The sequence below is a fragment of the Bradyrhizobium sp. Cp5.3 genome, from assembly GCF_000426265.1.
Classification (GTDB): Bacteria; Pseudomonadota; Alphaproteobacteria; order Rhizobiales; family Xanthobacteraceae; genus Bradyrhizobium; species Bradyrhizobium neotropicale.
Genome location: NZ_AUFA01000013.1, coordinates 166713 through 212884, shown reverse-complemented (window position 1 = coordinate 212884; position 46172 = coordinate 166713). Strand labels below are relative to the sequence as shown.

37 protein-coding genes, 1 tRNA gene and 2 pseudogenes (1 of these 40 only partly in view) are annotated in these 46172 nt (G+C 61.1%); 20 read left to right on the top strand and 20 right to left on the bottom strand.

Annotated features, from left to right (window positions below; all coding sequences use genetic code 11):
• Positions 1 to 175 precede the first annotated feature (175 nt).
• Positions 176 to 979 (bottom strand): glycoside hydrolase family 108 protein, encoded by an 804-nt coding sequence (locus K289_RS47790; RefSeq protein ID WP_051310712.1) that lies wholly within the window; start codon positions 977 to 979, stop codon positions 176 to 178.
• Positions 980 to 1643: 664 nt separating this feature from the next.
• Positions 1644 to 3602, bottom strand: a complete 1959-nt coding sequence (locus K289_RS0121140; RefSeq protein ID WP_035685342.1) for a PatA/PatG family cyanobactin maturation protease — start codon at positions 3600 to 3602, stop codon at positions 1644 to 1646.
• 334 nt (positions 3603 to 3936) lie between these two features.
• On the opposite strand from K289_RS0121140, the gene K289_RS0121135 reads away from it, so the two are divergent.
• Positions 3937 to 4548 (top strand): hypothetical protein, encoded by a 612-nt coding sequence (locus K289_RS0121135; protein ID WP_156918089.1) that lies wholly within the window; start codon positions 3937 to 3939, stop codon positions 4546 to 4548.
• A 615-nt stretch (positions 4549 to 5163) separates the two neighbouring features.
• Here the strand turns inward: K289_RS0121135 and K289_RS52380 are convergent.
• A complete protein-coding gene (locus K289_RS52380) occupies positions 5164 to 5469 on the bottom strand; it encodes a transposase (RefSeq protein ID WP_245283966.1) in 306 nt (101 codons plus the stop codon).
• A 726-nt stretch (positions 5470 to 6195) separates the two neighbouring features.
• On the opposite strand from K289_RS52380, the gene K289_RS47785 reads away from it, so the two are divergent.
• The 3 genes from K289_RS47785 (at position 6196) to K289_RS0121115 (ending at position 10048) form a co-directional block, all read left to right on the top strand.
• Entirely contained in the window at positions 6196 to 6411 is a 216-nt protein-coding gene (locus tag K289_RS47785) for a hypothetical protein (protein ID WP_027553355.1), read from the top strand.
• 1057 nt (positions 6412 to 7468) lie between these two features.
• Positions 7469 to 8056, top strand: a complete 588-nt coding sequence (locus K289_RS0121120; RefSeq protein WP_035685339.1) for a RolB family protein — start codon at positions 7469 to 7471, stop codon at positions 8054 to 8056.
• A 474-nt stretch (positions 8057 to 8530) separates the two neighbouring features.
• The gene (locus K289_RS0121115) at positions 8531 to 10048 is read left to right on the top strand and encodes an ISL3 family transposase (protein WP_245283969.1); all 1518 of its coding nucleotides are present in this window, start codon (positions 8531 to 8533) and stop codon (positions 10046 to 10048) included.
• Positions 10049 to 10767: 719 nt separating this feature from the next.
• Here K289_RS0121115 and K289_RS0121110 read toward each other — a convergent pair.
• Positions 10768 to 11199 carry a hypothetical protein gene (locus K289_RS0121110; protein WP_027553352.1) on the bottom strand — a complete coding sequence of 144 codons (432 nt, stop codon included), beginning with the start codon at positions 11197 to 11199 and terminating at the stop codon, positions 10768 to 10770.
• 1811 nt (positions 11200 to 13010) lie between these two features.
• Positions 13011 to 13604, bottom strand: a complete 594-nt coding sequence (locus tag K289_RS0121105) for a hypothetical protein (protein ID WP_027553351.1) — start codon at positions 13602 to 13604, stop codon at positions 13011 to 13013.
• A gap of 542 nt (positions 13605 to 14146) precedes the next feature.
• On the opposite strand from K289_RS0121105, the gene K289_RS48780 reads away from it, so the two are divergent.
• From K289_RS48780 to K289_RS0121085, 3 genes are all read left to right on the top strand, one after another.
• Positions 14147 to 16357 (top strand): hypothetical protein, encoded by a 2211-nt coding sequence (locus K289_RS48780; protein WP_051310710.1) that lies wholly within the window; start codon positions 14147 to 14149, stop codon positions 16355 to 16357.
• Positions 16354 to 17649 (top strand): triacylglycerol lipase, encoded by a 1296-nt coding sequence (locus K289_RS0121095; RefSeq protein WP_027553349.1) that lies wholly within the window; start codon positions 16354 to 16356, stop codon positions 17647 to 17649. Before K289_RS48780 ends, K289_RS0121095 begins: the two co-directional genes overlap by 4 nt.
• A gap of 748 nt (positions 17650 to 18397) precedes the next feature.
• The gene (locus tag K289_RS0121085; RefSeq protein WP_027553348.1) at positions 18398 to 18682 is read left to right on the top strand and encodes a hypothetical protein; all 285 of its coding nucleotides are present in this window, start codon (positions 18398 to 18400) and stop codon (positions 18680 to 18682) included.
• 714 nt (positions 18683 to 19396) lie between these two features.
• On the opposite strand, the pseudogene K289_RS48770 reads toward K289_RS0121085, so the two are convergent.
• Positions 19397 to 19525: pseudogene (locus K289_RS48770) on the bottom strand (helix-turn-helix domain-containing protein); the annotation flags it as partial.
• 39 nt (positions 19526 to 19564) lie between these two features.
• On the opposite strand from K289_RS48770, the gene K289_RS53100 reads away from it, so the two are divergent.
• A complete protein-coding gene (locus K289_RS53100; protein WP_084788666.1) occupies positions 19565 to 19792 on the top strand; it encodes a P63C domain-containing protein in 228 nt (75 codons plus the stop codon).
• 135 nt (positions 19793 to 19927) lie between these two features.
• Positions 19928 to 21251 (top strand): annotated as a pseudogene (locus K289_RS44820) (IS5 family transposase).
• A gap of 277 nt (positions 21252 to 21528) precedes the next feature.
• Here the strand turns inward: K289_RS44820 and K289_RS0121070 are convergent.
• From K289_RS0121070 to K289_RS44795, 9 genes are all read right to left on the bottom strand, one after another.
• Positions 21529 to 23016 (bottom strand): lyase family protein, encoded by a 1488-nt coding sequence (locus K289_RS0121070; RefSeq protein ID WP_027553347.1) that lies wholly within the window; start codon positions 23014 to 23016, stop codon positions 21529 to 21531.
• Positions 23017 to 23167: 151 nt separating this feature from the next.
• Positions 23168 to 23629, bottom strand: a complete 462-nt coding sequence (locus tag K289_RS52375) for a methyl-accepting chemotaxis protein (RefSeq protein ID WP_084788665.1) — start codon at positions 23627 to 23629, stop codon at positions 23168 to 23170.
• A gap of 6 nt (positions 23630 to 23635) precedes the next feature.
• Complete coding sequence (locus tag K289_RS52990) at positions 23636 to 25174, bottom strand: methyl-accepting chemotaxis protein (protein ID WP_156918087.1); 1539 nt, start codon at positions 25172 to 25174, stop codon at positions 23636 to 23638.
• A 191-nt stretch (positions 25175 to 25365) separates the two neighbouring features.
• On the bottom strand, positions 25366 to 26712 hold the full coding sequence (locus K289_RS44810; RefSeq protein WP_051310704.1) for an amidase family protein: 1347 nt from the start codon (positions 26710 to 26712) through the stop codon (positions 25366 to 25368).
• A 32-nt stretch (positions 26713 to 26744) separates the two neighbouring features.
• A complete protein-coding gene (locus K289_RS0121050; RefSeq protein ID WP_027553346.1) occupies positions 26745 to 27428 on the bottom strand; it encodes a DUF2848 domain-containing protein in 684 nt (227 codons plus the stop codon).
• Positions 27412 to 27678, bottom strand: coding sequence for an ABC transporter ATP-binding protein (locus tag K289_RS44805; protein ID WP_035685331.1), 267 nt, complete (start codon positions 27676 to 27678; stop codon positions 27412 to 27414). The genes K289_RS0121050 and K289_RS44805 overlap by 17 nt, the downstream gene beginning before the upstream one ends.
• A 345-nt stretch (positions 27679 to 28023) precedes the next feature.
• Positions 28024 to 29046 (bottom strand): LysR family transcriptional regulator, encoded by a 1023-nt coding sequence (locus K289_RS0121040; protein WP_027553345.1) that lies wholly within the window; start codon positions 29044 to 29046, stop codon positions 28024 to 28026.
• 34 nt (positions 29047 to 29080) lie between these two features.
• On the bottom strand, positions 29081 to 30481 hold the full coding sequence (locus K289_RS44800) for an MFS transporter (protein ID WP_063614158.1): 1401 nt from the start codon (positions 30479 to 30481) through the stop codon (positions 29081 to 29083).
• Positions 30482 to 30527: 46 nt separating this feature from the next.
• The gene (locus K289_RS44795) at positions 30528 to 31931 is read right to left on the bottom strand and encodes an aspartate ammonia-lyase (protein WP_035685329.1); all 1404 of its coding nucleotides are present in this window, start codon (positions 31929 to 31931) and stop codon (positions 30528 to 30530) included.
• Positions 31932 to 32171: 240 nt separating this feature from the next.
• Here K289_RS44795 and K289_RS0121025 point away from each other — a divergent pair, with 240 nt between their 5' ends.
• The 3 genes from K289_RS0121025 to K289_RS48760 all read left to right on the top strand — a co-directional run bounded on the left by K289_RS0121025 (position 32172) and on the right by K289_RS48760 (position 34499).
• Positions 32172 to 32384, top strand: coding sequence for a hypothetical protein (locus K289_RS0121025; RefSeq protein ID WP_156918086.1), 213 nt, complete (start codon positions 32172 to 32174; stop codon positions 32382 to 32384).
• 281 nt (positions 32385 to 32665) lie between these two features.
• Positions 32666 to 32929: a hypothetical protein gene (locus K289_RS50595; protein ID WP_156918085.1), complete on the top strand. Its 264-nt coding sequence runs from the start codon at positions 32666 to 32668 to the stop codon at positions 32927 to 32929.
• A complete protein-coding gene (locus tag K289_RS48760) occupies positions 32868 to 34499 on the top strand; it encodes a recombinase family protein (protein ID WP_084788669.1) in 1632 nt (543 codons plus the stop codon). The genes K289_RS50595 and K289_RS48760 overlap by 62 nt, the downstream gene beginning before the upstream one ends.
• Here K289_RS48760 and K289_RS0121000 read toward each other — a convergent pair.
• The 4 genes from K289_RS0121000 to mnmA all read right to left on the bottom strand — a co-directional run bounded on the left by K289_RS0121000 (position 34456) and on the right by mnmA (position 37052).
• Positions 34456 to 34532: transfer RNA gene (locus tag K289_RS0121000), tRNA-Met, on the bottom strand. The genes K289_RS48760 and K289_RS0121000 overlap by 44 nt on opposite strands.
• 269 nt (positions 34533 to 34801) lie before the next feature.
• Positions 34802 to 35167, bottom strand: a complete 366-nt coding sequence (locus K289_RS0120995; RefSeq protein WP_027553339.1) for a hypothetical protein — start codon at positions 35165 to 35167, stop codon at positions 34802 to 34804.
• A gap of 46 nt (positions 35168 to 35213) precedes the next feature.
• The gene (locus K289_RS0120990; protein ID WP_027553338.1) at positions 35214 to 35852 is read right to left on the bottom strand and encodes a class I SAM-dependent methyltransferase; all 639 of its coding nucleotides are present in this window, start codon (positions 35850 to 35852) and stop codon (positions 35214 to 35216) included.
• An 18-nt stretch (positions 35853 to 35870) separates the two neighbouring features.
• Complete coding sequence (mnmA, locus tag K289_RS0120985; RefSeq protein WP_027553337.1) at positions 35871 to 37052, bottom strand: tRNA 2-thiouridine(34) synthase MnmA; 1182 nt, start codon at positions 37050 to 37052, stop codon at positions 35871 to 35873.
• Positions 37053 to 37400: 348 nt separating this feature from the next.
• On the opposite strand from mnmA, the gene K289_RS0120980 reads away from it, so the two are divergent.
• From K289_RS0120980 to K289_RS0120945, 8 genes are all read left to right on the top strand, one after another.
• Positions 37401 to 38990 carry a flagellar hook-length control protein FliK gene (locus K289_RS0120980; protein ID WP_027553336.1) on the top strand — a complete coding sequence of 530 codons (1590 nt, stop codon included), beginning with the start codon at positions 37401 to 37403 and terminating at the stop codon, positions 38988 to 38990.
• A 12-nt stretch (positions 38991 to 39002) separates the two neighbouring features.
• A complete protein-coding gene (locus K289_RS0120975) occupies positions 39003 to 39710 on the top strand; it encodes a flagellar hook assembly protein FlgD (protein ID WP_027553335.1) in 708 nt (235 codons plus the stop codon).
• A gap of 341 nt (positions 39711 to 40051) precedes the next feature.
• Positions 40052 to 40327 (top strand): DUF1153 domain-containing protein, encoded by a 276-nt coding sequence (locus K289_RS0120970; RefSeq protein ID WP_002714638.1) that lies wholly within the window; start codon positions 40052 to 40054, stop codon positions 40325 to 40327.
• 182 nt (positions 40328 to 40509) lie between these two features.
• Positions 40510 to 42126 carry a flagellar basal-body MS-ring/collar protein FliF gene (gene fliF / locus K289_RS0120965; RefSeq protein ID WP_027553334.1) on the top strand — a complete coding sequence of 539 codons (1617 nt, stop codon included), beginning with the start codon at positions 40510 to 40512 and terminating at the stop codon, positions 42124 to 42126.
• Between the two features lie 18 nt (positions 42127 to 42144).
• Positions 42145 to 43239 (top strand): flagellar motor switch protein FliG, encoded by a 1095-nt coding sequence (fliG, locus tag K289_RS0120960; RefSeq protein ID WP_027553333.1) that lies wholly within the window; start codon positions 42145 to 42147, stop codon positions 43237 to 43239.
• On the top strand, positions 43239 to 43859 hold the full coding sequence (locus tag K289_RS0120955; protein WP_027553332.1) for a FliH/SctL family protein: 621 nt from the start codon (positions 43239 to 43241) through the stop codon (positions 43857 to 43859). Before fliG ends, K289_RS0120955 begins: the two co-directional genes overlap by 1 nt.
• A 3-nt stretch (positions 43860 to 43862) precedes the next feature.
• Entirely contained in the window at positions 43863 to 44210 is a 348-nt protein-coding gene (gene fliN / locus K289_RS0120950) for a flagellar motor switch protein FliN (RefSeq protein WP_027553331.1), read from the top strand.
• A 108-nt stretch (positions 44211 to 44318) separates the two neighbouring features.
• On the top strand, positions 44319 to 45704 hold the full coding sequence (locus K289_RS0120945) for a sigma-54-dependent Fis family transcriptional regulator (protein WP_027553330.1): 1386 nt from the start codon (positions 44319 to 44321) through the stop codon (positions 45702 to 45704).
• 351 nt (positions 45705 to 46055) lie between these two features.
• Here the strand turns inward: K289_RS0120945 and K289_RS0120940 are convergent, their stop codons facing one another.
• Positions 46056 to 46172 carry the end of an outer membrane protein gene (locus K289_RS0120940; RefSeq protein ID WP_156918084.1) on the bottom strand. The gene runs 1341 nt beyond the window's last position, so 117 of the gene's 1458 nt are visible here — the last part of the coding sequence; its start codon lies off the right edge, out of view; its stop codon occupies positions 46056 to 46058.

Genomic DNA, 46172 nt, shown 5'->3' with positions numbered 1-46172 from the left:
GATCAACCCCGTTGCCCACGTCACGAGGGCCGCGTAACATTCATTCCGGCAACGTCGGCCCGACCTAGTTCAACAGCGATCGGGACATCCCCTGGTGCAGGGTTGTCGCCCATTAGCGGATCGCGATCGTCTAGATGGATTAGCAAGTACGTGGTCGGCAGTTGGTCGAAACCCTTCAGCAAGCAGCCACATCAGTGTAGGCCACGACCCGCTCCTTATTGTGTCGGCTATCAATCCAGAGCACGATCGCGGCGATCACGAGAAGAACGCCGACTCCGATCACGATCCAATTGAGGCCGCGGTTCAGGATCGTATCGCCGACACAGACGCCAACTCCGACACCACCTGCACACTTTGCACTCGTGTCCTGCGCAACCGCCTTATCCTGTGCAGCGGTGCTGTCTTTCATCATTTCCGCTCGACCGTCCTCCGTTAGCTTGCCGGTTCCGCACGTCAGCCACATGGCAACAGCCTTGGCTTCGACCTCGGCAATACGCCGTGACCAGCCCTTGCCGAAAACCTTCCACGAGGAAAGCGATTGCACAAAGGTTCGACGCTTTGCACAGATCTTCTGGATTGTCGCTTTGCTGTTTGCGGCCAGGGCCTTGGAAATCGTCTCGTTTCCGGCAACGCCATCCTCCTTAGCGCCAACCGCCGCTTGCAACCAGAGAACGCCTTGCCGAGGCCCGGACATTACGCCAGCGTCAAACGTCGCGAGATCGACACCGTAAGGGAGACTTTCAGCCCAAACTGGCTTCCAGTAGTCTCTTTCGTAAAGCTCCTTTGCATCACCAAGCGTCAGGTTCTTGATGTCGAGATACGGATATGCATGAGCCGCAATTCCGTAATTTGTTCCTTTCAGAACCCCGACGCCGACGTTTCCGCCAGTCCAATTGCCGCGATCATTTCGATTGTTCGAATATCCGCCTTCATGTGCAAGGGTCACGGCGAGACACGCCGCAAAGTTTGCAATAGCCATACCTCTGTTCTCACCTGAGATGTTGCTTTGGAAACTCCTACGAGCAATGTCGCGTGAATCGTGCCTTGCGATGCGCGGGCGGTCGGCGTCTCATCCGACCGCCCTAAGCTCATTGAAGCCCAAAGTAGGGACGACCTGGTCGCACTTCAGATCAATGTGATCAGCATGCTGTCTTGCAGATCGACCTCGCCGGTTCAGGCAACGCTTTACAGAGGATCTCGCAAAGGCCTGAAGTCGTAACCTCCTGGCGAATGCAAGCCGCGCTGGCAACCCGCTGAACGGGCTTCGACTGGGTCGGAAGTCTCATGAGATTCTCCTGAATTGGCCGCGGCGGGTGTCACGGCGTTAACTTCTGGTTGCCCGCAACGAGCAACCGCTTGACCCGCTCCCACCTTAGCGGGCCAGTCGGTATACGAACAATCGGTGGTCGGACACGTCCCTTGGTGTGCGACACGGGACGAGCCGGTAGCGCAGTGCCTCGGCGTATGCCGGAAACGACCTTGTTGGCGCACCCTGCCCTCGAGGTGCCAGCGCACATCTGGATGCAACCGTCGTGAGCGTCACGCAATCGGAAGGCACTACGGCGGGAGGCCAGTGGACTGAGCCGCTGAACCTGCACAACAGTTCTCATTGGATCTCTACGATCGACAAGCATAAGCGTTTTTCAGACGACGGATGAGCGACGCGTCCAGGCGCGAACGGGTCCGATCGTTACCGGGATCTCCTCGCTCACATCAACCGTGAAGCGGAACACACGGTTGGCCAAGAGAAGGTTGTCCGGGTTGAAGAACAACAATTCCACATCGTAGCAATCCGAGTCAGGACGACAGACGGCACTCCTCCGAATGTTGATTTTGTCGAGATCGAAACCATCCGTTGTCGTGCTACGTATGACTTCGGCCGCTTGAACGGCATTGACGGCCGAGTAGTTGAGCGCGCGCTCTTCCGGAGTGACACCCAGGTTACGGAGATCGTAATAAACGCGGCTGAAGAAGTCCGACAAGCCCGAGGCTTGGCTGTCATAGGCAGCACGTTCCTCGGAGTTCTCTCCGCGCATTCCGAGCACGGTCCTCACCAGATGATCACTGGACCAATGAAAAATACCGCGGACGGACGGTGCGATGACAGGAACCACTTGCCCTGACAACAGGCGAACACTCCCACCAATCACGCCTGGAATCGACACCAGTTCCACTGCGTGCTTCAACTGCCCGTTGAACGCTTCAAGCAGCCTCTCGTATCCCGTCATCGCGTAAGGGCCGACCGGCTGGATGGCATAAATCGGCGTCGCGTCGAGGTTCAGCGTCCAGATCACTGACGAAGCTTCAAACGGATTCATCGAGAGATAGTTCAACAACTGCTCCGCGACCAGGGGATTGTTGGCGCTCGGTGGCATCGCCTGGATGAATGAGTCGCGCCGAGCCTCTGAGCCGAAGTCACAACCGATTGTGCCCAGGGCGTAGGCGAGCCGAGCCGTCCGCTTGCCGCCGCATTGACAACTTCTGCTTGAGTGGCAGCTGCACTTTGCGTCACCGCCGCAAGATGCGGAGATGCCGTTACCATCAAGCTGCGGGTCTGCGGCCGCAATTGTGATGTCCGAGGGACGGACTGCGGTATCAACGACGAGCCGAGTGGCTGGCGCTGAGTCCAATGGCAACCCTCGGGGACTGTTGTGTTCATCAACAACGGAGACCGCGCCTGATGGGATCACGTTGCGGTTCGTCATGATCTGGTCTCCTCGAATGAATGAGATGGCCTCTGTGACGTTGAGATGTCCGGCCAAACAGCGGCGGCTGTCCTGACGTGGCTGAGAGACACATCGCCGAGCGGTTCGTAGAAGAACATCGCGCACCAGATGCGGATCCGGCGGCAGCTTGGCCTTGCGTTGCAGGCTTACCAGTAATCCTGCGACTCCCGAGACGATCGGCGTTGCAAAGCTGGTTCCGGTTTTGCGCCACGTACCTCCGCCAGGCTTGGCACCGAGCACGTTTTCGCCGACCGCGACTAATCCCTGCGCCTGGTACACACTTCCCCAATTGCTCGACGCGAGGGGCGCGCCACGCGAATCAATGGCGCCTACTGCAAGCACTGTTCGGGCCGCGGCTGGGAAATGAAGGCATTCGCAACCTTCGTTGCCGGCCGCGGCAACGATCAGAATGTTGCGCTGCGCGCAGGTGCGAATCGCGTCCGCCAGGAGAGGTTCGGGCTCGCTGGAGGATGTTAGTTGGCCACCGCTGATATTGATAATGTGAGCGCCGCGGTCGACCGCTATCAGGATCGCCCGGGCCAAGTCTAGTTGCAGGCAACTCGCAACGCCTCCGTCCGGCGCGTCGCCGAAGACCGGGATTACGAGTCCAGCGCAGTACGGCGCGATCCCGCGAACCTCACTGCCTGGCTGTCCGAAAATGACGCTTGCCACGTGCGTTCCGTGTTCGGTGGCAACGCCATGCCCATTCACGCTCACCCAAGTCTCGATGATTTCGAGGTCGGCGCCACGAAAACAGGAGTGCCTGTAGTCGATCGGACCGTCTAGGACCGCAATACGGGCGGAGCTGTTGCCTAACGTTTGCGCGACCCGTTGGACCGAAGTTGCGAAATGGTCGGCGGGAAATGCGAGGTCCATGCGTCTTTCTGAGTTCGCGATAAAGTGTCGCGACACAGGTGACGATAACATTCCCAAAGAAACTGGCGCGTGAAGAGCGCGTTAAAAGGTCTTTCCGCCCGAATTTAGAGCAAGAAGCGTAATCGCGGCGGCATTGGCTTGGCGCGGCCGAACGGTGCCCGAACCTGCCGTCCAACATGCTGGCTAGAGGATTTGGCAAGAGTGCCGCTGGGCGCCGGTGGTGCGCCGTGCGATGCGCGCAAACTCGAATGGGTCCGGAGGATAACTGCACCACGCTTCCGTCTTGTTGTGCGGCTTGATAGAGTTCAACCGTCTTGCGGTTGAGGAGTTTTCGGTGAAATTGAATACCGACTTGGAGGATGGTAGGCCACGACTGCGACTGCGCGTCTTCGGCGCGGTGGAGGCGTGGAGCTGGACGGGCGAGAGCATTCTGCCCCGGGGCCGCAAGGCGCAGGCGATCCTGGCTTATCTCGCCATGTGCGGGGAGCCCACCGTCCCGCGTCGTCGACTTGCTAGGTTGCTCTGGAGCACGCGCTGGGAAGAACAGGCGCGCGCCAGTCTACGGCAAAGCCTTATGGAGCTGAGACGAAGCATAATCGCGATCAGCCCGGAATTGCTTTGCATCGAAAACGACCGCGTATCGTTGCAGATCGCCAAGGTCTGGATCGACGGGATCGGCGGACCTACCCAAGTTCATCGGTCAATATGCCCGCTCCAGCAGGATCCCAACACTTTTCTGGAATCGCTGCGTGGCCTCGACGCTGCATTCGACCGGTGGATCGACGCGCGGCTCGCGGCGTCCGAGCTATCGAATGATCTACTATATTCCTCGCGCATTGTGGGGAAGTCCGCACCGGCTACTCAGTTTGGCGATGGGGCGTCTGACGATGACTTCACCACCGGACAGTCCGAACACCCCAGAACAGACAGGAGGAGCTTTGGTTAAAGCCGTTCACCGGTGTCGCTGGTGATGATCAGAACGTAACTTTTTAGTCGGCACAACCCACACCGGAGATCGTAACCGCACTTGGTCGCTTCCACGGGTTTCTCGTTCGCTTGGGCACTCACGAAGAGAACACGCGCGCTCGACTACCGCTTCGATGAGTCTTGGCATCGACCGCATCAGCTGCGCTTGTCAAGCGGCCCTTTAATTGCGGGTATTGTCAAGTTGCAATTCCTCGACTCTCCGAGGCGTGACCGTGGCCGTCACTCCGTTGGAGCTGGTTGGGCTTGCGGAGACAGAGTGATCGCGGATAACCGAGGGATCACCAACCAGGACTTGGCAGCAAAGATCGGCCGTTGGTAACGGCTCCTCGGATGGTGTCGTGCGATCATGGTCCCTTCCGACGTCGCGCAGCGCGTCATGATGATGTCAGGGGCGGACGCCTCAAAGTGTCCGGCGAAGTGCAGACATGCCGCCACCGGCCTATTGGCTGAGCTCGTCACAACCACCGCCCGGCGGAGCATCGCCGGCCGCTCGAGAACCGGGCCAGAAACTTGAAAAAGGATCACAGTCGAACGATGTACCGTCGACCCAGATGCAGTATAGAACGACGGTGATCTAGCGCGCGATGGCGACCTTCGCCTTCGTCATGCCTGTCCGCTTGATGAGCTTATTCCTCGGGCCTTGAGGGAACACCATTTCTTCGTTCGATAAAGCCCAACAGTCGCCGCCTCGAACACGTACGTTCGGAGGAGCCTGTCGCCGCAATCTCTTGCTATTGACATCCGTTTCGCCAGATTGGCTACGTCGAGGTGCAAGGCCCAGATAGGCGCCAACAGTCGATGCGGATCGGAAGCGCGACGGATCATCGATCGTGTGCCGGAATGTCAACGCCGTCACCACACCAACATCAGGAACCGTCATCGGGCGACGTCTCCACTCATTCGACTTCGCCAACTGGCGGACATCATCGTCGAACTTGTCTCGTTACTTGCAGATATTTTCATGAATGACATGAGCGGCTCGATTGAGGAGCTGATGACCTTCGCCCAACGGCTCGCGACCAGGTTACGGAACTGCAGACCTGTTGCGCGTGGGGAACAGCAACCCGTATTCTTTCATCAGGCTGCGGACCTGGTTCCAAGTATTGCGGTGGATGGCTACGAGTCGAGATCTCGCGACCAGCAGAAGATCATCTGGCTACCCCGCCCTTGACTTTGACTTCTCGATAACAGGCAATCCGGACCCGTTCGGTTAGGCCTCTCGCGTCGTTCTGATCGCTCTCGTTGATGCGCACTGATAAAGCCGCCGCGCATGCCGAGCATCGATGCAGACCACTGGGGGATCGACCCCACGAAGTTCATGCCGTAAGGGACGCATGCTCGACGAGCTTTTCGCCGTGACCGGCTAGCATCGCAAGCTCACGGTTCCAGCGCCTGCCAGCCATGTCGCGATTTCGCGGGAAGACCTATGGCCCCCTATCGGCGATGCGCTGGACGCACTGTGGGAGGCCTCGGATCGGATCTGCGGCAAGAGGCTCAGCGTGATGATTCCGATCTTGCTGCCTTCGCTGGAGAAGCATGGCCAGCTCAAGCTCGATCAGGCCGATCGAGCGCTAGTCTCGGCGTCAGCGGAGCCACGATTGGTCGCTTGCTGGTGGAGACCAAAATTGCCGCGGTCGGCGTTAGGCGGCGGCGGGTCAGCCCTTGTTCGGCGGCGCGGCGCGAGGTGCCGATCAGGACATTCCACGACTGGCGCGACCCGCCGGCAGGATTCTGCGAGGTCGACATGGTGATTCAAGGCGGCACCTCTGTAGCTGGCTCGTTCATTCAGACGTTGACGATGGCCGACGTCGCGACTGGTTAGACCGGATGCATGGCGCTGGTGACGCGCGAGAGCGGCGTCGTCAAGGGAGCCGTGGAGCGCGCGCAGAACCTGTTTCCCTGACTCATTGGTGGCGCCGACTTCGAACGACAGCGTTTTTTGAACGATGTCGTCGTACCCTGGTGCCGAGGCTCGTCAGGGCAGCCCGCGCTTCCGCCGACAGCTCCGACCACGCGGCGCGCCTACGGCGCGGTGCGAACCGTTCGGTCGAACCTCCATGCTGCAACTTCCAGCTAGAGCTCTGCTTGCGACCCATCCAGCATGCAGCGAAAAGCGACATCATTAGCTTTGCCGACGGCGTCATGAGCGAAAACTCAGCGACCAAACCAAGAATGATGCCGATAAAGAACCTCGAAGAAGGGTCTGTGGGCGTACTCAAACGTTGTTATGCGACGAAGAACAGCCCCACGGGGCAATCGGCCGTCGATTTTGCTGCAGAACCACGTCGGAGCACCAGCCGCCAACGTGATCAGAGGCGCAAAACTCTAGTTCTGGGTGGTCCAAAGTTCGGTCTCGCTGCACTTCAGGCCGGACTCTAATTCTTTCTGAACGAAATAGTCGGTGGCAGATCGGTATGTGTCAAATCCTCAGGCGCCCCTCAAACTACACAAGGCGCCGCTCGCCGGAGGGATACGTTGAAGTCGCCTCTCATCATCATAGCGAAGAGCCACGGAGAGCGACACCTTTAGGTCCATTTAACTTTTCCGACAGCCTAAGGCTGTTCATATTGGGCTCTGTCATTTTCCATCATTGTCGATTAAGCAGAGCGCGACTCTCTCTGTGCCGAAAGGCAACGTTCCGCGCCGATTCGAATACTTTTGAGCCACAATTTGCGTGTCTCACGCAATTTCTGATGTTACGGCTACAGCGAACCACGTTCGATTTATAAGGCTCTCTTGTGTTCGCCAACGTTCAGAGCAAGCGTGGTTCTCTCTATCATTGTGTCCTTCGTTTCGCCCCAGCTCCCATTATGAATCTTCCGTATGTGCGCCCAACCCTTTTCACTCCGATCCACCTCAATCCCTGCTACCGATCCAGTTTGGAAGACCGCATTGATGGTCGTGTGAACGAATATAACGTCCACTTCCGCAGGTACGTATGGACTGCCCAACGCCTTTGGGTTCGGGCCGTCGGGGAGGCTGTTGGGTTTAACCCTGAGCACCTCGATAACACTCCCGATTACGTTTTTGCGGACCACGGGCTTGATCGTGCGCTTTTGAAGGAGTTCTTTGACTATCCTTGCATGAACGACCCTACAGAGGGCGTCTTAGAGCGCGTCGGATCGAGCTTCCGGTACATCTATATGCCGGAAAGCAGGGCAAGAGAATGTTGCGAACAGCAAAACCTCGATCACGTTCCAAATTGGATGCGCTTTACGGTTGATGACCGCTCCAGGACATTGCTGGTCGACATCCCCCCTTATTCCGCAACCCATACTGTTGCAGACATAGTGGCAAGATATCACGCGGTTGGATGCGAACAAGTCGACGAGACCGATATTACATGTTGCCTTGTTGTGCCCGATACGGACTTTATCCATTATGACCCCGACAATGATTTATATATGCGCTCCTGGTTCGGTCCATTTGATGTGGTGGCTATCGCCCCTGTGCTGCTCGATCCATAACCACGAGGAGGAGCGGCCCTGTAGGACTTGCGTATTATGGGTTGTACTTTCTACGTTATTACGTTTTTCATTTCATGTCCTGTTGTCATAGGCGTCTTCGCCAGTCCGTATGTACCGTGAAACTTTATGTTGCAATAAAGCCAAGTCTTTTCTCGTTTCGTTTTGTGTTTCTTGTTTTCCACCTTTCGTTGTCATCTTGTTTTCTTGCCCTTCAGACATTCACCGGCCCCGCAAGAGTCTTTTTTCTATCCGACGCATGTATCGCTTGAAATGCAGGATAGAGCGAATAGACCTGCTACTTTTTTGGTTCTTCGGCGTATTTGTGCAAATTGGCGGATTCACAGAAGGCGCGAATAAGGCCATAAGGTCGGAATTGCAGTCGATGCCCGTGATTCGCCCTTGTTCCATGCCTTCCGTTCGCTAGTCTCCCCCGAGCTTTCGATTGTCCGGATTCTTCCCCAGGCCGATAAGGTGATGCTTGTGGCTCGGACGAAGTCAGAGGTCTCGTTCTGTCCCTGTTGCGGCTGCCAGACGGGCCGCGTCCACAGCCGTTATGTGCGACGCTTAGCTGATCTGGCGTGGCAAGATCGGATTGTCGAGATCCGGCTTCACGCGCGACGCTTTCGATGCGCGAATTCGCAATGCCCGCGTCGGATATTCACTGAGCGGTTGCCGGAAACGGTGCGACCGAAAGCGAGACGAACGTCCCGTCTCCGCGACAGGCAACTAGCGATCGGCTTCGCGGTCGGCGGGGAGCCGGGTGCACGTCTGTCACGCAAGCTTGGTATGCCGGCCAGCGGCGACACGTTGCTACGGATGATCCGCGCAGCCGAGTTCAAGTCGCCAGAGCCGCCGCGTGTGATCGGCATCGATGACTGGGCCTGGCGCAAGGGGCAACGCTATGGGACCATCATCTGCGATCTGGAGCGCAATCGCGTCATCGATCTTTTGCCGAATCGAAATGCCAGCGCGGTCGCGTCTTGGCTGGGACGCCATCCAGGCATCCAAGTGATCGCGCGCGATCGTGCCGGCATTTATTCTGAGGGGGCCCGTCGTGGTGCTCCCGATGCAACGCAGGTCGCCGACCGTTTTCATCTTCTCCAAAACCTGGGTGAAGCGCTGAATTTGGCCGTTGGTCGTCATCGCAAGGCGGTCGGTACCGCTGGAATGGCCACGATTGCCGATATGATCGAAGATCAAACCAAGCTCGAACCACCGATAGAGCCTTCTACAAAACTTGATCAGCTGCGCCGCACGCGGCGCAGCCATCGCCGTTCACCCCATGCCGAAATCCTCGACTTGAGCGCCGACGGCCTGTCGCCGCGCGAGATCGCGCCGCGGATCGGCATGAGCGTGAGGGCGGTCGAGCGCTGGCTTGCTGCGGGCGGTGAGCCTGAGCACCGGCGGCCACCCGCGCACTCCGTCCTCGTTGATCCTTTCCGAGATTATCTGGAAAAGCGCTGGGAGGAAGGTGAACGCCGCGGGTCGCAGTTGTGGACCGAAATCAAGCTCCGCGGTTTTAAAGGCAGCAAAGCGACCATCTACCGATGGACTGCTGCCCGCAAGCAAGGCTCATCGACGGCTGCGCCAAATGTGCGATGGCGACCGCCCTCGCGCCGCAACTGTGCACGGCTCCTGAGCAAAGAGCCTAGATCGCTCGATGAGCAGACCGAGCGGTTCCTTCACCATCTCCATGAGCTTGCGCCGGAGCTTTCGAACGCCGGTGAGCTTGCTCGACGTCTCGTGGCATTGATACGAGGGCACGATGATGCGAGTCTCGAGCAATGGGTCGAGGATGCTTCGAGTAGCGAACTGGCTTCGCTTGCAAAAGGCATCGGCCGCGACATCGCGGCCGTTCGGGCAGCCATCACCCACCCCTGGAGCACCAGCCCCGTCGAGGGACAGATCAACCGCCTCAAGACGATCAAGCGCCAGATGTATGGCCGTTCAGGATATGCACTGCTCAGAAACAGGCTACTGGCAACTGCCTGACAACTCACAATCGCCCACGATGAAACGCGAAGAGGGGACCTGCACCAAATATGCGGAAGAACCCAATGTGGGCGTGCTTTCGACCCTATACGTCAACTATTGAGATCGGCTGTGTTTGCGCACCTCGCCGAAGCCAACAGGCGGGCAAACAGCTAATCAACAGCATCCAGCGCAAATGAAAAGGGCCGCCGAGATTAGCCGTCAGCTCTTCTTTGCATCGTATTCGCCGGCATATATGCTATCAAATGCCTGAAAGAGCCGCGTATTCATTCTTTCGATCCAATCCATCATACCCTTGATGTTGTCGCTCCTGTTCTGCGTGCTTTCGCAGGGGAGGCCGCAAACGAGGTGCAGCCAAGCTCTGCGCTGTCCCTGGACGTGCGCACAGACCGCCCCGCGCGGGTTGCACGAGGAGCGTGATCACGACTCTAGTTTCGGAGCCTTCTCCGGGTTTTCCCTGCCAAGGCGCGTGCTAGGTGCCGCTATGCCTCATGACGGCGGGAGCCTTTCTCGAGTGCCCTAGGCAAGGAGCTTATTATGTCTTGCGCGAGGGATTGTTACCCGAAGGGCCGAGACGCACGGCTCGGCGAGCGCAGCGAGTAAAGCCCGATCCGCCATCGGCGGACGCACCCGATGAACGTGAAAAGCCGCGTATGAGGGTTTATAGCTCGTCCTGAAGTCCGGCCTCTAATTTCCTCGCGCTGATACGTCATGTGAGGTCAGGCCGCCTCGTCTTCATATGCCTTGTCTGTCGCATCGAACCTTGGCAGGTCCATCCCAGCAGCTCTGCACAACCCGACGAGCATTCTCATTTGATCCCTGACCAGCGCAGTCGGGTGCTCTGCATCGATCTCTTTGAGGAACAGCTCTTCCTCATAGTCGAAGTCGGACGCGTCCGGAAGTGCACCTTTGATCAGCTCTTGGACTCTGTAGCCCGCCCATCCTTCAAAGGGGATGCGCATGTAAGCGATCCGGGCAACAGCATCGCGCTCTGCGCGCGTAGAGCCGGCCGCAGCATCTCGCTGCAACAACTTCTCAAGCCATTGGCGCTGAGCTTCATAGCCGCGCCAACTGTACGGCGCCGCCAACAATGTCTTGATCGTCAAGCGAAGCGCCTCAGCGCCGCGCTGTTCCTTCGGAAGATGCTTCATCGCCACCTCTTGCTGGGGGACGCGACGCAACGGGCAGTGCACAACCTGTGGAGAGGCGGTGGATATAGTTGATTCAACCTAAGGGGTGTGGCGCCAATCGGCAGCAAAGTGAGACAGTTGTGGATCGCAAGGGCGTTGTCGGGACGGATAGGCGTCATCGCGTGCGGCTGCTTCCGTCGCGCGTTATGCGCGTGGTAGAGACCGCCGCGTCAATTTCCAACTCGCGCACTCGGCGACCTGGCCGCGGTGATCACTGGGGCGCAGACGGTTCCGAGCGGACGGGCCCGCCGCCACCTGCTGGGGCGAGGCGTCCGGGAGAGCGCGCCGGCCCGCGGGCGCCGGCGCCCAGGGCGGCAGATTTCTATTTGGAGGCGCGTACGCGCTTGGGGCTCTCAGAGCTGATCAGGTGGCAGCAAGACGACATCCCAGGCACCTCGGTAGTGACGATACCGGCCGCTCTCTATGGCTAAGAACGGAGTGCCGCATTCGCTGCACGTCGGCTTTTCCTCTGGAGGATAGTCCGGATGAATCGCCAAGTACTCCGCCCGGCACTCAGGCTTTGGGCATTGAAATTGTGTGGTGGCTCTTTGGTGGCGGTCATGGCGGGAACGTATAGGTGAGTCGGATGTCGGGACCACCTGTCGTGTTCGTTCGAGGAAGCGAGGCCCGGCAACGGAGGCGTGTCCTAACCGGGCCTCGCGACCGCCGATCCCCTCGGAGAGGGAGCGGCGAGCGGGAAGGATATTGGGCATGCTACGCGCTTATTGACGCGTGAATACTGCGAACCGATCCGTCAGCGGGCAGCTTTCCTGCACGTCGGCGCCAGCCGTTGCCCCAGCACTACTTTCCCCGCAGATTGTTGCCGGTGTGAGTCAGGTGATCGAGAATCTTGTTCTCTCGAGTCCTTGCCTGTTGGTGAGGTCCGTTGTGATGGGCATAGGACGACCAGCCCCATCATGCAGATGGAGTTGGTCGCCCGCCGCGATCTTGCCTGCTGGAGCCGGCCGCCGCTTAGGGCACCCGAAAAGTATCGAAACTCAGCTGGGACGTAACCGGTCCGGTGAGGGCCGCGGGATAGTCGCATGCCGCAGGCAAAGCGCAAAATCGAACGGAGGCGGGCTCTTGGTGGGTAATCGCGGGACGGCGAGCATTTTTGACTTGGTCGGCCCAATCAGGTTCGAATCGTGGAGGCGCAACCGCCGATACCGACATTCGGTTCAAGTGGCGATTTGACGCAGACGCCCCTCTGCGTCCCGAACGCAGTGAGCAGTTTCCAAGTTGTTGATTTTTCTTGCAGTGCGGTGACTTCCGTCCCGTTTTGTTCGCGGTCGTTTCATCCAATTCGTTGCGATTTCATTGCGGCATTTCTCAACAAGAACACGAGAACGGCGCTCGCCGCGACATTGAGATCTCCGAAGAGATGGGCATGTTCGCCAGGTCTCGGGCACCGGACCAGTGGTCAGTGCCGACATGTCTCGTTCGGATGGCCTGCATCGGATCGTCCGTGGCGATGTTGAATAGGCTCGGCAACATCTTCCTAAACCACGTCGCGACCAGCCAACGATCGCGGGCGACCGTTGGCTGCCTAGCGGCTAGACGCGAGTGAGCGCGCAGCCAATCGCCAGCATCTTTCAGACCGGCGACATTTTCCATGCCGAGTCCGGGCGTCTGGTCCGGTTGAAACCGGACCAGTGGGGACCGAGAGGATGCGACGTTCGATCCCGCGTGTCCGATCGTCATTTATTCGGCAGGGCAAAACGCTTTCCACGACCGAGTTGGAGGTCCCACCTCGCGAAGTCACCGGCGCTCGACTAACGACCTTCTGCCGCTGGACTCGGGCCCGGACAAGAAACCGGAATATACGAGGCCAAGCAGAGCAGCAGCACCTGAACCATCGAAAGAGTAACGGTCACGATTTTGGTGGCTCTCAGAATGGCCAAGCCGTCCATGGTGCCCCCCTGAATGGTGGACGGCCATCGCAACATCGTAAAAATAACTGCGTCTTCCGCGAAATCACAAACGATATAGACGACCGGCAAGAGCCACCAAATCCAGGTGGGAAACCCCGAAAGCGGTATGGGCCACCGGACCGAACCGACCAGCGTCGTGCTTGCGACCGCCAGGAAACCACCCAAAAAAAGCAGGTACAGCACGTCCAGAGGGATAACGCGCGTCGCGTATCCTTTCGCGAAATCACCATTCTTGCTGATCCAGTCGGTCAACGATGTCGCGTCGAGCGGCTTTCCCGCTTCCGTCTCGAGCGGGATGGTATATCGTGGCGGCCGATCGTGCGTGGGACGCTCGAGAAAGCGGCCCGACACCGCATTGCCGAAAGGAATTGCCACGCCCGAAATGATGAACGGCAGTGCGATAGCCAACGTTCCAAGCAGAATAATCAGCCTCATTGGTCTACTCCCGTGAATTGAGATCGCTGATCCAAGTGCCCCGGATCTCGCCGAACTCATCCGTTTCCCGTCCGCAAACCGTCGAGTGCAACTACGGGCCGGCTGATTTGGCCTTAGCCCGTTTTTGCTCGATGTCGTCCGCGACGCATTTGGGCGGGTCGGCCGGTTCGGATTCGAAGGATCATAATACTGAGCAAATTCGAGGTGGTTATTCATGTTGATCGGCCCCGGCAACGAAGGAAGGCTAGTGCCGTGCCGCGGGCCGCGCGGCGACCAGACCCTGGCCTATTGACCATTGTTCTACATCGTGTGATTGTCGAAGGAGCGAGCGCAACTGGAGAATTCCCACATCTAGGGCAATAGCCATGGCCAAGCGATCACGCGTCGGTACGCGAAGAGCCCAGGCACCCGCCCCCCGCGTGGACGCCTCACGAGCGGCCCATCCTACTACCGGTGATCCGGCTACGGTTGTTCTTCGTACCCCGAAACGGCCTATCCAGCTCCAAACCACCGCGCCTGCCGTCAATCTCGCGCAAGCAGCGATGCAGTGGACCTACGTGGTGCGGAGCCGTCAGCGTTGGTCTTCCACAGAGACCACTGCAAATCAGCAGGCACGCGCCGCGGCGGACTTGTTGCAAGAGCTAGGTGTCGACGCCGATGCGCTCGCCGATCTGGCTCGGGCGGGCATGGTTGAGGTTTCGACCAAGTGGTTGGGAAGCGAAGAGACAGATTGGGCTGCTCGCATCTTTCCGTGGGAATACGTGATTGCGGGGGCGACCCGCAGCCTGCGAGGCGACCTGCCGCTCACCGTGATGCGTCACCTCGATCGCGGCGAAAAGGCTACTCCCAAAAACGCACTCAAGCGTGTGCTCTTCGTGGCAAGCGAACCAGGGCCGCTACGGGGTTACTACAGTTTCGACGCTGAGCGCGAGCTTGTGAAGACTCACCTACAGGTAAACCCGGCCAATTGGCGCGAGGTCAAAAGCCCAACGGCTGCCGAGTTGACCGCTGCGGTATCGGAGTTCAAGCCCGATCTCGTTCATCTAGCGGGCTTCGACACGCACGAGGCGCGCGCCGTGATCCGTCAATCCAGCAAACGCGGTGCAGCCACGGAGGATGACCCGTCAAGTCAGGATGGAGCCGATGAGCGTCAAGACGGTTATGTACTCGCGGGACCAAAAGGTTTCCACCACGTACGTTCCGAGGAACTCGGCCAGATTCTAACGTCCAAAGGTCATCGTCCACGGCTCGTTGCATTGAACATCAGAAATTCTGCTGCTCGTATCGCACCGCTCACAGTAGCGGCAGGCACTTGGGCTGCGATCGGCTTCCAAGACATCTTTGACGACGACCTAGCAGAACTCTTCTTTTCAGTCCTGTATTCGAGGTTAAGTCGATCAGGCTGGGATTTGACGAACGCCTTCCGCTCGGCTTGGGAACGCGTCCGTAGCCAACCCGGGACCCGTCAGGGGAGCGGCATTGTCCTTTGGAGCGCGACGCCGCTTTTCGCGGCTGATGGCGTGCTGACGGCACGTCGGTCGGGCGAGCATTACACTCAACTCGCGGAGCAACTGAGCAAGCGAGAGGAAACCTCCATCGAAGCCGGTGAGGTCAAGGCTCGCGACGTCGGCAAATGGATCACGGTGGATGTCGAGGTGGTTCAGGACCTCAATTACTCGCTGTTGCACAACCAGCGTTCTCTATTCAAACGCTTCGTGCTGACGTGCCCAAATCCCCATTCGCGAACGATCCGCAACGTGCGGGTCAAGGTATCGCTTTATGCGGGGACAGAGGCGGCCGCCTTCGACCGCGCACTGGACTTACGTCCGCCCTCCATCGACCTCCAAGATATCCACGTGCCGTTGACCTCAGCGATTACGCGCTCAGTGCACGAAAGCGTTCGCACGAGCCTTTTTGTCGAAGTGATATGGGGGGAGCACGTCCTTTATCGCAATACGATTCCCGTTCGCCTCATTCCTGTGGACCAATGGCGTGACAGCGACGACGATCGCAAATGGCTTCCTTCATTTGTGTTCCCGCGAGACCCAGCAGTTGTGCGGCTTGTCGACACCGCGCAGCGCTACGTGCGTGTCTTGCGCGATGATCCCGCCGCTGGCTTCGACGGATATCAGAGCTTCGATGGTAGTCGTCCCGACGATACGGCAGGCATCGACCTGCAAGTGCAAGCCCTCTGGTCGACGATCGTGCATGAGTTGCGCCTGGGCTATATCAATCCACCCCCCGGCTACAGCAATGAGCTCGACTCGCAGCGGCTTCGAACGCCATCGATGGTCGTGACCAGCAACTCCGGCACGTGCATCGATCTAGCATTGTTCTTCGCGGCGTGCCTTGAGTTAATTGATATCTATCCGGTCATCTTTCTGCTGGAAGGGCACGCATTCCCCGGATATTGGCGCAGGTCAGAGGACCACGACCAATTCCGGAAGGCCCGCCCCCCGCGGATTAATGAGATCGTCCAGGCCGATTCCCGAACATCGACAATTTTCGGCGCGCAGCGAGAGGCGTGGCTGCTCGGCAAGCCAACTTATCGCGAAATCGTGCAGTTCGTGAACGCCGGGAAACTCGTGCCGATCGAGACGGTGCGGCTCACCGAGAACTGCGGGTTTGCGGAGGCGATCGAAGCCGGACGCGACAATCTTCGCGACGAGCGGGAGTTTGCCGCGATGGTCGACATTGTGCTGGCGCGTGAGGAACAGGTTACGCCGCTGCCGATCCTCGGAGAAACAACATGATGCAGCGCGAACTCGACGCCGCGGTCGCCAAGCGTCTCGGTAGCATCGTCGCCGAATATCGCATGGCCGATCAACCGGACGTGGTACGGGCCGGCCCGATGAAACGCCGTCGCGGCTTCGTGGCGCAAGATTACAGCGGCCTCGCGACACTCACGCTCGTGCGTGACGATGGGCTCTTGCGATGGATCTATCAGCCTCCCGCGCGCAATCCGATGTCGCGGCGGGCGCGACGTGGCGCCATTCGCACGATTGGCGCCGAGCCCGTCTATGAATTCAGCTTCAAGGAGACGCCGCCCAATCAGGTGATCTTGGCCCTCACGAAATTGGACGAGAAGTTGACGCCCGGCCAGGGTTTGAAGCGCTTGAAGTCCGGCAGGCTAGAACCGGCCGATAAAGTCAAGATTGACGGTCGGGTGTTGCTGCTCGTACACGGCACATTTAGCAAGTGCGACATGTTCATCGACGAACTGAACTCGATCGCCTCCGGGAAAGATCTGCTGAATGCGGGGCAGAAACGGTACGAGGCCATCCTCGCCTTCGATCACCCGACGCTCTCGGTGAGCCCGTGGGCTAATGCGATCGACCTTGAGGAAGCGCTCGAGAATGTCACCGGCCCGATCGACGTGATTTGTCACAGCCGTGGCGGATTGGTCGTGGCTTGGTGGCTTCGGAATCCTAAGCGTCAGGTTGATAACGTTGTATTCGTCGGAGCTCCATTGGTGGGCACCAGCCTCGCCTCGCCGGCAAGTCTTCGCGGGGCCCTGCAAGTGTTCGCCAACATCCTCCAAGGATTGGAGCATGCGAGCGCGCTGGCATCCACCGTCAACCCCTTTGCAGTCGCGGTGACAGGACTATCGAAGATCCTTGGTGGCATCTTGCGGCTCGGCGCGAACACGCCGCTCGCCGATGCTGCCGTGGTGATGGTGCCTGGGCTTGCCGGTCAGTCGCGTGTCGGAAACAATGCCGAGCTGTTGCGCCTGACCCGTCGGCCGTGGGCATCAACCCCGTCCTTCCACGCCGTGACTTCAAATTTCCAACCTTGGGACAATGACGCAGCATGGTGGGAGATATGGAAACATCTCAATAACCCTGGGGGCAAACTGCTCGACTGGGGCGCAGACATGCTCTTCCAAGACAAGAACGACCTCGTCGTTGACACCCAATCCATGACCGTTGTGTGCGGCACCCAGATCACGCAAGTTCACAACTGCGACTCTCGCAAGGTCCACCACTGCAACTATTTTCGTCAAGACGAGACAGTGGCTACCCTTAAAAAGGCACTGAAGTTATAGGGGACACTCGCGATAGGGCGAGCTTACGACGCAGGCAATGCCCGCGTATGAGCCCAGAGCGATGGCCGTCATAGATGAAGGCCACGAACTGCTTGTCCGACAGTTGATGCATAACATGCGGGCGCGTTTCCTCAGCACTGGCTAATCGCTCTTCGCGCCATGGCTGTTGCCAAGGATGAGTAAACCAGCGCGCTGCTTTCGACAGTACGTCCGGTGGGGCGCGATCGGTGTCTCTTCCGGGGGCGGAAGGTGTGCAAGCATTCGTCTCAACCTCCGGCTCCACGCTTAGAAAGGCGCGGTTGTCGTCAATGCATGCTCTAGCTCGGTAGCGATAGCCCTGTAGCGCGTGAGCAACCTCGTGTACAATCGCGCTTAAGTTGACTCTTTGCGTCCTTCTGAAGTCGCTCGCATTCGGTGATTTGCACGCGAAGCATCTCTAGGTGGGCTCGCATTTCCTTCATGATGTAGAAACCTCAGACAAGGATTCCTGGCGCGCCTTGAGGCGCCTTCGCAGAACTTCCGCGCGCCATTCAAACAGGGCAACGATAAGCGCCGTAGCAACGGTCCCGATCGCGGCCATAATGAGAACCATTTTGCTCATGGCTGCATTCTAGCGCAAGAATTCCACAATCAGCTTAGTCCAATCGGGCAATGAACAGGTTGTGACGGCCCGAGAACATATTAGGAGACCGCAGAAACTCACTGAGGGTTAAATACGGACAGTACCGATCCGCGGGTACTGGCCGAAATGAGCCACTCTAAAAATCAAAACAGGCCACTCCCAAAGATCGGCTTTCGGTTGGTCTTGGTCGAATGGGAAGACAGCGCCCGACCGATCCCAGGATGGCAGTGGGTTGAAGACTACGAATTGCCGGAGACGGTCCGGTGCATTTCCGTTGGCTATTTGATTGCTGAAACCAGCGATGCCATCGCGCTCGCGCCCAACCTTGGCGATGTCGTGCAACCCAAGGCGCAGGCGTGCGGGATCATTAGAATCCCGCAACGCGCAATCATTAAGATGTGGAGTCTGTAGTTACTTGATCTTGCCGCCGCGCGGCTCGATGTGACGCATCACGGATGCCCCAAGTTCTTGGGTTTGCTTGGTCGTCACCTTGCTAGGCGTCCGTGTGGCGGTGCTAGCAATCGTTTTGATCTTGGATGACGTGATCGGGTGAACCGTAACAGGCTTAGACGGTGGCTTTTTAGCCATAGGTGCTCTCCATTCGATAGCAGCCGCCTTGACCCGAGAGTCTGTATGACGCAGTTTGCGTCCGTCGAGAGACTCAGCCCCGCTGGCGACCAAATAATGCGGGGCAGCCCGGATCGGGGAGTAGAGGCCCCGTCCGGGCTGCGAATCGTCGCGCGAATGGTGACGCGGCAACTACCAAGAGTCGAATCGAATTCAGGTTTTTCCCCTTGGATTACTACGAACTTCCGTCGCCGATCCGGAGGCGTCTCAGTCGGGAGCGCCGGCGCTATGTTGAGCGCGGCGGCCACTAGCTGCGCAACCGTCCAAGGCTTGTCCGCCACACCCAGTGCCTTCGTTGGCGTCGTGCGCAGGCCCTCATGGGTGCGGCAGAGATTGTAGTGAGCGACGTACAGCGCGACGGCTGCAACGTGGTTGTCGAGCTTCTTGCTAAAGCCGTTCGTCAACCGGGGGAACCGGCGCGATGCCATGCGCAGCGACAGGTTCTGGCGCTCAACGTAGCTCGTTGAAACGTACTGCTCGGGATCGCCCGATACTACGTCACGGCTCCCGCCGCAGATTCTTCCACTTCGTCACACAGGAAGGACTGATCCGAAGCGCTTCTGCAATCGAACGAACGGTCTCGCCCGCGTCAGCCCGCGCAAGAGCGCGTTCGCGAATGTCTTCCGAAAACGGTCGCGTCGTCCATGCTGGCCTCCGCTTTCCAGCATGGAGCTTGAATCAGAAATCCTCCCCGTAGGGAATCCCGATTCCGGGAAGAAACAACATGCTCTAGCTCCAGGAGTTTTGGAGGAGCTTAAGAAGGCCAACCCGCGACAAGAAAGCGGGCGTCGGAAGCACAAGCATTTCCAGTGGCTCACAGAGAACCGTGGCTATCCCAAATTGCGTGAGCATCTTGGGTCGTCCGTGAAGAATGCAGATTGGCCTGAGAGATAGGCAGAAGTTGTCTCGATAAAGTATTCGATTTTGCAGGAAAGCCAGGTGTTGGGCTGCGCTTTCTTGCGTTTTTGGATTTTGCTTTCGAGCGATTCGTGATTCCCTGACGGCGGGTCGTCGGCATTGGGGAAAGCGATGAGCAAACCGCGGGATGATCGCCAGAAAGACCTGTTGCTTCCTGCGCTCGATCAAATCATCGACATGGGTCACCCGCTGGTGCGGCTGGCAACGCTGATCGACTGGAAGTTTCTGGACGACCGCTTTGGTTCGGTGTGCCAAACAGGGCCGGGGCAGCCTGGACTGCCGACGCGGCTTGTCGCCGGCCTGTTCATTCTGAAGCACCTGCACAATCTCTCGGATGAGGTGCTGTGCGCCCGTTGGATCGAGAACCCTTATTACCAATACTTCTGCGGCGAGTTGAGCTTCTGCCACCGGCTGCCGTTCGATCGATCGTCGGCGCCAGCGGCTCGGTGAGGAGCAGCTCGTCGCGCTGATCCAGGAAAGTCTGTCAGTGGCGCACAAGACTGGCGCCATCGGTCCCAAGGACCTGGAGCGAGTGGCGGTCGATACCACGGTGCAGCCAAAGGCCGTTGCGCATCCGACCGACGCACGGCTGATGCATCGGGCCATCACCAAGCTCGTCGGGCTCGCCAAGCGCAACCGTGTGCCGCTGCGCCAGAGCTATCTGCGCCTGGCGAAGCGCGCCGCCATCATGGTCGGCCGCTATACCCACGCTCACCAGTTCAAGCGCGCCCGGCGCCAACTCAAGTTCCTGCGGACGCGGCTTGGCCGGATCATCCGCGACATCCGCCGCAAGATTGATGGCGATGTGGTGCTGGAAGCTCGCTTCGGCCCGCTGCTCGATCTGGCGCAGAGGGTGCGCACCCAGGATCAGCATCAGCGCGGCCCCAAGGTCTATGCGTTACATGCGCCGGAGGTCGAGTGCATCGGCAAGGGGAAAGCCCGTGCGCCTTACGAGTTCGGCTGCAAGGTCAGTATCGCCACCCCCGTAACGTCACCGAAGGGCGGACAGTTCGTGCTCCACGCCAAGGCCCTGCATGGCAATCCCTTCGACGGGCACACGCTCGGCCCGGTGGTCGCCGACATGGAGAAGCTCACCGGCGTGGAGGCTCGCCGCATCCATGTCGACAAAGGGTACCGCGGCCACAACCACCCGCATCGGTTCAGGGTCTGGATCTCGGGGCAGGTCCGCCGCGTCACCGCTTCCATCCGGCGCGAGATGAAGCGTCGTGCGGCTGTCGAGCCCGTCATCGGCCACGTCAAGGCCGAGCACCGCATGGACCGCAACTATCTCAAAGGCCGCGTTGGCGACCGCATCAATGCCGTCCTCGCCGCGGCCGGCCACAACTTCGGCTTGCTCCTGCGATGGCTCGCAGAACTCTTGCGTGCCATCATCCGGGCGCTCGCTGAAACTGTCCCGGCTCAAAACATCGCTTAAATCAGCGGTCGTCCGCGTTCTTCACGGAGGACCCCGTATCCGCCAATAAAATCATAGTCTTCCGGGTCAATAGTGCCGCTCATAACGGTCTGGTTGCAGGTTCGAGTCCTGCCGGCCCCACCAAGCTTCGCCCTTCGGGCTTCGCATGGCGCAGCCACGCGGGAGACCGAAGGGTAAAGCGTGTCCGGCGTAGCTGGAGCGCAGCGCAAGCGAAGACGGACTGGCGCAAAGTAACCTAAGGCGGACTGATGCCATGGACTACGCGCGGCTGGAACTGTCAGTCCTTGAGGCGATTGAATGCCGCATCCAGCTCTGTGGATGCCTTTGCAAGGGCGGATCGTCGACCATCGAGCCAATCCTTGTCCGCCACGAGTCGTGCTTCTTGGGCAGCGAGCATACGGGCGACTTCTGCTGATTGCGTGCCGCCGAGGCCGCGGCTGGAGCGAACCATGTTCTCGGGCGTCAAGATTTCCCGGAGACGAGCCTCGGAAAACGGAAAGGCAGCCTCTTCACCAAGTAGGCCCTTGGTCGATTGCGCAAAGATTCTCTTTGCGTCTTCGTAAGGCAATTCGGACGCCCGAAGGCCGTGACTACGTCCGAAATTCACGAGCTCGGACGCGAAATGGTGGCCGACGCGGAACGGGACGTTGGCCTCTCGCTGCAACACGTCGGCCAGCTCGGTCGTGGTGGCATAGTCGCCATTCACCTCCTCGAGCGCGCGGGAGGCATCGAAGCGCAGGGTTCGAACCAGCTTCGCCATGGAAGCCTGTAGCTGCGTGGCCTCTCGCAGAGCATTGTTCGCAGCATCGCCGCGATATTCGATAACGCCCGGCCCAATATTGTGCGCCAGCATGACCGCACTTTGAGCCAGACCCAAAGTCCGAGTGGCTTGCTCGCGGGCGAGCAATATCGGGAATGGATTCCGCTTTTGCGGCATGATGCTGCTCGGGGTCGTCTCACTGGCCGCCAGCAGGAACCACGGCCGGATCTGCCGATACTGGTCCAGGAGGTCTGCCATCAGCGCACCGCTGGTTATTGCGGAGGCGGTTGCCAGTCCCGCGACCTCGACGTCGAGGTCGAATGGCGAGACATGATTCGCATCGAACGAGTTCTCGATGGGACCGTCAAAGCCAAGGAGAGTGGCGAGCTGCTTGCGATCGATGGGGAAACTCGATGTGCCGACCGCGGCGGCTCCGAGCGGCGAGAGATTGAGACGTGCATAGCTTTCTTTGACACGCTGGGCCTGCCGTTCGAGCGCTCCCAAATAGCCCGAGACGTAGTGGCCGAGCGTAATCGGCTGCGCCTGTACACCCATTGTGAAGGCCGGCATGATGGCATCTGGCGCGGTCCGGGCAAGGTTCAGCAGCGCTGCGCGGTAGTCGTTCAGGCTCGCCGCACTCTCAAGATATGTTTCGCGCAGCACCAGCCGCTGCCACGTGGAATACATGTCTTGACGACTGCGGCCCGAGTGCAGCCGCGTGACGTCGGCCCCTCCGGCCGCTATCAGCATGGGTTCGACGCGCAGGTAGTCATCAGGGCGGGATGCGCCTGGCTGCTCGCCGTCGCGGATCACTTTCGCGACGGCTGCGGCAATCTTGCGACCCAGATCCCATTCGACAATCCTGGTGTCAACGACCATGACCGCCGAAGCCTTGTTCATCTCGCCGATCCAGTGGAAGCCATCATGAACTGGTTGGGCATAGGCCGCCGAGACCTTGAACAGGATTACGGCCGCAATGGCTCGCCCGAAATGACGCCAATTCATGAATTCTTCTCCAAAGTTTCGGCTGTCATGACGGTCCGTGCAGATGGCTTGACCGTCTTGTCGTTATTCCATGGACGCTTCCAGGATTCCAGTCAGAGACTTCGCTGCACCACGTCCTTGTCAACAGCGGCATGTCGAGGTTGGCCGGATGTCAGCTTGCGCGAACGTTCCCCAGGAAACGTCGGACTTCACCGCCGAGGAGACTGGCTTGTGTGGCCAATTGACGAGCCGCGTGCAGCACGTCGTTGGCGACGGCATCGCCCCCTATGGCAGCCTCATTCACGACAGCGATATTGGAGGAAACGCTATTCGTACCCGCAGCCGCCTGCTGAATGTTGCGACTGATTTCCTGGGTGGCTGCACCTTTTTCCTCCACGGACGATGCAATCATGGCCGAATAGCTGTTGATGGCGGCGATGATCTCCGAAACTTTCCTGAGTTCTTGGGCCGCCTCATCGGTCACGGACTGAATGTCGTGCACGTGCGCAGCAATCTCCTCCGTGGCCTTGGCGGTCTGTCCGGCAAGCGCCTTGACCTCGGTTGCCACGACGGCGAACCCCTTTCCAAGCTCTCCGGCACGCGCCGACTCGATCGTCGCATTCAAAGCGAGCAGATCGGTCTAGTGCGCAATCGAACTGATCAAGTCGACGACAGCACCGATACGTCCCACCGCCGATAAAAGGCCGGATACTTTTTCGTTCGCGCTGTTTGCCACCGATACTGCCTCTTCGGCGGTACTGGAGGACAAATGCACTTGCCGACTGATCTCGCCGATGGCGCTGGACAGCTCTTCGGTCGCCGCGGCCACCGATTGAACATTGACCGCCGTTTCCTTGGTCACGTCAGTGACGCCGCCCGTTAGACTTTCCGTCTTGCTCGCTACGGCAGCCATTTCTTGGGCACGCGCTTCGATCTGTCCGGCCTCCACCGAAACGGAATTGATCACGCTTCCGACTGTAGCCTCGAAGGCGTCCGCGAGCTGAGCCATGGCCAATGCCTTCTCGTGCTCGACGCGAGCTTTCAATTTGTCCTGTTCCGCCGCGAGCCGGCCGTTCTCGACCATGCTCCGCTTGAATATGACCAAAGCGTCAGCCATCTCGCCGATCTCGTCGGAGCGCCCCTCAGCCGGCACTTCGACGTTGAGATTGCCCTTTGCCAAGTCCCGCATCGAGTTGGTTATCGCCGCGATCGGTTTCGCGACCATGCGAGAAATAAGGAGCCCCAAGCAGAGAACCAGCATCAGCACGGTAATCGCGACGACAAGAATGAGCATCCGTCGAAACGCGAAGATCGGTTCAAAAACCTTGGTTCGATCAAGCGAAATGCCCACGAACCACCTCGCAGACGGAACGCTGCTTATCGGGAAGAAGCCGACGAGACCGGCTTGGCCCGCCCCCGAAGTCTCTCGGATCGTTCCGTCGGCTGTGCGGAGATCGAATCCGCTAGCCAGCGGCTTGAGCACTTTTTCCTGCTCGGGATGCACCAGCACCGTGCCCTCGGAGTCGACCAGAAAGGCATATCCCTTTCCCTCGAGAGGCAACCCCTTCAGAAAATCACGGATCGCGGTGAGTTCAACATTGCCACCGGCCACGCCCGCGAGGCCGTCACGGCCATGGATCGCGCGGGCGATGGTGATGCTCAGGCCGCCGTCTGCTGCCGCGCTCACGAATGGCTTGGTGACGATGGTTTGCTTTTCTGCGGCAGCCGCCTGGTACCAGCCACGCGTTCGTGGATCATAGCCCGCAGCCATCTGCAGGTTTGGTTCTCTGATGTGGATCCCATCGGGTCGACCGAAGTGAACGGGATAGAACGTGTCCGTGAGCGTCTTCGACCGGAGAAGCAGACGGAGATCTGCCTCCGATCCCGCCACTCCGGTGAGCTCGATCTCATCCGCCAGAGCCTCAAGCAAAAAGAGGCGCGCTTCCAACCAGGCCGTGATCCTGTCCGCCGCGCCTTGACCTATCAGCCTGCTCTCGGATCGCGCATCTTGATCCAGCATCTTCTCGGCCACCGACGCGCTGAGAAACGCAAGCGCACCGAGCCCCGCGACCGTGAGCAGCGACGCTGCGATCATGATTTTGTAGACGAACCGGCTTCGCCTTTTCCTCCCTCGCCGTCCCGCGTCCACGATCAAGGTCTGTTCGATCGGAAGTTCCATCTTCCCGTGCCCCTCGGTTTGATTGATCCGGCTTTCGAATATCGGCGTAGATCGAAACAGCACCCCAGATTTGGAAGGTAGACGCAAGCGCGTCTTACCTTCCGATCATCAACACCAACGTGCCCATGAACATGGTGACCCCGATGGCAGGGAGCACGATCCAAAGCGCCTCGTTTCTCATTTCGAAGCGCTCACGGCGATGCGATTTCGACAGCAATTGGCGAGCCCGACGGTCGCGGCCGCAGCACTGCTTCGATGCATGCAGCAATCTCCAGCAAGCGCCTGTCCGAATTTCTGCGACCGACAAGCATCAGCCCCTTGGGAAGACCATCAGCCGGCAGCGGCAGCGAAACAGAAGGGCAGTCCAGCATGTTGGCGACGCGAGGATTGCGCAGCACGAGCCCGTTGAACGCATGAAATGTCGCGTCCTCCTCGACCGACGACAGAAGCGGCGCACCGATCGGCGTCGTCGGCAGGACGAAAACCTCGTTGTTGCCAAAGGACTGTTCAAAGGACCGGATCGCGGCGTTCCGGAGACGAATCATGCGCACATAGTCGGTGCCGAGGATAGCGGCGCCGGCTTCGATGCGAACGCGGGTTTTCGGATCGACCCCATCCAGGCTCGACAGCCCGAGACCACGCAGCGTCGCGCCGACCTCGATGGAGGGAAACGTGCCGATCCGGTCGATCCCCGCGACACGATCGAGAGCAGCTTCGATCGAACCGTCCTCGATCTGCAAGCCAGCCGACCGAAGCCGCTCCATGGCAGTCTCGAACGCACTGAGCACCTCGGGCTCGCAGCGATCGAACAAGCGCCCGCGGGCAACGATGAGGCGGAACGTGCCGGGAGAGGCACTTCGCAGCCGCGACGGCGCGGCCTCCCCCGAAAGCACCTGATCGGCCATGAAGCAGTCGGCAACGTTCAAGGCAATCGGACCGATCGTATCGAGGCTCGATGACAGCGAGAACGCGCCGGCGGTCGGCACGAATCCGCTGGTTGGCTTGAAGCCGACTGCGCCGGACAGGGCGGCCGGGATTCGAAGGGAGCCGCCGGTGTCGCTGCCTATGGCGATGTCCGACATGCCATCGATCACCGACACCACGGCGCCCGATGATGAGCCACCTGGGGCACGCTGGCGGTCTCGTGGATTGCCCGGCGTGCCATCATGCGGATTCGTGCCGAGCGCAGAAAAGGCGAACTCGGTCATCTGTGTCTTGCCGATGACGATGGCGCCCGCGGCCCGCAACCGTTTCACGACTTCAGCATCTTCAACGGCCGGCGGCAGGCGGCGCAGGACCGCAGATCCGGAACTCGTCACGGTACCGGCAACGGCGAACAGCGCTTTCACGGAAACGATACGGCCATCGAGCGGGCCGCGAGGGCTACCTGCAGCGGCGCGTCGATCTGCGGCCTCGGCCTCCCACCGGGCGCTGTCCGCGAATACCGCCGTGAAGACGTTCTCCGCTTCCGGCGACCGGATCCGTGCCAGCGCGGTCTCAAGGCGTGCAACGGCAGATTGGTTGGGTCGACCGTTCATTGCTGTCAGGGACACCGTCTTTTGAGGCGGGATCAGGAAACGACTGGCAGCACGTCGACGTCGTAGCTATGCGTCAGCTTGCGGCCGAGCACGGGATCACTCAGCTCGATTTCAAAGCGCGTCCCCGGCCGAATGCCGCCGATCGCACCGGGCGTGCCGCAAAACATCAACGAGCCGGCCGGCAGCGTGCTTGAGCCGGTGTGGCGGCGGATCAGATCCCGCGGGGTCCTCAGCGAGGACACCGGGCTCTCCTGGTAGAGAACCCGCGTGCCATCGATCGTCGCCCACGAGCGAAGAACCAGTTCATCCCAATGATCTTCGACACTGCCATAACACCAGAGCTGCGAGCCGACCGGCTTGCCGCAGAGCTGCTTCGAAAGAGCGATGCCCGACGCTTCCGCCTTGCGGTCAGTATGGTCTGACCCGATGCCCACCCAGAGCCCGTCAGCCGTGGCGACGATGACCGGCTCGACCTCACCAGAACTGTCCGGGCCGAGCACGGTCAAGCGGTTTTCCTGGGTCAGTGTTTGGGCCGCGACGCGGTAGTAGAGCGGCGTCGTCGAGGGACGCGGAATGCCGAGCGCGGCGAGTTCCTCGATATGGTGCTCGATGGCGGCGGCATCCCTGCCCGCCCAGCCTGCGATGATGAGAGAGTGGATCTCGACGCCGACGCGGTCTGTCCGGTCATTTGCGAGGCGGTCAAATTGCAGCAACATGGAATTCCCTCTCCTTGGTCGATGTGGCCAGGACTTCACCGCGCTCGATCTGAAGCGTCCTGTCGGCGATCCGGTCGAGCAGCGTCGGCGATGACTCGGTAATCAGCATGGCGAGCTCTGGCCGGTACTTGCGCAACTCGCCGAGCGTGCGCGCATAGTCTAGCGCGAGGGCCGGCGCCAGGCCCTGGAAGGGTTCGTCGAGCAGCAGGACCTTGCGCGCCACCGTCAGCGCACGGCCCAGCGCGACCATAAGTGTAACCCATGTGTCCGGTACGTTCTGTCACCTATGTCTCGGGCCGCTCACACTTTGCGAAGTCTTCGTTTTACTGATGGTTGGGTACCGCACCAGAAGTGCCCCGTTTTGCCGCTCGCTGCTCAACGGCCCTGGAATTGCCTCTCCACACTCGATCTGACTATGGTCAGCCCTATCGCGCTTTTGCGCCGCTGACATCGCCCATCCACCGTCGATTTGTTTCGCAAGTCTCCGACGTGCGCGAAAGCTTGTCCTGTCGGGCGAGAGTGGTTTAGTCCGCATCACCTTCGGAAGGCTCCGCCCGAAGTAACAGACGCAGATCATTTTGGTGTTGGACTTTTGCTAGGAAGGCAGCACCGATGGAGGCACGTCTGCTTGCACGTCGCGGGACACAACCTCCGGCCAGGGGGCGAGCTTTTTGAGGCTCGGGAGGATCGAGGTTTCCACGCAATCGCGGCAAAGCTCGATGATCTGTTGCGTGATCTGCACCAATTCACCCGGACGATAGATAATGCATAGACGGCGGAAACACAGCGGTGGCGGCAAAGGAAGCACTTCAATATCGAGCGCCTTCAAGTGCGACTGAAGCAAACAGAGCGGTGTTGTAATGGTCCAACCGATGCCGCCCGAGACCATGCGCAGGACGGCTTCACTGGCGTCGAACTCGAGATTCTTCTGTGGAGCCAGCCTGCGTTGGCTCAGATAGTATTCAACCATCCTGCCTAGCTGTGACCGTTTGGTGAAACGTACGAATGGCAACTCGGAGCACATGGCTTCGATCGAGATCTCACGGAAACGATCAGCCGCATGGCGAGGAACGGCTGCGACCAGGGCCTCGCGGAACAAGATCTGGCGGGCCAATTCCGGATGCTCTGCCATGGCATCGCTCGCGACGATGATGTCCAAAGAGCGGTCGAGCAATTGGCTCGCGAGTACCGGCGAAATTCCGGACCAAATGAGAAGCTGGTCGACCCGTTCGCTAAGACCTTTGACGATCTCCGGTCCCGCCGTTGTTGCGAAGGAGTCAACGAGCCCCAACCGCACGATCGGAATATTGCCTTTCGACCCTAGCCGCACCTCCTCGACCGTTCGCTGAACGCTCTCCAGGATTTCGGACACGCCTTGTCGCAGCAATTCACCCGAATGGGTAATCCGGATGGGGCGGCTCGAGCGATCCACAAGTTCGGTCTTGAGCCAGCTTTCGAGCCGCGCAACCGATTGCGATACGGCCGATTGCGTGACGCCGATCCGCTCGGCGGCCACAATCATGCTTCGTGCCTCGGCAAGAACATGAAAGACCTGAAGGTCTCTCAGGTTCACTCCGAAATACGAGCCCCCCTCGAAATGCCGTGTTTTGGCTTGCATCGGTCCTACTCCGAATCCGCAAAACGGGCCGACTTCAGGTCGACCGCGTTGCGTGTTCGTTGATGTCGACCGTGGCCGGTTCACCGTACCTTGAGCGCAAGGCGCGTGCCATGGGCTCGTCGTCGCCGATGGAGCCAAGGGACAGCTTTCCGGTCTCAGGGGCATATAGCTGACAAATCACGCCTCCGACGAGGGTGACGACTACGCAGGCTCCGAGGGCAACCTGTACTCCGTAAGCCTGGACGATGATGGGCAGCAGGAACGTGCTCATCGCCGATCCAATGCGGCTTGCAGCCACGGCCAGCCCGACGCCCGACGCCCTGAGATGGGTCGGAAACAGTTCGGGCGGATAGATGAACTCAAGGTTGGCCGCGGCCGATAGGACGAGGGCAAAGAGGCCGAAGACTAGAACGATTCCTACCGACCCAAGTGCATTGAGTGTCAACAATGCCAGCAGCGCAGCGGCCAGGTAGAATGTACCGACGAGAAACAACCGGCGCGGCATCTTGTCGATGACCATCATGCCCAACACGGCGCCGAGCATCAGGAAGACGTTGTATACGAGACCACCCGTATATTTGTCGGTGACATGCAGCGACTCCAATATCTTCGGCAGGAAGGTTCCCAACGCGAAGTATGGAATCACCTGGCAGGCATAGAATATGGCGCCGACCGTAGTGTTCGTTCGCCATTTCTTCGAGAACAGTTCGGCCCATTCGCCGCCCGACACCTGGACGAGCGGCTCGGGCAATGCAATCCCTTGCCCTAGTTTCGCGGACACAATCCGCTTTGCTTCCTCAATACGCCCTCGCTTCATCAGCCACAGAGGCGATTCCGGAATGCCCAGCCGGAACAGGAAAATGCAGATGGCGGGACCGGCGCTCAGAAGCAGCATGTAGCGCCATGCGTCGGGTCCCAAGTCCCGAAGAAGGAAGCCTGCTACATAAGAAAATGAAAAACCGGCAGCCCAGGCGATCGCCATGACGCTCAGGAGACGGCCTCGAAACCGAATGGGTGAGAGTTCGGTGACCAGCGATTTGCTCACCACATAGTCCGCCCCCAGCACCATGCCCAGCATGAAGCGCAACATCAGGAGCTGCCATGGCTCGGACGCGAAGTACTGCGCGCCAGAGATCGCCGCTGCGACGAGCATGTCATAACCGAAGATCCATCGCCGACCATAACGGTCGGCGATCACGCCGGTGAGCAAGTTGCCGAAGAATAATCCGGCCAAGGCGCCGGCGCCGAGCAGGCCCATCCAGGTCGCCGACAAGTGCAGCCTTGTCGCCGCGATCGCAACAGCGATACCGATGATGCCGAGTTCAAAACCATCGGCAAACTGTCCGCCACAGGCGCTAAATCCGGCGCGAAGATGGAACCGTCGCAACGGAACATCTTCAAACCTGATGCCCAAACCCACTTGGACCTCACTCATCGCTTCCTCCAGAATTTTTTGATTTGTCTCTTTCAAAGAATTTGCATCACCCCGACGCGCCTGGCGGTTCAACGGCAGCGCGGCGCATGGCCGAACGTACGTCTTCCCGACGCAGCAGCCCGCGTTCGACGGCGACGTCGAGAAAGGGTCGATGCTCATCGAGGGCGGCGCGCACGATGCTGGCGACGGGCGCGTACCCGAGCTCGGGCACCAGTGCGGTCGCCAGTGCGCTCGACGCCAGCAGATTTTGCCAGGATCGCTCCTCGTTTGCAGTCAGCGAGCGCACGCAGCGTTCGAGGAAGATCGTCGCCGAACGCTGGAGTAGTGTGATGGAATCAGTCAGGCGATCGGCAATCAGCAGTTCGTAATGATTGATCTCCAGCAATCCTTGCTGACAGGCCATTGCGATGGCAGCATCGTTCCCGCAGATGGCAAATGCTGCCTGGCAAACAGCCATGGGGATAACGGGATTGACCTTGCCAGGCATGATCGAGGACCCTGCCTGAACGGCCGGCAACGCGATTTCTCCGATACCGCCGCCTGGACCCGACGAGAGCACAACGAGGTCATTGGCGATCTTCCAGAGAGAATTTGCGGAATTTCGCAGCTCGGCTGACAGTCGGGCGCACGTGTCGAGGTTCTGCATTCCGTCGAACGCATCGGCGGTCGGTTTCACCTCGTGGCCGACCAGAACCGACAGGTGGCGGAAGACCGCCTGTTTGTAGCCCGGCCTCGAATTCAGTCCCGTGCCAACCGCAGTGCCGCCGAGCGGGACGGTCAGCAATTGGCGGCGCAGATCCTCCAAGTGTTTGGCGTGGCGTTGTATGACAGCCTGATATCCCCCGAAGGTCTGGCCGAGCAGCATTGGCACAGCATCTTGCAAACAGGTCCGACCAAGCCTCAGTGTTTCGGCGTGCTCCTTCTTCTTTTCGGAGAAGCCGTCGGCCAATCCCATCAAGGCAAGGGAGGCACCCTCGAGCACACGGAAGACAGTAAGCTTAATGGCCGTCGGAACCACGTCATTGGTCGATTGACCGAGATTGACGTGCTCGTTTGGATGGACGAACGCGTAGTCACCGGCCGGCTTGCCGGCCAGCCTCGCAGCCACATTTGCGACCACCTCGTTGACGTTCATGTTGCATGAGGTGCCACCCGACCCTTCGAGCACGTCGACGACAAGGTGAGCATCGTGCTTTCCGGCATGGATTTCCCGGCAAGCCTTGATGATGGCTTCCGCCCGGTCCGCCGAGAGCGCGCCGATTTCCCGATTGGCACGCGCCGCTGCTTCCTTGACCATCGCCATGGCTGCGACAAATCCGGGCAGCGTCGCGATCGTGCGGCCAGCGAGCGGAAAGTTCTCCAAAGCCCGAACAGTATTGATGCCGTAGAGCGCGTCCGCAGGCAGCTCTCGTTGGCCGAGGCCGTCTTTCTCGATCCGTATCTGACTCATGACGCAGCTTTCGATTTGCTTGGGTGATCTGCGCGAACTCAATTCGCGCCGTCAGAGTAAGCAGATCGAAAGGGAGAAATTAATCGATTCATCAAGCAATTAGCGAAATTCAAGTACTGTATTAGCGACGCTTATCTTGAAGCCTGCGGCACATCCCGTGAGCCGGCTGATCAGCATGTGGCGAACCGCACAGATAAGATCATGGAGCGGATAGGCCTCGCCCTGTCGCGAGGCGAACGCATGATCATCCGCGTCGATGAAGGCAAAGGCGGCAAGGACAGTAACGCCGTGATCTCGCCGAGCCTGCTTGAGCAGACCATCGACGTCCGCGTCATTCAGGTTGCACTCGGTCGCGCCAAGCGGACATTAAGGTCAAACCGCCTCAGAGGACAGGTCATGAGCCCGGCGAAGCACATCGCGCTCAGACTCAAGCAGAGCTGGCCACACGGCTGATGCGCGCGTGTCGCCCGCCTACGGCTTCGACAAATGACCACGGACCGCACCAGTTTGTACCAGGAACACAACGAAGCTACCGGTGCTCATAATGGTCTGGTTGCGGGGTCTTTCTGCACAGCAACGCAATGGATTCCTGAACCTGATCTCTGCGAGAGCAACGACCCGCTCCAGATTTCTCCGCTCTCGAGTCTATCCGATCTGCTTTCAATCATATCCAATTCTGCGATCGCTGTGAAATAGATTTTCCCCTCTTACGCTGCATGCAGCATCTTGCTGCTATGAAGCGTGCGAAGACGATGGAAGTTTTTCATCATGCACCACGGTGTGCAAACCCACGTGAAATAGATCCTGCCTTGGTCAAATTTGTTGAAGCCCTTGCAATCGCCGATGCGAGGCGCGATCATCTCTTCGAGAATGAGCGGCTGATGAAAACTCATATTGACGCCGCCAGCGAGAAATGCATCAGCGGTGGTGGTCAAGATGAAGCCCGCAGCAGTTTATGCTCGGTTCTCGACCGAGCTTCAAAACGAAAAGTCGACTGAAGATCAGATTGCTCTGTGTAGGGCCTATGCGGCCCGTCATCAACTCAACGTCGTTGCGACTTTCGAGGATAAGGCTCGTTCTGGGGCCTCTGTATTCGGCCGCGATGGCTTGATGCAGCTTATGGATGCGGCGCGCCAACAACGTTTCACCGTTGTCATTGTGGAAGCGTTGGATCGTCTTTCTCGTGACATGGAAGACCTGGCCGGGATCCACAAAAGGTTATCTTTCCAGGGGATCGAAATCCAAGCCGTTCATGACGGCACCGCGGACTCGATCTTGATTGGAATTCGCGGCCTCGTTGGACAGATGCAGCGCGAAGACGGAGCGAAGAAGGTCCGTCGCGGCATGGCCGGCGTGATACGCGACGGTCGACACGCCGGGGGACGCGCCTACGGATATCGAGCCGTTCCCGGCAAAGCCGGTGAACTCGAAATCGTCGAAGACGAAGCTGCGATCGTCCGGCGCATTTTCACGGCATACGCCGCGGGACGAACGCCCCGGGACATCGCACACGATCTCAACCGAGAAAACGTTCGTCCACCGCGAGGCCGGCTATGGAACGCGTCGACGATCAATGGCAACGCCCAACGCGGTGCTGGGCTCATCTTCAACGAACTCTATGCCGGTCGGATTGTCTGGAACAAAGTCCGGATGGTTAAGGATCCTGACACCGGCAAACGACTATCTCGTCCGAACCCTCGTGATGAGTGGCAGAGCATCGAGGCGCCTCAGCTACGGATCGTCGAACAGCTCGTTTGGGAGCAGGCTCACGCTCTGAGAACCGAGAAGAGCCACTTGGCCAGCCACGTGAAGCGACGGGCGCCGCATCTCCTCTCCGGTCTCCTTCGCTGCGGTTGTTGCGGATCGGGGATGTCGGTTCATGACCGTGACAAGACGGGAAAGACCAGGATTCGCTGTTCGGTGGTCCGTGAGAGCGGGAGTTGTTCGAATCGAAGGATTATCTACCTGCGCGACATTGAAAGACTTGTGCTCAACGGCATGGTCGAAGAACTGAAAGACCCGCAGCTGATTGAGATTTATGTCCGCAACTACAACAGTGAACGGGAGCGACTTGCGGGGAACGCGGTCGCAGCGCGTGCGCGACTGGAGGCGAAACGTGACCGGATCGAAGGCGAGCGGCAACGCAACATTGATCTCGTGATCAAGTACGTAATTTCCGAGGAGGACGCCAAGCAGCGGATCGCGGAGCTGAAGGAAGAGCGATTGCACGTCGAGGCCGAACTGGCCGCACTCGAGGAAGCTCCAGTCCCCGTCGCGCTCCATCCAGCGACCCTGGACCGCTACATCAGCACGATGAAAGCACTTGCGGGGACAATGGCCGGCCACACCGAGGCGAAGGACAACCGCGGTTCCCTGATCGACGACTTTCGGGCGCTTGTGCACAGCGTCACGGTCCACCCGAAGGGACCATGGGAAGGGTTCGAGGTCGAGGTGAAAGGTAAGCTCGCCGCGCTAATCGGCGGGGACGCCTTTCCGCAGGCCCACCATAATAGTGGGTCATACGTGGTAGCGGGGGAGGGACTCGAACCCCCGACCCCAGGATTATGATTCCCGTGCTCTAACCAGCTGAGCTACCCCGCCACGAGTCGCTCGCGGGGCCGAAACGGCCGATCTCGCGAACGCGCGGCATATAAGGAGGGGGATTGCGGGCTGTCAAGCAATCCGGCTCGCTAAGCTTCCGCCTTCGCCAAGGCGTCGGCGGGACAAGTCCGCGGGAAAACTGGCCTTTTCGGCACTGAGTCCGTCTTGGCCGGGCTTGTGCCGCCATCCGCGCCGTTATTTCGCGGGTCCAACAGCGTAGATGCCCGGGACAAGCCCGGGCATGACGAGATTGCTGCGTCGGAGCGGCCCTATTTCGGCCTCACGTTGGGGTCGCCACCGGGGCTGCCGGGAGGCGGGATGACGGGGGTGTTGCCGCCGCTCTCGGGTGCGGGGGCGTGCATTTCGGGGTCGACGCCGGAGGGCGGGCAGATCACGCCATCGGATTTGGTCAGCCTGTCGCCGAGCGGTTCCCGCGCCTGGCCGGTTGTGGTGGTGCCGTCGGGCTTGGCCGGGCTTTGCAGTCGGTCCGAAGGCATGCAGTCGCTCGCGCGCTGCGGCGACGGCGGCGCGGTCTGCTGCGGCGGCGTCGTCGCTGAGGGCGGTGCCTGTGCGATCGCCGCGCCTGAGGCGGCGATCAACAGACCTGCGAAGATGAGGTTCGATGTCGTGCGCATGGAACGGAAACGCGCGACCGACGACCGGTGTTCCCGGCTCGCAAGATCACGTTTTCCGGTAGCGGATCAACGAAAAGTGCCCCATCGGCGGCATCGGCCGGCGCTCGGTGAGGGTGACGCCGCCATGCCTTGCCGCCCAATTGACGAGGCGGTCCCACGGGAATTCCGGGCGCCAGCCGAGCCGGCGGGCGAGCGGCGCAAAGGCGAGCTCGAACAGCTTTCGCGGGCCGCTCTCGGCGCCAATGTGGTTGACGAGGATCAGCTCGCCGCCGTGCTTCAAGACACGCACGAACTCGTCGAGCGTGCCTTCGGGATCGGGCACGGCGGTGATGACATATTGCGCGACCACCGCGTCAAAGAGGCCGTCGGGGAACGCGAGGTTCTTGGCGTCCATCACCGAGAGCACTTCGACATTGGAGAGCCGGAGCGCGCGCACGCGCGCCTGCGCCTTGCGCAGCATCGGCTCGGAAATGTCGACGCCGCAGATTCTTGTCGCGCGCGAGTAGTCGGACAGTGACAGGCCGGTGCCGACGCCGACGTCGAGGATACGGCCACCGATCCGGTCGGCCTCCGCGATGGTCGACTGCCGTCCCGCGTCGAACACCTTGCCGAACACGAGATCGTAGACCGGCGCCCAGCGGCCATAGGCCTTCTCGACCCCGGCCCGCGAGATGTCTGCTGCCATGCCCCCCGCCCTGAAGATTTAGCCGCGCACCGCTTCCACCAGCGGCCTCGCTGTGCTTGTCGCGACCTTCGCGGCGGCGCTTTGAATGAAGCCGCCGCCGAGCACGCGCGCCTGCCCCGAAGGCGCGTCATAGAAAACGCAGGCCTGACCGGGCGATACGCCCTCTTCGCCGGCAACCAGCTCGACCTCGTAATGACCGTTGCCGCCGCGCAGCCAGGCCGGCTGCGGGCTGCGGGTCGAGCGCACGCGCACGAACATCTCGAGGCCGCCACCGATGGCGCGGTCGATATCGCCGTCGCCGATCCAGTTGACGTCGCGCAGCACGATGCGGTGCATCTTCAGCGCATCGCGCGGGCCGACCACGACGCGGCGGTTGGCTGCATCGAGCCGCACCACGAACAGCGGAGCGCCGGAGGCGATGCCGAGGCCGCGGCGCTGGCCGACGGTGAAATTGGCGATGCCGTGATGCTGGCCGAGCACGCGGCCGTCGAGATCGACGATGTCGCCGGGATCCATCGCGTTCGGCCGCAGGCGGGTGATGATGTCGGTGTAGCGGCCGGTCGGCACGAAGCAGATGTCCTGGCTGTCGTGCTTGTCGGCAACCGCCAGCCCAAAGCGGCGCGCGAGTTCGCGTGTCTCCGCCTTGGCCATGTTGCCGAGCGGAAAGCGCAAGTAATCAAGCTGCTCGCGCGTGGTCGCGAACAGGAAATAGCTCTGGTCGCGCTCCGGATCGGCCGCGCAGGTCAGCGCGCGGGAGCCGTCGGCGAGGCGACGCGAGGCGACGTAATGCCCGGTGGCGAGCGCAGTCGCGCCGAGCTCACGCGCGGTCTTCAGGAGATCGCGGAATTTGACCGAGCGGTTGCATTCGATGCACGGGACCGGGGTCTCGCCGAGCGCGTAGCTATCGGCGAAATTGTCGATGACGGACTCGCGAAAGCGGTCCTCGTAATCGAGCACGTAATGGGGAATGCCAAGCTTGGCGGCGACGTCGCGGGCGTCGTGAATATCCTGGCCGGCGCAGCAGGCGCCCTTGCGATGGGTCGCCGCGCCATGGTCGTAGAGCTGCAGCGTGATGCCGACGACGTCGTAGCCTTCCGCCTTCAACAGCGCGGCCGTGGTCGAGGAATCAACGCCGCCCGACATGGCGACGACGACCCTGGTGTCCTGCGGACGGCCTTCGAGATCCAGACTGTTGAGCATGGCCTGTTGAATGCGAGTGCGGCGGCTGGCGTTCCGCGAGGTTCCGTTGGCTTTGGCCGGGACACCCGCGGTCCCGGGGAACTCTGGTTCCCCCGGGGACGGCTTGCCCGGTCGAAAGCGGCTGAGAGCTACCCTTTAATATAGGCCGCATTCCGGTGAAGCAATCACGCACCCACCCGCTTGGGGCAATTCTTGCCGGGGGGAGGCAGAAATGGCGGGTCGCGCGGCGGATGATGACATCGGTGCAATTCCGTCAAGGCATTGATTTATATGGACAAAGCTTCACGGCGCGGGGCTGGCCCGCTCCTTGCTCCCTCCTTGCCCGAAGATGTTTGCAAGGGGTCGCCTGTGGTTGGTGTGACGTCAGATGTAGCTGCCAGCGTGCCTGTGCCGAGTGCGCCGCAAAAGCCTGCCCGGTCGCAGAGCTCACAGAGCGCATCTTCGAACGACTCCTTCGGCGCGCTGGTCGACAGCAACACGCAGGCGATCAGCAACAATGCGCCGCCATCGACGCAGGACACCGCGCCGCGCCGGTCCGACTCGGCGTCGTCCGCCTCCGACAAGGGCCCGCGCGACACCTCCTCCGCCGACCAGTCCTCGCAGAGCAAGGCGAGCGACACCAGCGATTCATTGCCGCCGGCAAGCGACGGTACCTCCGCCGCGGCCAAGGCGAACGACAAGCCCAAGGACAAGACGGACACCACCAAAGCCTCCGGCAAGTCCGAGGAGAGCAAGGGCGACAAGAGCGACGATACCGCCGCGGCCGTCGATGCCGCGACCGCCGCACAGCCGGACCCGACGCAAACCGCCATCCCCGATCCGAATGCGATCGTCGTCGCCGCCCCCGTTGTGCCGACCGATCCGAACGCCGCGGCAAATCAGGCCGCCAGCAATTCCTCTTCACCGCTGACGATCGCCGCCGCCGGCATCGCGGCCAGCGCCTCGACCGCCGCGCAGATCGCCGGCGGCAAGGCCGATACGTCAACGCCCGCCGACAAGAGCGCCAAGACGGCGGGTGCGACTATCAGCTCGGACACCACGACGACGCTTGCGGATGCGACCACCGACGCGACGACCACCGATGCCAAAAGCAACGGCGCGCTGATCGCCGCCGTCGACCAGGGCACGCCAAAGACCTCGTTCAAGGCCGTCGCAACCGCGCAAGGACAGACCGACGTCTCCAATATCGGCCAGGACGCGGGCAAGACCGGCAGCAGTACCGGGCAAAATCCCGCGACCACCACCAGTCCCAACGCGGCCGCGCACCCGCAAGCCGCCAAGCCGCAGGCCGATGGCGGCGCGACCGATGCGAAAGCTGGCGCCTCCGATCGCACGATTGATGCGACGCCAGGCACGCCGGCGACTCACGCCCACGCGAGCGCACAGGCCGCCGTCACCACCACCGACACCAGCACGCAGGCCGCCTCCGCCGTGCAGGCGCCGCTGACCACGACGACCTCGACGGCAACCGCCTCCACCGCGACGCTCACCGCGACTATGGCGACCAGCACCGCCGTGCCGATCGGCGGCGTGCCGATCGAGATCGCCGCCGCCGCGCGCGCCGGCAAGACGCGCTTCGACATCAGTCTCGATCCGGCCGAGCTCGGCCGCATCGACGTGCGCATCAATGTCGACCGCAACGGCCAGGTCACCTCGCATCTCACCGTCGAGAAGCCGGAGACGCTGTCGATGCTGAAACAGGACGCGCCGCAATTGCAACGCGCGCTCGACGATGCGGGCCTCAAGACCGGCAGCAACGGCCTGTCGTTCAGCCTGCGCGACCAGAATTCGTCGGGGCAGAACTCCGGCCAGAACAATGACAATGGCGGCAATCTCCGCCGTCTGATCATCAGCGAAGAGGACGTAAGTCCCGCGCCCGCGAGCCGCAGCTACGGCCGCATGCTCGGTTCGAGCAGCGGCGTCGATATCAGAGTGTGAGGAGTAGTCGACATGACCACCACGAATGCCGCCACCGCGCCATCCGTCGTTTCCGGCACGACCCAGACTTCGTCGTCGTCCTCGTCGAGTTCGAGCCTGAGTTCGAAGACGGGATCGACGCTGGCCGGCAACTTCCAGACCTTCCTGACGCTGCTCACCACGCAGCTGCAGAACCAGAACCCGCTCAGTCCGCTCGACACCAACCAGTTCACCCAGCAGCTCGTGCAGTTCGCCGGCGTCGAGCAGCAGCTCAAGACCAACGACTCGCTCGCTCAGCTCGTCAGCCTGCAGCAGACCACGCAGGCGACCCAGGCGCTCGGCTTCGTCGGCAAGACCGCGGTGGTCGACGGCTCGACCGCGACGATGAAGAGTTCGTCCGCAACCTGGCACCTCAACGTGCCGACCAGCGCGACCGTCAACATCTCGATCGCCAACTCCAGCGGCCAGACCGTCTTCACCGGCAAATACACCGCCGCCGCCGGCAGCGACATTCCGTTCACATGGAATGGTCAGGGCAATGACGGCACGCAGTGGCCCGACGGCAAGTACACGATCACGGCAACGGGCAAGGACGTCGCGAACAACAATGTCGGCATCGCCGCGCAGGTCCAGGGCACGGTGTCATCCGTCGACCTGACCCAGTCGCCGCCGCTGCTGACCATCGACGGCAACAGCTACACAGTCAGCCAGGTCAAGAGCATCGTCGACAGCAGCAACTAAGGCGACGCCGCCACTGGTCGTGGCGCGGGGCAGTTACCCCGAGTCTTTGCAAGAACCACTCCCTGTGGTTATGGCTTATGGCTCCCGAGTTCGCGCAAACGCGCGCACGGGACGACAGTTGAGGGCCTTGCGGCGTCTCGCGCAGGCTTCGTTCGTTAGTAAAGTATTTACCTTCTGCCCCGCTCGGCTGGCCCGGACCACGCGTCCCGCCCGCCGGGCCGGCCGTGTTCCCGTCAGTTTCAACGAGAATTGTATTGAAGCCTTAGGCTTAGCGGATTTTTAAGCCGCCGGGCGTAGGGTTACTGGCGTGAGTTCAGTGGTTGAGAGTTTGTGAGTACGCCATGACAGAACCCCATCGCCCGAGGGTAAAATACGTCATCGGGCCGGACGGCAGTCCGCTGACGATCGCGGATCTGCCTGCACCCGGCACCAAACGCTGGGTCATCCGCCGCAAGGCTGAAGTCGTCGCCGCTGTGCGTGGCGGACTTCTGTCCCTCGAGGAGGCCTGCAGCCGTTATACCCTGACGGTCGACGAATTCCTCTCCTGGCAGTTTTCCATCGACCAGCATGGTCTGGCGGGTCTTCGCACCACCCGCATCCAGCAATATCGCCAGTAAGCGATCCGGAAATCTGCGGCTTTTGACAAAAATCGGTCTCGCCCCGCGAGGCCGATTTTTTTCATGTCGCCACTTTTGTCCGACCTCTTAACCTTCCTTAACCATATCGAAACCATCACCTAGGCAATAATTGCCCAGTCGACCGCTCTTGGAATGCGGGTCGAATCTGCTGGGGCGGTTGCTTGCAAGGTCTGGTTGACTTCCTGAAAGGTATCGGCGCCGCCCGGTTCGGGGCGATGATCGCGGTCACGGCCGCGCTCATCGGCTTCTTCGCGTTCGTCATCATGCGTGTCACCACGCCGCAGATGACGACCCTGTTCACCGACCTCAGCGTCGAGGATTCCTCGAGCATCATCAAGGATCTGGAACGCCAGGGCATCCAGTTCGAGCTGCGCAATGAAGGCACCATCATCATGGTGCCGAAGGACAAGGTCACGCGGCTGCGGATGAAGCTCGCCGAGGGCGGCCTGCCCAAGGGTGGCGGAGTCGGCTACGAGGTGTTCGACAAGTCCGACGCGCTCGGCACCACCAGCTTCGTCCAGAACATCAATCATCTGCGCGCGCTGGAAGGCGAGCTCGCCCGCACCATCCGCGCCATCGACCGCATCCAGGCCGCCCGCGTCCATCTCGTGCTGCCCGAGCGGCCGCTGTTCTCGCGCGAAGCGCCGGAGCCGTCCGCCTCCATCGTGCTGCGGGTGCGCGGCGCGCTCGAGGCGCAGCAGATCCGCGCCATCCGCCATCTCGTCGCCTCCGCGGTGAACGGGCTGAAACCGCAGCGGGTGTCGATCGTCGACGAATCCGGCCAGCTGCTGGCCGACGGCGCCGCGACCGACGCGGATCAGGCCGTCGGCGACGAACGCCGCGCCGCCTTCGAGAAGCGGATGCGCAAGCAGGTCGAGGACATCGTGTCCTCCGTGGTCGGCTCGGGCCGCGCCCGCGTGCAGCTCTCCGCCGATTTCGACTTCAACAAGATCACCCAGACCTCGGACAAGTTCGATCCGGAAGGGCGCGTGCTGCGCTCGAGCCAGACCCGCGAGGAATCCAGCCTCACCGCCGACAACAACGGCCAGGTCACCGTCAACAACGAGCTGCCGGGCAACCAGCAGAACAGCGGCGTGGCGGCGAAGGACCAGAGCAAGAAGACCGAAGAGACCAACAATTACGAGATCTCCCGCACCACCAAGACCGAGGTGACCGAGGCCGGCCGGGTCAACCGCATCTCGGTCGCGGTTCTCGTCGACGGCATCTACTCCAAGAACGAGAAGGGCGAGCTGGCCTATCAGGACCGTACCAAGGAGCAGCTCGACCGGATCGCCACTCTGGTGCGCTCGGCGATCGGCTTCGACCAGAAGCGCGGCGACCAGGTCGAGGTCGTCAACCTGCGCTTTGCCGACGCCCCCTCCACCGCCCCGATCGGCGAACCCAGCGGCTTCCTCGGCATGCTGCAGTTCACCAAGGACGACGTGATGTACTTCGTCGAGCTCGGCGTGATGATGCTGCTCGGCCTCGTCGTGATGTTCATGGTGATCCGCCCGCTGGTCAAACGCATCCTGGCCTCCGACGAAGTCGCCGCCGCCATCAGCGGCGTGCTTGCCGGCCCTGCCGACGACGCCGCGCCGGCCGCGAGCGGTCAGCCGCTGCTGCCGGGCGGCAGCGCCACCGCGAGCGCGATCGACGTCGCCACCATCCAGGGCCAGGTCCACGCCCAGTCCGTTCATCGCGTCGGCGAGCTCGCCGAGCGCAATCCAAATGAAACCGTGGCCATCATCCGCCAATGGCTGACCGAACCCGCGAAATGATTCGAGACGAGATCTGACATGGCCGCCTCCCTGCAAAACGCCAACTCCAACGACATCACCAGCGTGATCTCGACGCTGGGTGCCCGCGCCGGCAGCCGCGCGGCCAACGGCAAGACCGAGCAGCTGTCCGGACCGCGGCGCGCCGCGATCCTCATGCTGGCGCTGGGCGAGCAGTATGGCGGCAAGATCTGGTCGCTGCTCGACGACGAGGAGGTGCGGCAGCTCTCGCTGGAAATGTCGACGCTCGGCACCGTCGAGGTCGATACGGTCGAGGACATGCTGCTCGAATTCGTCTCGCGCATGTCGGCCTCGGGCGCGTTGATGGGTAATTTCGACGCCACCGAGCGGCTGCTGCAGCAATACCTGCCGCCGGAGCGCGTCAACGGCATCATGGACGAGATCCGCGGCCCCGCGGGCCGCAACATGTGGGAGAAGCTCTCCAACGTGCAGGAAGAGGTTCTCGCCAACTACCTGAAGAACGAATATCCGCAGACCATCGCGGTCGTGCTGTCGAAGCTGAAACCGGAGCACGCCGCACGCGTGCTCGGCATCCTTCCCGAGGAGCTCGCGCTCGACGTCGTCGGTCGCATGCTGAAGATGGAGGCGGTGCAGAAGGAAGTGATCGAGAGCGTCGAGAAGACGCTGCGCACCGAATTCATGTCCAACCTGTCGCAGACCCGCCGCCGCGACGCCCACGAGGTGATGGCCGAAATCTTCAACAATTTCGACCGCCAGACCGAAACCCGCTTCATCACCTCGCTGGAAGAGGAGAACCGGGAATCGGCCGAGCGCATCAAGGCGCTGATGTTCACCTTCGACGACCTCGTCAAGCTCGATTCCGGCTCGGCCCAGACCCTGATGCGCAACGTCGACAAGGACAAGCTCGGCGTCGCGCTCAAGAGCGCCAACGAGGACGTCCGCAACTTCTTCTTCGGCAACATGTCCTCTCGCGCGGCCAAGATGCTCCAGGACGACATGGCGGCGATGGGCCCGGTCCGCCTGCGCGACGTCGACGAGGCGCAGGCGCTGCTGGTCAACCTCGCCAAGGATCTCGCCGCCAAGGGCGAGATCATGCTGACCAAGAACCGCGCCGACGACGAGCTGGTGTACTGATGGCGGCACCCGCAAAATTCTTGTTCGACACCGACTTCGCCGCGCCCGAGCGGACGCGGGAGAAGGGCGCGTCGGCTGCCGAGATCGCGCAGAAGGTCGCGGAAGCCGAGGCGCGCGCCTATCAGGACGGATTCGCCGCCGGCCAGCGCGAGGCCAAGGCGGAGAGCGACCGCCGCGTCGCGCTTGCCATGGAAGAGATCAACATCGCGGTCAGGGGCATCGCCGGAGGCATCGGCGACATCGAGGCCAAGATGGAGACCGAGGCGGTCGACGTCGCAATTGCCGTGGCGCGCAAGCTGTGCGCCGAGCTGGTCGCTGCTGAACCGCTCGGCGAGATCATGGCGCTGGTCAAGGATTGTTTCTCGCATCTGGTCGCGACGCCGCATCTGGTCGTCCGCATCAACGACGCGCTCTACGACAGCGCGCACGAGAAGATCGAGCGGCTCGCCAAGCAGAGCGGCTTCGAGGGGCGGCTGGTGATCCTGGCCGAGCCCGAAATTGCGACCGGCGACTGCCGGATCGAATGGGCTGACGGCGGCGTCGTGCTGGAGCGCGGCGCAATCGCGGCGAAGGTCGACGAACTGGTCGGACGCTACATCGCGTCCCGCAGGGGGAGCTAAATCATGAGCGACGACGCACAGGTCCCGCTGCCCGATCTCAACGGCCCGATGCCGCCCGCCGGCACCGATGTCGGCTACAACGAGGACGAATATGCGGCCCGCGTCGCCGCCGACCTCGAGGCCGTGTTCGACGTTCCGGTGCAGGTCTCGGCCGTGCTCGGACGGTCCAAGATGGATGTCGGCGAGCTCCTGAAGCTCGGGCCCGGCACCGTGCTCGAGCTCGACCGCCGCGTCGGCGAGGCCATCGACATCTACGTCAACAACAAGCTCGTCGCCCGCGGCGAGGTGGTGCTGGTCGAGGACAAGCTCGGCGTGACCATGACCGAAATCATCAAGACCGAACGCAGCTGACTATTTTGAGCATGATCTTGTCGGAAAACCGCTTCGCACTTTTCCGGATCATGGCGCAATCCCAGGGAATAGCGCGCGGCAGCGCGACCAGACGGACAGGAGACTGACATGCGGCTTCTCATCGTTGGCACACTGAAGGGCCAGCTCACCACCGCCACCAAGATCGCGATGGAGAACGGCGCCACCGTGACCCACGCCGAGGATCACGAGCAGGCGATGCGGGTCCTGCGCGGCGGCAAGGGCGCCGACCTCCTGCTGGTCGATGTCGCCCTCGACATCCGCGACCTCGTGATGCGGCTGGAAGCAGAGCACATCCACGCCCCGATCGTCGCCTGCGGCATCACCAACGATGCCCGCGCCGCGGTCGCCGCGATCCATGCCGGCGCCAAGGAATACATCCCGCTGCCGCCGGAGCCCGAGCTGATCGCCGCGGTGCTCGCCGCCGTCGCCAACGATTCCCGCGAGCTGGTCTATCGCGACGACGCCATGGCGAAGGTGATCAAGCTGGCGCAGCAGATCGCGGGCTCGGACGCCTCGGTGATGATCACCGGCGAATCCGGCACCGGCAAGGAAGTGCTGGCCCGCTATGTCCATGCGCGCTCGGCGCGCGCCAAGCGCCCGTTCATCTCGATCAACTGCGCCGCGATCCCCGAGCATCTGCTGGAGTCCGAGCTGTTCGGCCACGAGAAGGGCGCCTTCACCGGCGCGGTCGCCCGCCGCATCGGCAAATTCGAGGAGGCGACCGGCGGCACGCTGCTGCTCGACGAAATCTCCGAGATGGACGTGCGCCTGCAATCGAAGCTGCTGCGCGCGATCCAGGAACGCGTGATCGACCGCGTCGGCGGCACCCGGCCAGTGCCGGTCGACATCCGCATCATCGCGACCTCGAACCGCAACCTGGCCGAAGCCGTGCGCGAAGGAACCTTCCGCGAGGACCTCCTGTTCCGGCTCAACGTCGTGAACCTGAAGATCCCGCCGCTGCGCGAGCGCCCCGCCGACATTCTCGAGCTCGCCCAGCATTTCGTGAAGAAGTATGCCGACGCCAACGGCGTGCCGCTGCGTCCCATCTCCGCGGAAGCGCGCCGGGTGCTCTCCACCAACCGCTGGCAGGGCAACGTCCGCGAGCTCGAAAACACCATGCATCGCGCCGTGCTGATGGCGCAGGGCGACGAGATCGGGCCCGAGGCCATCATCACCCCGGACGGCGATCGCCTCGACATCGCCAAAACCGCACCAGCGGTGGCGCACGCCACCATGGCCGCCGAGCAGGTCACGCGGGCGCTGGTGGGACGCACTGTCGCCGACGTCGAGCGCGACCTGATCCTGGAGACGCTGAAGCACTGCCTCGGCAACCGCACCCACGCCGCCAACATTCTCGGCATCTCGATCCGCACGCTGCGCAACAAGCTCAACGAATACGCCGACGGCGGCATCCCGATCCCGCCCGCCGGTACCCCCGGCGAATATCCGCGCATGCCGGCGATGGGGGCGTAGGCGGGTACACGAGCGCCGAAGGATGCGAATGCCCGGGACCAGGTCCCGGGCATTTTCATTTTGGCAGCCGACGGTAATGCAGCCGCCGCACTCTCAGTGTCGTCCTGGCGAAATCGAGCGCCATCACCGCTCGCGCACCCAGGGATTGGACGAGAAATAGCAGTTCTCGAGCACCATGCTGTCCCTGGTAGGGAGGCCCACGCGACAACTGCGCCACACGTGCGTCGGGCGCTTGCCGTCATGGGAAATGGCGACGTCGGCAATCGACACGAATGCCCGCCGCCAGCGATAGCGCGCCTCTCCATCCCGGCCGTCGCAACCGCCGCCGGGATCGATTCCATGCCATGTGTGTCACGGAGCGACCTTGTAGTTCAAACCAACGCGGAAGATGTGATCGTGGATGGTGGTCCAAAATTGCTCCACGTTACCGCCCGGCACCGTCGGCGGCACATCGTGCGCTACGCGACC

Coding starts and splice junctions, on each gene's coding strand:
- K289_RS47790 (WP_051310712.1), bottom strand. CDS start 979: ATGGCTATTGCAAACTTTGCGGCGTGTCTCGCCGTGACCCTTGCACAT.
- K289_RS0121140 (WP_035685342.1), bottom strand. CDS start 3,602: ATGGACCTCGCATTTCCCGCCGACCATTTCGCAACTTCGGTCCAACGG.
- K289_RS52380 (WP_245283966.1), bottom strand. CDS start 5,469: ATGACGGTTCCTGATGTTGGTGTGGTGACGGCGTTGACATTCCGGCAC.
- K289_RS0121115 (WP_245283969.1), top strand. CDS start 8,531: ATGCTTGTGGCTCGGACGAAGTCAGAGGTCTCGTTCTGTCCCTGTTGC.
- K289_RS0121110 (WP_027553352.1), bottom strand. CDS start 11,199: ATGAAGCATCTTCCGAAGGAACAGCGCGGCGCTGAGGCGCTTCGCTTG.
- K289_RS0121105 (WP_027553351.1), bottom strand. CDS start 13,604: ATGAGGCTGATTATTCTGCTTGGAACGTTGGCTATCGCACTGCCGTTC.
- K289_RS48780 (WP_051310710.1), top strand. CDS start 14,147: ATGCAGTGGACCTACGTGGTGCGGAGCCGTCAGCGTTGGTCTTCCACA.
- K289_RS0121095 (WP_027553349.1), top strand. CDS start 16,354: ATGATGCAGCGCGAACTCGACGCCGCGGTCGCCAAGCGTCTCGGTAGC.
- K289_RS0121085 (WP_027553348.1), top strand. CDS start 18,398: ATGAGCCACTCTAAAAATCAAAACAGGCCACTCCCAAAGATCGGCTTT.
- K289_RS53100 (WP_084788666.1), top strand. CDS start 19,565: ATGGAGCTTGAATCAGAAATCCTCCCCGTAGGGAATCCCGATTCCGGG.
- K289_RS0121070 (WP_027553347.1), bottom strand. CDS start 23,016: ATGAATTGGCGTCATTTCGGGCGAGCCATTGCGGCCGTAATCCTGTTC.
- K289_RS52990 (WP_156918087.1), bottom strand. CDS start 25,174: ATGGAACTTCCGATCGAACAGACCTTGATCGTGGACGCGGGACGGCGA.
- K289_RS44810 (WP_051310704.1), bottom strand. CDS start 26,712: ATGAACGGTCGACCCAACCAATCTGCCGTTGCACGCCTTGAGACCGCG.
- K289_RS0121050 (WP_027553346.1), bottom strand. CDS start 27,428: ATGTTGCTGCAATTTGACCGCCTCGCAAATGACCGGACAGACCGCGTC.
- K289_RS44805 (WP_035685331.1), bottom strand. CDS start 27,678: ATGGTCGCGCTGGGCCGTGCGCTGACGGTGGCGCGCAAGGTCCTGCTG.
- K289_RS0121040 (WP_027553345.1), bottom strand. CDS start 29,046: ATGCAAGCCAAAACACGGCATTTCGAGGGGGGCTCGTATTTCGGAGTG.
- K289_RS44800 (WP_063614158.1), bottom strand. CDS start 30,481: ATGAGTGAGGTCCAAGTGGGTTTGGGCATCAGGTTTGAAGATGTTCCG.
- K289_RS44795 (WP_035685329.1), bottom strand. CDS start 31,931: ATGAGTCAGATACGGATCGAGAAAGACGGCCTCGGCCAACGAGAGCTG.
- K289_RS0121025 (WP_156918086.1), top strand. CDS start 32,172: ATGATCATCCGCGTCGATGAAGGCAAAGGCGGCAAGGACAGTAACGCC.
- K289_RS50595 (WP_156918085.1), top strand. CDS start 32,666: ATGAAGCGTGCGAAGACGATGGAAGTTTTTCATCATGCACCACGGTGT.
- K289_RS48760 (WP_084788669.1), top strand. CDS start 32,868: ATGAAGCCCGCAGCAGTTTATGCTCGGTTCTCGACCGAGCTTCAAAAC.
- K289_RS0120995 (WP_027553339.1), bottom strand. CDS start 35,167: ATGCGCACGACATCGAACCTCATCTTCGCAGGTCTGTTGATCGCCGCC.
- K289_RS0120990 (WP_027553338.1), bottom strand. CDS start 35,852: ATGGCAGCAGACATCTCGCGGGCCGGGGTCGAGAAGGCCTATGGCCGC.
- mnmA (WP_027553337.1), bottom strand. CDS start 37,052: ATGCTCAACAGTCTGGATCTCGAAGGCCGTCCGCAGGACACCAGGGTC.
- K289_RS0120975 (WP_027553335.1), top strand. CDS start 39,003: ATGACCACCACGAATGCCGCCACCGCGCCATCCGTCGTTTCCGGCACG.
- K289_RS0120970 (WP_002714638.1), top strand. CDS start 40,052: ATGACAGAACCCCATCGCCCGAGGGTAAAATACGTCATCGGGCCGGAC.
- fliG (WP_027553333.1), top strand. CDS start 42,145: ATGGCCGCCTCCCTGCAAAACGCCAACTCCAACGACATCACCAGCGTG.
- K289_RS0120955 (WP_027553332.1), top strand. CDS start 43,239: ATGGCGGCACCCGCAAAATTCTTGTTCGACACCGACTTCGCCGCGCCC.
- fliN (WP_027553331.1), top strand. CDS start 43,863: ATGAGCGACGACGCACAGGTCCCGCTGCCCGATCTCAACGGCCCGATG.
- K289_RS0120945 (WP_027553330.1), top strand. CDS start 44,319: ATGCGGCTTCTCATCGTTGGCACACTGAAGGGCCAGCTCACCACCGCC.